The following is a 57,671-nucleotide window of genomic DNA, read 5'->3' as shown; positions in this document are numbered from 1 at the left end:
AACCCAACCAAGCCGGAGTCCTGATGTTGCTATGTTGAAAAATGGCCAAAAATGTGGTGATTAAAATAAATAGGGTAGCAGCCTCAGCAGTAAACCCAGCTATTACAACCAAACACAGGCTTCCCAAAAATGTAAAGCCAATCATATCCATTGGACTAAAATAAAACGCCCCATAGCTGTCCATTCGCTCTGCGCTATGGTGCATTTGATGGAATACTTTCCATAGCTTGTCATTTTTGTGCATGCTACGATGCCAGATATAAAGTCCAAGTTCATAAATCATAATGCCAGCAAAAGCGCCCCATCCGGCCCCTAATGAGGTCAAATCAAAAACTTGATATTCCACCAGGTAGGTATCCCAAATAAGTGGAAAATAGGTTGATAAATAGAAGAATACGGCAAAGGAGGTAAGCCCCCTTAATTTCCAAAACTTCATTTTAGGAAGTTTTCTAGCAGGAAAAATAGCTTCCCATAGCATTAAAATTCCATACATGCCCAATATAATCAATGAGATAGGGTCAATCAATACTTCCCACGGATTGGGTAAGTTTTGTAAAATAGATTCCATTTTTTTGTTTTAAAGTGTTTACTATACTGGCAAAAGTTTTTGCCTCACAATGTAAGTTTATACAGTAAGCGTCTTAAATGATCCATTCATGCACAGTATCTGGAGTATAACAACAAAAAGTGCCAGTTTTAATGGTGTTTGATAAATGTTTGGCTAATTGAGGGTGGACGTTTTCAACTTTTTTTATTGAATTCCTGATACGCCACGTAACTGCCGACCTTGCTTTTTCAAGAGATGATCCAACTTTTCTGGTTTTTCCAGCCATTCCTGTCACCTTGGACAAATGGTCCATTAAGTCTTCATATTCTTCTCTTAATTCATCAGCCTTTATGAAATCGTTCATTTCTTCAGCTTCACTAATTTCAGATTGAAGGGTACGTATTCTTTTTTTGTAATCATTCAATGCCTGGTTATCGACAACCGGAGAACCATCACTATCCAATACGGTACCCATAAGTTCGGAGCAATGGAACTGCTTTTCTGGTTGTCCCAATAGTTTTGCAATATCATGAAGTCCTTTTGAATCTTTTAGGATAGCAGATTGCCCTAAATAGTTAAGTTCCCAAAATTCACCGTTGATAGCAAAGCTTCCTCTGGAATCAGATTTAGGTTTTGAAGGATTATTGGCTACAACTGTAACTTTTTCCGTTGTTATGAACTCCCAAAAAGGTTCTAGGTTGGTTTTGGTTTTATATGGATTTACGATTTTTTGCCAATCAATAGCTTTCTTGACAGAAGGCTCTATTCCATTGTTGATATTCTTTTGAAACAGGCTGAGATATTGTGTGAAGTACTCCTGCATTTTATCAAACTCAGAGAGATGGTAATATGCAGCGGCTAAAAATGCGGGGAAATCTGTCCAAATAGACGGATTGGATACTTTTTCACCAAATAGTATAGATTTTTCATAATCTCCCAATTCAAAATAGATAAAAGAAGCTTGTGGAAAATATGCGTCAGGATGCAAAGGATTCAAGTTTTTGGCTTTAAGATATAGCTGTTCTGCTTCTTCTGCATATCCTAAATAAACCAAATAAAAAGCAATGAGGACTAGGTTGTCGGCATCATTTGGATTCATCCTAAAGGATTTCCTAAAATAATGTTCCGACTTGTGGTAATCACCTAAGTAAAGAAATGTTCTACCCAAGACAGCCAATGAAACATAATCGTTTTCATCAAGATCAATTGCCTTTAGGGCGTACTCATGTGCTCCTTTTTGACTGACATCCCATCTATCCCAAAGTTGACAACTCCACTCATTAAAATACGTAAGTGATATCCCTGTGTACGCTCGCGCAAAATGGGAATCTATCTCTAAAGCCGCCTCAAAATGTTTTCTTGCCGCAAAATCACTTTCAACCGTACCCTTTTTTAGCAAGTTCATACCTAACAACCAGTTTTCATAAGCAGCAAGCTCAACAGATTCTTTTTTATAGGAATATGAAAGTAAATCATGGTCTATTTGTTGTTGCAGAACACTTACAATTTGCTGCGTAATAACATCTTGTGTATTTAATATGGATTCTAAAGATTCATCATGGTTGCCTGCAAAAACAACTGTGTTGTCTCTTGTTCTTATAAGTTGAATTCCAATCCGATATTGATTGCCTTTTGAACGAAAGCTGCCTGTTATGATATAATCCGTTCCTAAAAGAGACACTACGGCATCATCTGAAGGGTCTGTTATATTCTGGGTAGAGTATTGGGATATTACCGATAGCCCAACAAATTTTGAGAAGTTAATTATAAGATCTTCCGTGAACCCATAGATTATGGGATTGAGATCACCTATTTCACCAATAAGTTGAAATGGTAATACGGCAATTGTAATCTCCTTATTATCAATTAATTCCAAACAAAATCAATTTTAAGTGACAAAGATATAAAATGATGGATTTGCAATAAACCAATCCTTCATAAAGGGTTCTGCCAATTTATAGCATAGGATGCATTTTTTCCAAAAAGATAGCAGCTGTAACCATTTACTTTTGATAATTTATAAACCTCTCAAAATTAGAAAACTATGTTATACGTTTTATAGAGATGTATAAATGGTATGACTAATTGTTTAATTGGTCTAAAAATGAAATAATGGATAAAATGGGGTTCCTATTTTTTAGTTGCTATCGCGTTAAGATTAAAACTTGCTTTGTAGAGCCTACTATTCCCATTTTCATAAGAGTTTAGAAATTCTTTTAAAGCAGAAATTGATTTGATTCCCTTTTCAGGGTTTGAAGTTCTTCTACTCGTGAAATATAGAATGTTATTCTTTTCATCTACAAATGGACAATAGTCCATAGATTTTGAGTTGATGGATTGAGGCAGGGGAGTAGCCTTTGACCAATTCCCTTCAGAGTTTTTAAAACTGATATATATATCACCACTACCTTGTCCATCTTTACGGTTATATCCACCAAATAAAAGATAGCTTTCATCGGTAGAGATATAGGCATTGTATTCGAACCCCTCAGAATTTATGCTTTCATCTAATGAAATTGCAGGGGCATATATGCCATTCTCATAGGCGCTAAAGAAAATATCATCCCTACCTTTTGAATCGGGACGGTCACTGGTAAAATAGAGATTACCATTTTTGGCTATAGCAGGATAAAACTCATTATGTTCTGTATTTACGGGTACGCCCAGATTAATGGGTTCTGACCAATTAGCAGTTGGGGTTACTCTTTCAACATACCAAATATCGAAATCCTTAGGTTCTGAAATGGAGTCATTTAACGCTCTTGTAGATACAAAGTACAATCGCAAATTATTTGGAGACAAAAATGGCTCCAGGTCCTTATGCTTTCCAGAAAAAGAGGTGATCGTTGGTTTAAGCCATTCCCCATCTTCTTTATGGGATTTACATATAACTGATATGGCTTCATCGGCAGATTGTATGGTAAAATAAGCTTCAGTGCCAAGGGTGTTCATTGTAAAGTCTCTTACCTTATCAAAATTCTTTAAAATTTGTAGAGCTGGTTCTACCTTTACCATTTTTTGGCTAAAGACTGAGGAAATACAGCATAGCGATAGAATTATAATTTTTCTCATCTCTTACTATTTATTGCTTTTTTCACCAAGACTTCCATGATTTCATATCCTTTCTTTGTAGGGTGTACTCCATCTTCTGCCAACTCTTTTGGCAATCCATTTTTGTCATCCGCCATTGCGGAAAAATAATCAAGATAAACAACCCCCTTATCTACCGCTACTTTTTTAAGCATCTCGTTCAATTTTGGAATTAAAATATTGGGTTGTTTTCCTGGACGCCATGGGTACTTATAGGCTGGTAGTACTGAGGAAATTATAGGACATATACCATTGGCCTCAGCTAATTCTACCATAGAAAGTATATTGTCCCTGATTTGCTCCAAAGTCATATAACCCGTATTTCCTGCTATATCATTTGTTCCAGCTAAGATGACAACAGTACTTGGGTTCAAATCAATCACATCTTGACGAAACCTTAGTAACATTTGCGGTGTGGTTTGTCCGCTTATACCTCTATTAATGTATGGATTATCACTAAAAAAAGATGGATTATAGTTGCTCCAAAACTCAGTAATGGAATTACCCATGAAAACAACACTGTTCGCATCCCTTGGAATGTTCTCCAGTTGAGCGTTAGCTTCTTTATACTTTCCAAGATTGGCCCAGTCTTGGGCTTGTGCTTTTTTTAGAAAATTGAAAAAAGAAAATATTGCCAACAATCCTATTTTGATTTTAAACACTACTACTAAATATTATTTCTTGGGAGGGGTAATCATAATATGTGCCCTATGCGTTCCAGGATTCATAAGCCATGCGTGGCCAGGAGGTGTTGGCGTGGTTGACAGTCCAGTAGATTTTCCGGTAGCAAACGGAATGTAAAAAACGTAGCGGACATGCGGATTTTCGATTTCTTGGGTCTCAGGATTTACCTTCCCAGTGAATACACACAATGTGGCCTTATCCGGCATTTTTAGCGTACCCGATTTAATTTCTTCCTCACGAATATCAAAAATTTCCTCCGAATTCTTTCCTTGGGCTTTTAACTCCCTTCCCCTAGCCATAAAAGGGTCTAAAGTTTCGTGGTAGGCTGCTGTTGAAAAATTTTCATTTGTTGGGTCATCAGCCAAAGCAATGTATTCGTTTGTACCTTCCTGTAGGGTAGTAAATTCGCCAGTAGGAGTATAGCCATAAACCTTTGCACCATCCTTGTAATCATCTGGGACGGCCATTAAGGCTGTTTTTATTTGCCATTCTTTAGTGGGTACTTCTTGAGAGGTGCAAGATTGCAAATTAAACAATGCTAAAAAGCAGAGTGCTATACTATTTTTCATACGTTCTAAATTAACTTGGTCCTAAAATAAAGATTTTTAATTGATATTATGTTTCGTTCAAAGGATTGCAAATGCATTACAATCAATTGGTTTCGAATATTTTATTTATAAATTTAAGGAATACCAAAAAGATTTAGTCATGAAAAAACTGTCGCGAAGAGATTTTAATTCCACATTGGTCAAAGGAATGGGAGGGTTTACATTAATGACGGCTGTACCAATGGCCTGTGCAATGGGAACGAATCAAAATAAAAAGAAATTAGGTATTGCGTTGGTAGGTCTTGGTAGTTATAGCACCTATCAATTGGCTCCTGCCTTGCTTGATACGGAGCATTGCTATTTGGCAGGAATTGTGACCGGTACTCCAGAAAAAGAACAGGTATGGACCAGTAAGTACAATATCCCAAAGGAAAACATCTATAACTATGATAATTTTGATGATATAGCAGACAACAAGGCAATCGACATTGTTTATGTGGTACTTCCAAATAGCATGCATGCTGATTTTTCCATTCGGGCAGCGAAGGCGGGAAAACATGTTATTTGCGAAAAACCAATGGCCATAAACGTGGAGGAATGCGATGCCATAATTCAGGCGTGTGAGGAAAACAACGTCAAACTGGGGATTGGATATCGATTGCATTCAGAACCATATACGCAAGAAGTAAAGCGATTGGTAAAAGAAAAAGCTTTTGGTTCCATAAACTATATTTCTGCAGATGCAGGGTACCGCTCTATGTCCGACCCTGACCAATGGCGGTTGAACAAAAAATTATCTGGAGGCGGGGCTTTGATGAATATGGGGGTTTATGCAATCCAAAGCGTTATTTATGGAACAGGTGAAAACCCAATTTCTGTTGCAGCCCAAGAGTATAGTACTAGACCGGGCTATTTTAAAGATACGGATGAAACAATTACCGCCCAATTTGAATTTGAAAGCGGAGCCGTTGGAAACATTATGACTTCACACAATGTAAGGGCCAACAGACTTTTTGCTTCCTGTGAAAGAGGTTGGTTTGAACTGGACCCCGCCAGCACTTATATTCCGTTAGCAGGAAGGACTTCCCAAGGCGAATTAAATTTTCCCCAAGAAAGTCAACAAAAATTACAAATGGATGATTTTGCTAAGCATATTCTGCTTAATACAATCAATCTTGTTCCTGGTGAAATGGGAAAACGGGATATGATGATTGTGGAGGCGATATATGAATCTATTTCTAAAGATGGTCAAAAGGTAAAACTAAACTTCACCCCTAATTATGGTTTTGCAGGATAGTGATTCCATAGCTATTTCATACACCACGGTCCATTCAGGGTTTCTAAAAAATGAAGTTAACATTTAGCTTAAATTTTAGGAACATTAAGTACACTTAAACTTTACAGACTAACAGTTTCTTAAAAATGACATAATCAAATCAATATATTGAGGTAACTAAATGCTAAGGGTTCATAAATAGTTTTGGAGAATTCAACAAAACCTAAAACTAAAATTATGAATTTGAAGAAATTGTTATTTGGATTAATATTTACAATTGCCATTGGGTTTGGCTTTACTGGTTGTGATGGTGAAGACGGACTGGATGGAACCAATGGTGTAGATGGAGTGAATGGTCAAGATGGCCAGGACGGGGAAGACTTTATTCCAGCTGCTACCATGTTTGAAAACAAATCAGAATTGGAACCTTTGGTGGCCATTCAACCTCAGTTCAATTTTGTAAAAGCGTATTCCCTAGTTAGCTCAACCGATATTCTTGATGATGGATTTCAGTTTGTAGGAGCAGCAGATGGTGCTGGATTTTTAAAGGACCCCAATAGTGATGGTTACCTATATATTGTAAATGCGGAAGACGATTATGCAGTTGCAAGAATTGAGTTGGATGAAAACCTGAACCCTATAGGCGGGGATTGGTTATTGAACTCTGGTGTTGCAGATTTTGCACGTCAATGTTCAGGCACTATGTGGGAAGCTGATATACATGGCGGGGCAACCGACCTTTTTCTTTCCGCTTCTGAAAGCTTTAATTATGATGTTAAAGGGATAGACCCCTATATTGACACCCCAACCCCAACCGCAGATTTTGGTTTGGATGCTTTGGGTGAATTCTCCTGGGAAAACGCTGTTCCATTACCAAAAGATGCTTACACCGGTAAAACTGTAATAATAGGTGGAGATGATGATTCCAGCGGTTCTGAAGGTCAGATAACGTTATATTATTCAGAAGAAGGGGATGCGGACCTAAACAATGGAAAGATTTACGTACTAAGACTTAAGCAAATTTCTGATGGGGCAGGAGGGGTTATGGATGTAGCTGCATCCACAATTTACAATGAAAGTAACTTGGATTATGGAATAACCTATGATTTTGAGTTTGTAGAAATAACAGATGGCGCTTCTTTAACCAAATCTGAAATGGAGGATGCATGTGTAGCTGTTTTTGCCTCTGCATTTATGAGGGTTGAAGACGTGGACTACCAAAAGGGGTCTGATGAAAATGGAAGAAATGTATTTGTTGCTGTTACCGGAAGAGGACCTGGTAGAGGTACATACAACGACTGGGGAACAGTTTATAAGTTGGAGTTGGATGAAGCGAATCCACTTACTGGAAAGTTGACACAGATTATTTCCGGTAATACAGATACCAATAATATGGACGGAAACTTAGCAAGCCTACAAAGTCCAGATAACATTACCGTTACCGAAAACTTTGTTTACGTTCAGGAAGACCCTAACTCTTTTGATAGGGGGCATGCCGCATATATCTATCAGTCCGATTTGGATGGTAACAACATCAAAACGGTATTGGAATTGGTAGTTAGACAAGATCTTGACCCGAGTGGAAGTACAGGTTTTAGTGGAGAATTTGGAGCATTGGAAGATATCTCGGATAAAGTAGGTGTTCCAAATACATTCTTATTGAATCTACAGCCACATTATTGGGAAAGTGACGATTTTAAGAATGTTGATGGTCATGACATGGAAACCAATGCAATTGCTATTGCTGATGGTGCAAGGGAAGATGATCAAGGCGGCCAAATAGTTATTTTGAAAGGGCTACCTAGATAAGTTTAGGTACTATTATTATAAGGGCCTCCATTAAAAATGGAGGTCTTTCTTTGTTTAAAAAATTGCCAGAAATGAATCGCATATTAGTTGTTTTATTAGTTTTTAGCCTCAGTTGTAAGCAGAAGCCAAAAGAAAGCCTTATTACATCAAGTGTAGAAAGTAAAGTTGATTGGAAACCCGTTAAGGATTATTATTTAAAACATATTACAGATGCCATTACCGCTCTGGATGAGCTTGCAAAACTGCCAATGGCAGATGATCGTACAAAAGCAGTATTTCAAAAAGCAAGAATCTCATTTAAAAAAGCAGAACCATATGCTTCTTATCTAAACCCTGAAGTGGGGCATAGAGCTAATGGACCAGCACTTCCCATTGTCACTGATGATAGTCAAAAGGTATTGCTGCCAGTGGGTTTACAGAAAATTGAAGAAAGTATTTATGAAGGAGAGGAACGTGAAGCAAGATATAACGAAGAGATTTCAATTACCATTGGGATGCTCAAAAACCTTCAAAACAATATACAAAATAGAGAAGTTACCCCACAACGTTTCTTTATTGCCACCCACCAACAAATAATTCGGATTATTAGTCTGTCAATTTCTGGTTTTGATACACCGGTAAGCCAGCTTGGATTAAATGAAACCGTAGTTTCCCTAGAAAGTTTAAAAGAGGTCTATACTAAAAGTATTGGAGAAATAATTCTAAATAAAAATCAAGAATTAGATTTGCAGTTTCGAAACAATATAGAAAAAGCAGTAGGTTTTGTAAGGTCAAACACCAATTTTGAGACCTTTGACCGCTATACTTTTATTCGTCACTATATGAATCCAATTACAAGAAATTGGGTTGCTATACGGAAAGAAAGCCAATTATGGGATGGCGTAAACAATAAACCTTTCAATTTTGATGCACCAACGTTTTTTGAAGAAGATTCGTTTAATGTTGAGTTTTTCACACCTGCCATAAATCGGAATCCCACAGAAAAAAAAATTGCATTGGGCAAGAAACTTTTTTTTGACCCCAAACTGTCCCAAAACGGAAAAATGGCCTGTGTTACATGCCATAACCCAAAAAAAGCCTGGGCAGACGGAATAGCTTTAAACTTGGATAAGAACGGAAAGTTATTGCAGCGAAATACACCAACATTGATTAATTCAGCTTTTCAACAAAGCTTCTTTTGGGATGGCAGATCTCCGAATTTATTAGATCAAATTACATCTGTATTTACGAATGATAAGGAGTTCGATAGTTCTGTACATGAATTTTCAACAGAAATTTTAGCGGACACTACATATATTCCACTGTTTAAAGATGCGTATGGCGGAATTTCTGCTAGGAATACGGAAATCATTCGTGCCATATCCTCTTATATTTCAACGTTGAACGCATTCAATTCTAAGTTTGATAAAAACATCCGTAGTGAGGAGGACACTTTTACTGAAGAAGAAAAATTGGGCTTTAATTTATATATGGGCAAAGCACTTTGTGCTACCTGCCATTTTATACCGTTAACAAATGGGACGGTTCCACCATTCTTTACGGAGCATGAAAAGGAAGTTGTTGGTGTGCCTGAAACTTCTAGCAACAAAACATTAGATGATGATTTAGGGTTTTATTGGAGGCATAATGAGGAATTGGAGGTACATCGTGGGATGTTTAAAACTCCAACAATTAGAAATGCAGAACTAACGGGACCATATATGCACAATGGAGTTTATAAAAGTTTGGAGGAAGTAATCAATTTCTACAACCTCGGCGGTGGCGGTGGACTAGGCTTTGATTTACCATACCAAACCCTTCCTTTTGATAATCTACAACTATCGGAATTAGAAGAGAAAGCACTAGTGGCCTTTATAAAAACCCTTACAGATATTGAGGTAGGAGAGGTGTATTAAAACTTTTCAAAAACCCCAAGTCCAAAAAGGGCAAAATCATATTTGACTGGATCCTTGGGGTCTAGTTTTCTTAAGCTTTTATCCAACTCAGCTAAAGCTTTGGCATCATTCTGTTTTCGCTTTACCAATTTTAATTTTCGAGCAACATTTCCCGAATGCACGTCCAACGGACAGGAGAGCTGACTGGGATTTAAACCTTTCCAGATACCAAAATCAACTCCAGTATCATTGTTTCTCACCATCCACCTTAAAAACATATTGATACGTTTTGCAGCAGACCCTTTGTTGGGGTCGGAAACATGTTTCATGGTTCTGGTTTGATGTGGTAATTCAAAAAAAATGGCTTTAAATTTTGATATAGCGGATTGCAATGAATCTTTCTGCTGATGCTTCACAAAAACAGCTTCCAACCCATTATGGTTTTTATACATATTATGAAGGCTTTGGATAAAATATTGGAGGTCATCACCATTCAAGGTTCTGTGGACAAAAGGCGAGAGCTTTTCCAAATCTGCTTCGATATGATTTAGAACAAAATCATAAGGAGCATTGTCCAAAAGCTCCATCAATCGCGAAGCATTGTTTATGATGCTCTTTCGGTTTCCCCAAGCTATGGTAGCGGTTAGGAAGCCACTGATTTCGATATCTTCTTTTTTAGAAAAACGATGGGGAATTTGTAAAGGATCATCTTCAAGAAATTTGGGATGATTGTATTGCACAACTTTCTGATCCAAAAAATCCTTTAATTCAGTTTTGGTCATTGTTTTGGATTAAGAAACGATTAATCCATCTACCATGGTCAACTTGCGGTCAGCCATATTGGCCAATTCCAAATTGTGGGTAACCATGACAAAGGTTTGCCCAAACTCATCACGAAGTTTAAAGAAAAGTTGATGTAGGTTATCCGCACTTTCAGAATCCAGATTACCGCTGGGCTCGTCCGCCAAAATGACCGAAGGATTGTTGATTAAAGACCTAGCAACGGCAACCCGTTGTTGCTCACCACCAGATAACGCATTTGGTTTATGATGATATCTATCTGAAAGCCCTAAAAAGTCTAAAAGTTCTTTTGCACGCTTTTCAGCCTCAATTTTGGGTGTCTTTTTAATAAAAGCTGGAATACATACATTTTCTAAAGCGGTAAACTCTGGTAAAAGTTGATGAAATTGGAAAATAAAACCTATGTGATTATTTCTAAATCTTGCCAAGCTTTTGTCATTTAGCTTTGTAATATCAGTGTCATTGATAAATAATGAACTTTTTTGGCCGTTGGAGGGTGAGTCTAGGGTACCTAAAATTTGTAATAGGGTAGTTTTACCCGCACCAGATGCACCAACAATGGAAACTACTTCGCCCTTTTTTATTTCTAAATCGACTCCCTTTAAAACTTTAAGGTCACCATAGTATTTCTGAATATTGTTTGCATTTATCATTAAAAACCGCTTAGCTGGTGAAATTAAGGATTACAGTTGAGTGCACAAAAATCGTAAGTTTTAAATAAAGTTCTTTCATGTTTTAACGACTACTTATCAAAATTTTATACTAGATTTCAAAGGATAAAACCAGTAACTTTGTTTAACTTTACAGAATAATGGATAAACAAAACAAGAATTCTATAGAAACTGCAATATTTGCAGGAGGTTGTTTCTGGTGTACCGAAGCAGTTTTTCAAAGACTTGCAGGAGTACAGGATGTAGTCTCGGGATATACTGGGGGCTCAATTAAGAATCCTGCATATAGAGAAATTTGTACCGGTAGAACTGGACATGCAGAAGGCGTCAAAATAACTTTTAATCCAGCGAAAATTTCTTTTACAGAATTATTGGAAGTTTTCTTTGCAACGCATGACCCTACTACATTGAACAGGCAGGGGAATGACGTTGGCACACAGTATAGAAGTGAAATTTTCTATACCAAGCCAGAGCAGAAAAAATTAGCTGAGGAATTTATTGCTCTTTTGGAGAAGGAACATATATTTGGCTCCCCAATAGTAACTGCTATTTCCGAAGCAAAACCTTTTTATGAGGCTGAACAGGAGCACCATAATTATTACAATGAAAATTCCAGTCAACCCTATTGTCAATTTATTATTGACCCGAAAATCAAAAAACTAAACAAGCATTTTTCAAATAAGCTAAATACAGTTAAATAACTTATGGCACCATATCAAAGCATGGAAGAGTACAACATTAGTATTACTAATGAAGTAAAAGAGCGCTTTTCAAAAATTATTGATGAAATCGGGGAAGATGTAGAACGGGAAGGGTTGTTAAAAACGCCGGAACGTGCAGCCAAGGCAATGTTATTCTTAACCCAAGGATATAAACAAGATGCCGCAGAGATTCTGAAAGGTGCAATGTTCAAGGAAGACTATGATGATATGGTCATCATTAAAGATATTGAGGTTTACTCGCTGTGCGAGCACCATATGCTTCCATTTTTTGGTAAGGCACACGTTGCCTATATCCCCAATGGACATATTGTGGGCTTAAGCAAAATACCTCGAATTGTAGATGTTTTTGCAAGAAGATTACAAGTGCAGGAACGATTGACCCATGATATTTTGGAGTGTTTAAACGACACTTTAAAACCAAAAGGAGTTGCCGTTGTTATTGAAGCTTCCCATATGTGTATGATGATGCGAGGTGTTCAAAAACAGAATTCAGTCACAACAACATCTGGCTTTAGAGGGCAATTTGAAAAAATAGAGACACGCAGTGAGTTCCTTAAACTTATCAGTTCGGATTTATCCTAGTTAATTTTTTCAAGTCATAGCTATTTGGTATTTTTCTGCTATGGCAAAAGAAAAAGACCTAAAATACCGCAACCTGTTTTTAGGGTTATTGTTTGATGGGATTGGAATGCTTTCCTTTATGATTCCTGGAATTGGGGAGTTTTCGGATGTAATATGGGCTCCTTTAGCAGGTTGGTTAATGACACGAATGTATAAAGGCAAGATAGGTCAGGCTGCCGGTGTGGTTACCTTTGTTGAAGAATTGGTGCCTGGATTGGATATTATTCCCACTTTTACAATTATGTGGATCTATACCTACTTGATTTCCAAGGATAAAAATTAAAAAAGCCGCCAGAAGCGGCTTTTCCACTAACAAAAATCTAAAATTGCTTTAAAAGCGTAATCTTACTTATAAACTGTTTGGCATTCCTTGAAGGGTCAAAAATATCAGTTTGGGTATCATTAAAAACGAGATAAACAAAAGATAGGGGCATATATTCCCAGCTAAAACGCGCATTCCATCGCCCTTGTTCATTAAAGCTATTGTACTGATAGAAAGTTGACAATTGTAATCTTGGATTTAATGCTAGTCGTAAATTTGCTGAATATAGATTCGTAGTCAAATTAGCGTTGTTGATTCCAACATTTTTAATTGTGTTATGCTCATAGTCCAAGGTTAGCGCGGCATGTGGAACTGGCGCAAAACGGGAAGTAGCACTGATAGTACCTCTGGTCCCATTATAAAAATCTCCAAAATTATAACCGATATCTCCAGACCATTTTTTGGATTGGTCCGTGTTATATCGTACTAAATATCTTGTATAAAAATAATTGTCTTGTTCAATTTCCAATCCTAATGGAGCGAATTCAAAATTGATGTTTTGCCATGTAGGAGTAAAGGAGACCTCGACAAAGCTATTGTCTTTAAACCATGTGTAAATGGGAAAAACATAAAGGCTGGCCTGCTGAAATTGGCTAGGATTGGTCGCGTCATGATTATAATTGACAAACATACCTGGATCCCATCGCCTAATCCAATCAATGTTCTTTGGTCTCCATATATAATAACCTCCGGGATTGTGCCGAATTACATTGTTTTGCCTAACAAATCCCATTCTTGGGTTATAATTTGCATCTGTATATTCAGTTACCCATCCGTAATAGTACTTATTGTTGTCGTTTCCTATAAAAATTCTTCCTGCATATCCAGTTTTTCCAGTAGACTCATCTATTGAGCTGGACAATAAATACTGTATATCCCATTGACTAGTCGGCCTAATTTGGCCATCTAACGTTATAGTGGTATTGTTGTTGTTTTCCAGATTGAGTTCCGAGTAACTGTCATCTGCTCGATGGGTGACCATTATGCCAATATTGTTTTCCCTTCCATAGTTTTTCAAATAGCGAAGAACACCAAAATTAGCTCCAGCTGAGTTTTCAGTTTCACGCTGGCGAACTAAAAGACCTGCCAATGCATTTTTCTCTGTTCTTTGAGTAAAACGGGCACCAAAATCAATTGGTGCCGGCGTCGCATTGAATTCACCTTGTAAGCCAATTCTTCTGCTAAAAAAAGGGCGAATTGATTGTTGAAAGCCACCAGCCCAAATACCTGAGTTTTCTAAAAAGAACTGACGGCGCTCAGGAAAGAAAATATTGAAACGTTCTAGGTTATTTACAGCCCTATCAACATCCGCTTGGGCAAAATCGGTATTGATGGTTAAATCGAGGACAGTTTTTGGGTTTATGGCCCATTTGGCATCAACGCCTACCTTAGGGTCACTGAATTTAGTGGTTAATGATTCCCCTTCTTTATTCTCATCATATTGGTATAAGGCATAAGGCTCTACCCTAATATTGGCTGATGGAGGAGGTACTTCAATACCGGTTAGTTTGGCGGCATAGGTCATACGATATGGTGTAAAGGATTGAGGAATGGCAGGGAACGTAGAAACTTCAATATCTCTGCGGGCATAGCGCACCAGTGTCATTCCCCATTCAATCGTGTTACCATTTTTAGGCAGGTCATAGCGCAAAGACTTAAAGGGAATGGCCATCTCCACGGAATACCCCTTATCGGTTCTTTGCGTGCGAACCCTCCATAAGGTATTCCAACCTGTGTCAAAACTATTTCCATTGAAATTTTGAAAATCACGTTGGTTACCAAAAGGAGTCGTTTGAAATCCTTGCGCATATTGTTTGAGGTTTTGTGGGTCAAGGGCTATACCGAAAATATCATTTTCTCCCCAGTCAAAATCCCTTCTTAAATCCTGAATTCTAATACCTTGTATACCTAAAGAATCGCTACAGAATGCGGCAACGTATAGATTTTTGTTATCATATAAAAACTTCACTTCAGTTTTATATCTAATCTTACCACCTTGCCTTGGTTCTGTTCTGAAAAAATTGTCAACTATTTCCGCTGTTTGCCAATCTCTTTCATTCAGAAAACCATCCAATTGAATTCCATTGTCGGTTTTTGAGACCTTTACTTCTTGAGGAATTTCTGGTGGAGCAAAATTTTGGGTACCATTTTCCTGACCATAAGCGAGACATAATGGGAAAAACATTATTATCCAGTAAGATACCCTCATGATATTATTAGTTTTGATACATTCCCTTTGAATGCAATCATATATGCGACAAAACCAATTCCAATTGAAACAATCATAATTATCAGGGAAGCAATCATATTGTTTTTTAATCGAATGGGGTGATAGTTAAATGATGGCAGTTCACCATATTTACTGCTTGTAAAAGGCTCATTATTGTATAAGAGCGGAGTTAAATGATTTCGCCATGTTTCTGCAAAGCCTATTACTTGTTTGCGATAATTTTCATAGTCAGCAGTTGAAGTTCCTGAAAGTATATTAAGAGACTCTTGCGCAATAATCGCAGGGGAGAGCCATCGAAATTTTGATACCAGTGCCTGTTGTCTTTCTAACTGCCGTTCAAATTCCAAAGTGACAGGTTCAAGCTTTTCTTTGACCAGCTTTTGCGATGCCATATAGCGATGATAGAATTGCCTGCTTTGATTTGGGTCGTTTAGAGCATACTCGGGATGATCTCTTAAGAAGTTATCCAAAATCTCATCTTGTTTTTCAGTGGCTTCTTCTTTTAAATTTCTCATTTTATTGATCATCAGTGTGCGTGATGGCATTGGATATAGTGTATTTCCCAATTGATTTAACACTGATGGAACCAATAGCACAAAAACAACCCAAAGCCCTAAAAGTACAATTGCATTTTTTGAAGAATCCCCAACCCATAAATTCACTGCGAAAGCAAGCGAAAACCAAAAAAGTATATATGCCGCTGTTGTAATGATGACATCAAACAATCCTTTAAAGTTGTTGCCTGACACCAGAAATACAAAAACTATAGTGAGAATAATAACGGTGAGTATAAGGGTCAAAAGAAAACGCAGACTTATTTTTTGAAGCACCCATGTATGGATTGAAATAGGCTGGGATGCTAATAGTCTTAGCGACCCGCTTTCTCGTTCTGCAGATAAAATATTATATGAAAATGCGATAATAATTAAAGGAAGTAGATAAACGATAACAAATGCAAGGTCAAAACTTCCAAAGAGTTGTTGAACAGGACTGATAATTTCAGTGAAATTAAGTGTAAAGTCATCTCCAGCCATTGTTGGTTTTACGTAGTGGGTAAACAAATCACTCTGTCCTGTTGAGACAAATGACAGTGGTTGCGGATCCATTGCAGCTACTCTGGGATGATAATTGCCAACTGCTGTTGGACTAGAAGGAATAGTCCATCTAGAAGCACTGACTTCCATACCATTTTCAACCGAATCCAAGAGAGAAAGCATATTGGCATCAGACTCTTTGACCTCTACTTTTGCGGAATGAATATCTTGTTTTCTTTTTAGTACTTTTTGATTTCCATTGATTGTTGCAAAGCAGAAAAGCCCCAATAACAATAAGCTAAGAATTTGCATCCACCCACTGCGCAGGAGTAGTTTAAATTCATATAAAAAATTATACTTGTACATAACTATCGGAGTTTAATGGTGATGAATAAAAAAGAAAAAGACCCTAATAACCAGGCTACAAGAACAATTATGTTAGAAGAATTCCTAGATAGGATTTCAGCAAGTTGAGGAGGAGAATACTCAAAGGCAGGCAGTTTTTTCCATGTAGCTTCCTCAGCTTTATAACTCCAATCTCCATGAGAAGAATTTTTTGCAAAATCATTGTTCAAATATGCCTGCATCTTAATACGATAATCTTCTGCAGCATCTGAAAAGTCCCAATGTGTTGAGTAATCTGTATTTGCCACGCCCATACTTAAAAAACGTGTCGGAAGAAATGGTGAAAGAGTTGCAAGACCAACATATACCTTGGTTTGGCCTTCAAATTGTGATTTTAAATATTTATAATGCTTAAAATATACTTCAGCATTATGTTCTTCTCCCTTTTGCATTCGGTATGCATCAAAATTAAATGGTAATTGATGTAAGCTATCAACATTATATTCCTTTAAAACTTCTTGTTCAAGTAGTTTGGCTTGCTTGTTCCATGGGTCATGGCCATCTAAACCTTCTTTTTTATCTTTTAAGATATTTGCGGCAAATTCTTGGCGAGTTGGATAAGGATGTTTGGTTTCTGCGAAATTACTGGCTGCCTTGGGCGCAACGAAGCAAGCTATAATCCAAATTGCCAATGACAAAACCAATGAAATAGAGGATTTTTTAGATTTTGAGGAGACAATTAATACAAGATTGACAAAAACAATGTAATAGCATATGTACACTAAAAAAAGTATTCCAAGGTTACTCCATTTAAAAACACCAAAATCTTCAAGATTGGATAGAATTACTCCAGCACCAACTATTACAAGTGTTGTAATAACTAGGATAGGCAAGAAAAGAGCTGTCCATTTTCCCAAAATCAATTTCCAAGGTGCAATTCCTTGGCTTTTGATTAATACCAAGGTTCTCATTTCCCGCTCTTTGGTAAAAGCGTTATAACCCAATAGTACAATAAGTAATGGAATAATGAATAAAAGAATGAAATCAGGGGTTAAATCACCGAAACGTGCCAAACCAGTTTGATCAGCTGCTTGACTAAATTGAGCTTCATTTCTATTATGTGCTTCTAAAAAAATCGAGGTTCCCGCATATTTATCCACCCCTTGATCAATTAAGGATAATGGATATTTTGGTTTAAAGGCATACGTACCGTAATGCGCTGCCGAGTGTGGGTTTTTTTCACCCTGATTATTCCAAATGGACCTTTCCGCATTTCTGGCTTCGGCATATTGTTGGTTTGTAGAATTATACTGTCTACTACTAATCCAAGTAGAAATACCCAACAATACTAGTACGATAAAAAAAGCTATTTTGACTCTTCCATCCCTTGCAAGCTCTGTAATCTCTTTAATAAAAGTGTTACGAATCATGACACAAATTCTTTATAATTCATGGCTTCTAGGTAAGCCTGCTCCAATTCGGGTAGGGATATGTCTTTTGTTGCATACTCTTGCCTTAATTGCCCATTTTTCATAATGCCAATATGCGTGCCGGTATCTTTAGCTCTAAATAGATCATGCGTGGCCATTAATATGGAAACCCCGTTATCTTTTAATTTGTGTAAAAGCTGTCCAAATTCATTACTACTTTTTGGGTCTAAGCCGGAAGTTGGTTCATCCAGTAACAATGATTTAGCGTCTTTGGCTAATGCAATAGAAATGCCTACTTTTTGTCGCATTCCCTTGGAAAATGTTGAAATGCGACTATTAAAAGCGTTCTTCTGAAGACCAGCCTCATTTAAAAAATCTTCTGATTGGCTTTTACTAAGGTTTTTTCCACCTATACCTGAAAAATACTTAAGGTTTTCTACTGCTGTTAAAGTAGGGTATAGCATCAGATTCTCTGGAATGTACGCTAGGTATTGTTTTGTTTTTATATATTCTTCAGATACGCACAAACCATTGATAAACGCGCTTCCTGAAGTGGGTTTTATAAAGCCAAGCAGTAAATTAATGGTCGTTGTTTTACCTGCTCCGTTAGCTCCGAGTAAGCAATAAATTTCGTTGGCACCAATGTTCAAATTCAATTGATTTAGTACAATGGTTTCACCATACTGTTTAGTGAGATTATCAGTTGTAATCATAAGAGTTTATTTAAATATGGATAAAATAAAGGCGCTTCAAAAATCGTGGTTGATTTAGAAGTATGATAGCTAAGTATTTTTCAAAAAAATACCTTAATAAAGTGGAGTTAGCATTTGAAAGGAGGCCCCCTTAAATACTTGAAATCAGAACTAACAGTAGAGATGTTAGTATCCTTAAATATAAATACGGAAGAAAAAATAATGGTAGTGAAGAGTGCTTTGAAAACCAAAGGTAAGATGGCTGGTTTTGTATTCAGCTTTGCACATAAACCACAGTTGTATTCTATTTCAGAAATCGTCTTATAGCCATAATCAACCTCAGCTACAGTATTAGAAACATGCGATGTTAAGACATGAAAAATGGTATAGCTAAATTGAAGAAGCAAAAAGCTAATCAATATTGAGCTATACCAAATATGTCTGTTTTTTGTTTTCAAAACATCTTCTTGTTTCCGGAGCGGAAAATTTTGAATACGTTATTTATTCAACCACAAGATCAAAGGTTTCTGTTATATCCGTTTCTCCACCAGCATCACCAGTAGTTCCATCGTTTGGTTTTGTAGGTTCATGTCTTAGCGTAACTGTAAATGTACCTGTACCTGCATCTGTTGTGGTTGCTGTAAATACAAGCCCAACAGGATTGGTCGTTGTAAAATTTTCCCCTGTTTCAGCGGAAACATAATCAGATTCGTCATCTGCATAAGCGACATTTAAATTCAATCCAATACCTACTTCAAAGAAAAACTGATGCTCAGCTGCCTCGCCTTCAATTTCTTCATTAACTTCTTCTGCAGGATCTTCCGTTTCATTCAATAATACAATAGAACCATTGTAAGTTGTATTTTCGGAAAGGCTACCAGATATTGTAACATCAGGTTCTTCCGGACCATCGCCATCCAAATCTTGCGTTTGAAGTGTAACTGTTGTTCCACCACCTTCCGGTACTAGTGTAATGGTCATTGTTGTAATGACTTCTTCTTCGTTGACATCGTCCGGAGCTTCATCATCGTTAGAACATGACATTAATAGGGCACCTGCTACAGCTGTTGTAAATAAAAATTTGCTTGTTTTCATAGTAAAAAAATTTAATAATTGAGTTTTAATTGTAATATTATGTTTCTTCCCAAATCATCCGCGTAGAAACGCTGCCGATTCAGATAATCTCGATACTTTGTATTTAAAAGGTTAGTTAAGGTCAATGATGTTGTTAATTTCATATTTCGCTTTAATTGGAATCCCTTCTTTGCGCCAGCTGCTATTAAATGGTACGCATTTGGTGGGGTGTTAATTTCCAAGAGCACGTCTTCCTGGTCTGCAGGTGAAAAAACCCATAAATTCTCCGGAAACTCATTCTGTCGGAAAACATATTGACTTTCCAAAAAGGCTTCAAAGCCATTCCATTCGGGCCTGGAAAAGATAATCTTGTTCCTCAAGGAAGCTGCTGGAATATTTATTAAGGCAGCATCCTTGTCAACGTCCTTTCCTTTAACCAATGAAAACTTATGCTCTGTTTCCCAATTTTTTGTCCAGTCTATATAGGAGGAGAAATCCAGCCCCAATAACCTTGCATCGGTTTGGCGGTATTCCCAAACTGGAAATGCCCCCCGAATGGTAAATTCCACTCCTGTAGGTTCCAATAGAATAAAATCCTTGATAAAATTTCCATAAGGTTCAAGGGTAAATCCCCATTGTTTAAACTGTCTTTGGTATGATAGTGATATTTTATGTGATGTTTCACTTTGAATACTAAGATCACCCAACTCAATTCTGGCAGCTGAATGGTGTAGGCCGTCACTAAACAATTCTGAGGGGTTTGGAGCTCTTTTGGCAATCGCATAGTTTAACCGAGTGGCATTTGCATCATTCTCACTATATTTAAATCCTACAGTTCCAGATATATTGTTGTAGTCAAACACAGGGTTTACAAGCAATTGGGTTCCCCTGTCCTCAACAATCAAGTCTTGGAATTCCGCGTCATAACCTCTTTCTTCCCATCTTGAAGTCTGATAAAATTTTTGGGCATCAATTCTGCTAAAATCATATCTAATTCCGGCATCAACCAATAGTTGATCGTTCAATCGATATTCACCCGTAATAAAAGCCCCAAAATCGTACTTTTCATAATCGGGAATCAATCTCCTTACTCCTGTCTCTGGGTTGGGGAAGTTCTCTTGATATCTCCCTAAAAGCCCAAATTGAAGCTGATATTTTTCCTTGGCATCCCATTTAAAGTCGGAAGAAAGGGTATGGGTTGTAAGTTCCAAGTCTATAGCGGCTTGATCACCACGACCGCCTCTTCTGACATCAAATTCAAAACGTCTATTATTTTGATAATCATACTGAAGGTTCCACTTACCCAATCCTTCAAAGCGTTTGTAAAATTTTATTTTGCCCAAATGATGGGTAACTTCCTGCCTCGGGTTTTGTAATTCATACGTAAACGGATTGATGACCTGTGGCTCACCACTGTTGATGGCTCGTATTAGGTCATCAACACTTCCAATATGGGATGCCCTTAAAATCGCAATTTCTGAGGTGTAGAACGAATATCTTGCATCCCAGCCCCAAGTAAACAATCGCTTACCAAATTGAAGGGATGCACCAATTTCCTTTATACCAGTATTGGAAAGTACATAGTCTGGGGTCTCTTGGTCTCCCAAACGCTTATACGAACCTTGCCCCTTTAAAAACCAGCCTTTTTTAAATGCCCTGGTGAGTTCTGAGGTAATATTTCCACCCCTTCCATTTAATATTCCATTAACCAGGGTTTTTCCATACAAAGTGTCTTTGGAAGGGATTCTCGCCTGTTCCATAAGGATTACACCACCAATGGCATCGCCTCCATATTGAAGCGCAGAAGCTCCCTTGATTACTGAAATTGAACCAGCGGAGTTGATATCAATATTTGGAGCATGCTCATCTCCCCATTCCATATCCTGCATCCGAACACCATCGTTTAATATCAAAACCCTACTGCCATTCAATCCATGAATAGCTGGTTTTACAATGTTTGCCCCGGTGTTTAAGGAAGAAACTCCGCCCAGTTCCTTTAAGGCATCACCCAAATTACCGGAGCTATATTGTTCTAGAGTAGTAAGCCGCAAAGATTCTTCTATAGCTGAGTTTGTTTTATTGGCCACTGCATCTCCAATCACTTTAACTTCCTCCAATTCTTCAATATGATGTTCCAGCCTTATGTCCACCCATTCAATTCCTTCTAGGTTAACCTCAATAAAAACAGTAGAACAGTCAGGATGGGAAATTTCCAATTCATATTCTCCTGAACACAAATCCAAAATTTTGAACTTTCCGTTATCATCAGTTTCCACTATATTTTGAGTACCAACAATTTGTATGACTGCTTTTTCCAAAGGAGTTTTATCGTGATAGTCTATGACTTGTCCTGAAAGGATATCAGTGCAATCTTGAGATAGTCCATGAAAGTGGACTAAAAATACAAATACAATGAAAATAAAGATTTTCATTCTTAGAAATAAATTAAAAAAAGGGTGTTTCCTAAAGAAACCTAATCATTTAATGGGGCCAATTATAAAAGAAGTGAAGGAGGAGGCCTAGAAAAAAGATTAAATGATAAGCTTGAAGTAAAGTCCGTATTGACAATGTCAAAACAGGATTCAGAATATGTGAAACATGATTGTGTTGAAACTACAGGTTGAGTAACATCAAGGAATCCTGTATCCTGCGTTTCAAGCGCTAAATCACAAACAGCACAGCTTTCTATTTTATCTTCATCACAATCTGTATGGGAATAGACATGCAGGGCTGATACCTTGACAAGCATCAAGGATATGAAAAGAAATAAACCAAAAAGCTTTTTAAATTCCTGCATTTGCCGCAAAGCTAGATAATTTGTAGGGTTTTGTTATGTTAAAGAAAACATAATTAATCAAAAAGGAATCCAAGGCCCATACGTTTGAGCATTTTCTTTTCAAAGTTCCAGAAAAATTGGAATTGTCCAAAAAGCCAGCCAAAAAAGACCAACAGAACTTGATAAATGGGAAAAATCAGTAAAATTCTAATGGGCCAATAAACCCATCCAGAAACGGTTTCTTTTTCCAAGCCAATAATATCTGTAAGTGGTGCGGCAAGTTTGGCAGCACAGCTTCCGGTTACTGCAAATACAATAAAGATTATTACTACCTGAAAATTGGATTCAATGCCCCAACGTTTTTTTAATTTCTCCATCAAAATAAAAATTCGATGGCAAAAATAAGGTATTAAATCCTAGGAATAAAAGGACCAAGTCTTTGGTTATATTTCCGTTGAAAATAAATGAAGTAATTGTACAATTTGTAATTTACCTCATAGCCATAATCTATATGAGGGTCATAATTTATTTGTAACTCGTATAAATTTGGATTGAACCGCTGGGGTTGTATTACCCTCTGATTCCAATTAATGACCATAATTTGATTTCTATTTTCCAAGAAGCTCTGGGTATAATAGCCCTCTGGCCTTGCAATACTCTGTAACCAAGCATTAAAACCTGGTTCTATAATGATAATTTCATACTCGGTTTCGTCATCTTTTATCTCAACTGCATCTTCTTCTTGGGAATCAAAGACTGCTTTTTCCTCTGTAGAAATATCCAATGCTTCTTTTTGCGTTGAACACGAAACAAACAAACCCACAATCAATGATGCAGTAATAAAATAGTGTAGTACTCTCTTTTTCATATTATTAAAATACAAAAAAAGCCATTTGAAAACTCAAATGGCTCTGTTAAATAAAGTTAAGATTGGTGGTTTATTTTCCGAAAAGGCCTCCTAAAAGCCCCCCAAGACCACTCTTTTTCTGACTTCCGCTGTTCAATACCATTCCAGCTAAATCATCTATTACACTACCATCACCATCTGAATCCAAAAAGGTTTCTATTAATGATTGTTGCTTATTAGCAGCGCTGTTTCCTCCCATGAGTCCTCCTAAAAGTCCACTTAAAGCATCAGGGCTACTGACATTTTGTTGTTTTGTCTGTTTGCCTAAATAACCCAATAGAATAGGAGCCGCTATTTTTAATATTTGTGAAATTGATCCAGCATCGATACCTGATTTGCTGCTCAAGGCATTTTCAACCTGAGGTTGCTTTGATCCAAAAACATGACCTAGAATACCTGCGCCATCATCCATTACATTTTGATCTACACCACCACCAAATAGACCTCCAAGGTCGTTTAATATGCTGCCATCATGTTTGGAAGAAAGTGCGTTCAATAGACCTTGTGCACCTCCCGGGGAAGAAGTATTTTTCTTCATTGCACCCATTAAAAGAGGCATGGCCATACTCAAAACATCTGCTGTTTTGTTTTCAGGTTGCCCTGTTTGACCAGCTACTCCGCTAATCAATTGTTTGCCCATTGGGCTGTTCAATAAGTCTAATAATCCTGACATTTTATAGTGTTTAGTTTAGGAGCCCAATGTACAAAAAAGAAAGTTTTTAAAACTGTATTTATAAACAAGCTATTTCAACAAATCAATGATTTGAGACGCCAGCTCTGCACCAATACGCTCCTGAGCCTCTTTCGTTGCCGCTCCAATATGGGGCGTTAATGAAATCTGTGGATGCATTAATATTTTGATTTCAGGATTTGGTTCAGATTCAAAGACATCCAATCCAGCAAACGTAATTTTTTTGTTTTCCAGCGCGTCAATAAGCGCTACTTCATCCAAAACACCGCCACGGGATGCATTTATTACTCCAGCACCGGATTTCATCATTTTAAACTCATTTTTCCCCAAGACGTAATCTTTTTGGGCAGGAACATGGATACTAATGAAATCTGAGTTTTGCAAAACGTCTTCTTTTGAACTACTTTTCAATTCAAATTTTACAGATTGACCATCAAAAAATGGGATTTCCACGGTTGCTTCAGGCACGTATGAATCCGTATATAACACTTTCATGCCAAGCCCCAACGCCATTTTTGCGGTAGCCTTGCCAATTCTTCCGAACCCAACAAGTCCTAATGTTTTTCCTCGGAGCTCAGTTCCGCCTGCATAACTTTTCTTTAATTGTTTGAACTTACTATCTCCATCCAGAGGCATATTTCGATTTGAATCGTATAAAAACCGAACGCCTCCAAATAAATGGGCAAATACTAACTCGGCAACAGATTCTGATGAAGCAGCTGGAGTATTTATTACATGAACTCCTTTGGATTTGGCATATTCCACATCAATATTATCCATACCAACACCGCCACGACCAATCAATTCTAAATTTGGACATGCGTCCACCAAAGACTTTCTGGCTTCAGTGGCACTTCGTACCAATAATGCGGTAATATCATTTTCGTTGATAAAGTTTACCAGCTGTTCTTGCGCTACTTTGGTAGTTATTACTTCAAAACCTCCTTTTTCAAGCAGGTCAATTCCAATTTGGGCTATTCCGTCGTTTGCTAAAACTTTTCCCATTATCCTTTCTTTTCCAAATCACTCATTATATCTACCAAGACTCCAACACTTTCCAAAGGAAGGGCATTGTACATGGAGGCCCGATAGCCACCAACAGAACGATGGCCATTAATTCCATTAATTCCGGCTTCTTTGCATTTCTCATCAAAAATTTCTTTCAACGAATCATCAGTAATATTAAAAGTGGCATTCATAATGGAACGGTCTTCTTTTGCTGCAAATCCAGAGAAAACAGGGTTCAGTTCTATTTCAGAATAAATAAGATTTGCTTTACGTTCGTTAATTTCCTCTATGGCAGCAATTCCTCCTAGATCTTTCAGCCACTGCATGGTAAGCATGGAAACGTATACAGCAAAAACTGGTGGTGTATTGAACATGCTATCCTTACTAACATGTACCTTATAATCTAACATTGATGGGATTTGACGCGATACTTTCCCCAAAATGTTCTCTTTTATAACTACTAATGTGGTTCCTGCTGGGCCCATATTTTTTTGTGCTCCAGCATAAATCAGGTCGAATTTCGAAAAATCCATTTGCCTTGAAAAAATATCCGAACTCATATCACATACCAATGGAACATCCGTTTTAGGGAATTTTTTTATTTGCGTTCCAAAAATGGTATTGTTGGAGGTTAAGTGCAAATAATCCAAATCACTTGGAATTGCATATCCCTTTGGGATATAATTGAAATTTTGGTCTTGTGAGGAGGCTACTTCGATAATTTCACCAATCAATTTTGCCTCTTTGATTGATTTTTGACTCCATGTACCTGTATTTACGTATCCCGCTTTTTTATCCAACAAATTAAAGGCAGCCATCAAAAATTGAGTGCTTGCACCACCTTGGAGGAACAATGCTTGATACCCTTTTCCCTCCAGGCCCAAAAGTTCCAGGGCCAGAGCGCGCGCATTTTCCATAATGGCTACAAACTCTTTACTTCTATGGGAAATTTCTATAAGTGAGAGGCCTATTCCATCAAGTTCTACTACCGCCTCAGCGGCTTTCTGCATTACTTCTTTTGGTAAAATACATGGACCAGCACTAAAATTGTGTTTTTTCATTTGGTTAAATTAAGGAGTAAAGTTCTAAAAAAATCTTGGATATAAAAATGGTTAAAACGTATTGACATTAAAGTGATAAAAGGAACGAAATGGTATCAATCCCATCTGCGTAGTCATTAAGTTTTGGTTTTTGGGTTTCCCCAAAATTGACCTTGTTGTTAACTTTTAAATCAGAGACCACACATTGAATGTCATCGCGGTGTTCTTCAAGTTTTTGTTTTAATTCTGTCTCGTTTTCATAATACGAATAAAACAATGATGCAATGGGTGAAGAAAAACTTTCATCTTCTTTTAAAATAAGGAAACCGTTATCCAGAATTTTAAACTCACTCATCAAATAAACTGCTTTATTGTAGTCGTAGTTATTCGAGTATTTAATTTGATTTATCAGGTCTTTATACTCAAAAATGGCATTGAAAAACATGTCAAAATCATAATTTTTTGGAACAAATATTTTGGAAACATTTCTGCATCCCAATCCATAATATCTAAAAATATCTTCTCCCAAAGCCGTAAGCTGCTGCTTTGATTCATTTCCTGTTAGAATGGCGACAGAACTTCTATTCTTTCTAATAATATTTGGCTTTTTTCCGAAATAATACTCAAAATACCTACTGGTGTTATTGCTTCCCGTAGCAATTACCGCATCAAAATCTTCAAGTTTACCTTCGGCAAACTGAATTTTGTCTTCTAAGTTCGGGTCCTGCTGAATCAAGTATTCAGAAAGAAAGGGGAGGAGCACCGTATCGTTTGATGAAAGTTTTGCCAAAACCTTGTTTCCTGACAATAAAACGCATAAAAAGTCATGGAAACCAACCAAAGGAATATTTCCAGCCATGACAAGACCAACGGTCTTTACTTCTTTTGAGTTAGTAAAAGTGTAATTGGAAAGCCAATTGGTCAACTGTTCTTCTGTTAATAAAAACGACCATTGTTCAAGGGCAAATAAAATGTTCTCCTGTGTAAACCAACTGTTTTGCTGTCCTGCTTTTACCAGGATATCATTGAAGTCAGAATACCTATTGTTTTCTGAGAGGTTATGATTTTCACAAAAATCACTTATAAAACTTCCAAGTTTAACAAAAGCTTGCAATCTAGAGGTATGCGCTATCATTATATTTGTACACTAAATTGGTAGGGTTTATTTTTGTCCAAAAGTAAGCATGCAGAAATTATTTCAGCATAAAGGAAAAAGAAATTATGGCAATTATAATAACAGATGAATGTATTAACTGTGGTGCTTGCGAACCTGAGTGCCCAAATACTGCAATTTATGAAGGGGCTGATGAATGGCGCTACAGTGATGGCACATCGTTGGAAGGGGATGTAGTCCTTCCTGATGGAAAAGCTGTAAATGCAGATGAAGTACAGATTCCCATAAGTGATGAAATTTACTATATATCCCCAGATAAGTGTACTGAATGTATGGGCTTTCATGAGGAACCCCAGTGTGCCGCCGTATGCCCGGTAGACTGTTGTGTACCTGATGAGGACAGAGTAGAGACCGAGGAGGAACTCTTAGGAAAGCAAAAATTTATGCACCCTGACGGATAGGTGGAAAAAAGCTTTAATTTAGCCCGAATCGAAAATGGTTCGGGTTTTTTTATGCAAGAAAAAGAGAAAACATATAATGGATTTTGGAAACAGATAGGGTGCACACTTTCCATAATTGCCATTTTAGGCATCCTCGCTGTAATTATTATAGGATTTTATATGCTTCTTTCAGGTTTTTAAGGTTCTTGAAATGTAACATTTGTCATACTTCAACTTATATTTGCAGCCTTAAATAATTCTCGGTGTTCAGTACAAGGTCATGCTATTACGTATAAATAGATAGCAAGCCCAAAATACTAAATACTTAAATCAAACATCTAATCAATGAAAGCTGGTATTGTAGGATTGCCAAACGTAGGAAAATCGACTTTGTTTAATTGTTTGTCCAATGCAAAGGCACAGAGTGCAAACTTTCCCTTTTGTACTATTGAACCTAATATTGGGGTTGTTAATGTACCCGACAATCGAATGGAAAAATTGGAGGAGTTGGTTAGTCCAGAAAAAGTTATTCCCGCAACGGTAGAAATAGTTGATATTGCCGGATTGGTGAAGGGCGCCAGTAAAGGAGAGGGGTTGGGAAACCAATTTTTAGGAAACATTCGTGAAACGGATGCCATTCTCCATGTCTTACGATGTTTTGATAACGATAATATTGTACATGTTGATGGCTCTGTAGATCCAATCAGGGATAAGGAGACCATAGATATGGAACTCCAGTTGAAAGATTTGGAGAGTGTTGAAAAGAAATTGGACAAGGTAAATCGTGCTGCAAAAACAGGAAACAAAGAAGCCCAAAAGGAAGCCGCTGTTTTAACTAGTTTAAAAGAAGGCTTGGAAGCAGGAACATCGGTGCGGGCCATAACACTTTCTGATGATGACCATGCGGAATATGTAAAACCTTTGCAATTGATAACGGACAAACCAGTAATGTATGTCTGTAATGTTGATGAAGAAGCAGCTACAAATGGAAATGCCTATGTAGAAAAGGTAAAAGAAGCGGTAGCCAATGAAAATGCTGAAGTTATATTTTTAGCAGTGGGCACCGAAGCGGATATTACGGAATTGGATACCTATGAGGAACGCCAAATGTTCTTGGAAGATTTAGGTCTTTCCGAGCCCGGTTCAGCTAAACTGATTAGGGGAGCATATAAATTATTGGACTTGGAAACTTATTTTACAGCTGGTGAAAAAGAGGTTAGGGCTTGGACCATTCCAGTTGGGGCAACGGCCCCGCAAGCTGCCGGGGTAATCCATACTGATTTTGAAAAAGGCTTCATTCGAGCAGAGGTCATTGCTTATGATGATTATGTGCAGTATGGAAGCGAATCCAAAGTAAAAGAAGCAGGTAAAATGCGTGTTGAGGGGAAGGAATATGTGGTAAAGGATGGTGATGTCATGCATTTTAGGTTTAACGTTTAAGAGAAATCCTTCTTCATAATAGGTATATCAACAGTATTTGTTGATTACTTTCTTTCGGCTACACATTTATTTTTGCGGCTAAATTTTATATTAGCAAGGATTAACCCTTAACCAATGGCAGAAACCAAGTATACCGAGGATAATATTCGCTCCCTGGACTGGAAGGAGCATATCCGCATGCGCCCCGGAATGTATATTGGTAAGTTGGGAGATGGTTCATCCGCAGACGACGGCATCTATATTCTTCTTAAAGAAGTCATTGACAACTGTATTGATGAGTTTGTCATGGGGGCCGGGAAAACTATTGAAATCAATATCAAGGAAAATACAGTCCATGTCCGTGATTATGGTCGAGGAATTCCATTGGGGAAGGTTGTGGATGTAGTTTCCAAAATGAATACCGGTGGAAAATACGATACTCGGGCTTTTAAAAAATCTGTAGGTCTTAATGGAGTTGGAACAAAGGCAGTAAATGCGCTTTCCAATTTTTTTAAGGTTGAATCAGTGCGTGATGGGCAATCAAAGGCAGCTGAGTTTAAAGCTGGGAATTTAGTAACCGAAGAACTGATAGATTCCACAAAACGCCGGGGTACCAAGGTTAGTTTTGTTCCTGACGAATCCATTTTTAAAAAATATAAATATCGAAACGAGTATGTGGAACGCATGCTCAAAAACTACGTATACCTTAATCCAGGATTAACTATTGTCTTTAATGGGGAAAAATTCTTTTCAGAAAATGGATTGAAGGATTTATTGGAGGATAACAACAACCAAGAAGATTTTCTATATCCAATAATTCATCTTAAAGGAGATGATATCGAAGTTGCCCTAACACATAGTAGAACCCAATACAGTGAGGAATATCATTCCTTTGTAAATGGACAACATACTACGCAAGGAGGAACACACCAAGCCGCTTTTAGGGAGGCTATTGTAAAGACCATTCGTGATTTTTATGGTAAAAATTATGATGCCTCGGATATCAGAAAATCCATAATTTCTGCTATTTCCATTAAAGTGATGGAGCCTGTTTTTGAAAGTCAAACTAAGACCAAACTGGGCTCTACGGACATGGGAGGAAAGTTACCCACTGTCCGAACCTATATCAATGACTTTGTTGGAAAGTACCTAGATAATTACTTGCATAAAAACCAAACCACGGCCGAAGCAATTCAGCGCAAGATTGTACAGGCTGAAAAAGAAAGAAAGGAACTTTCTGGAATTCGAAAATTAGCGAGAGATCGCGCTAAAAAAGCAAGCTTGCACAATAAAAAACTTAGAGATTGCCGAGTTCATCTTCAAGATATGAAGAAGGACAGAAGGTTGGAATCCACACTGTTTATTACAGAGGGAGATTCAGCTTCCGGTTCTATCACCAAATCTAGGGATGTAAACACCCAAGCGGTTTTCAGTCTACGGGGAAAGCCTTTGAATTCCTATGGAATGTCAAAAAAGATTGTGTATGAAAATGAAGAATTCAATCTGTTGCAAGCAGCTTTAAATATTGAAGAATCGATGGAAGACCTGCGTTACAACAATATTGTAATCGCCACGGATGCAGATGTTGACGGAATGCACATACGTCTTTTACTGATTACGTTCTTTTTGCAATTCTTTCCAGAATTGATAAAAGAAAACCATTTATACATTCTACAAACCCCTCTTTTCAGGGTTAGAAATAAAAAAGAAACCATTTATTGTTACAGCGAGGAAGAAAGACGAAATGCTATTCAAAAGCTCACCGGTAAACCAGAAATTACAAGATTTAAAGGGTTGGGCGAGATTTCTCCAGACGAGTTTCAACATTTTATAGGCGATGATATTCGCCTTGAACCTGTAATGTTGGACAAAGCAATGAGCATAGATAATTTACTGAAATTCTATATGGGCAAAAACACCCCTGATAGACAAGAATTTATCATTAAAAACCTTAAAGTAGAACTTGATTTAGTTGAAGAAAACTAACTATAAACCAGATAAATGTATCCCCTTCTAAATGGAAGAGAATGAAGATTTGAATGATGAAGGTTTAGAAAACCAAGACAGTTCCCAAGATAGCCTTACAAGGGTCACGGGCATGTACAAGGATTGGTTTTTGGACTATGCCTCTTATGTTATTTTAGAGCGTGCCGTTCCTGCAATAGAAGACGGTTTTAAACCAGTGCAACGCAGAATAATGCACGCCCTTAAAGAGTTGGACGATGGCCGGTACAACAAAGTGGCCAATGTCGTTGGGCATACTATGCAATACCATCCTCATGGAGATGCGAGTATTGCAGATGCCATGGTTCAAATAGGGCAGAAGGACTTACTTATAGATACTCAAGGAAACTGGGGGAACATTCTTACCGGTGATGGGGCCGCTGCATCCAGGTATATAGAGGCTAGACTCTCAAAATTTGGATTAGAGGTTGTTTTCAGCCCAAAAATTACTGAATGGCAGCTTTCCTATGATGGTAGAAAGAAGGAACCTGTAAATCTTCCGGTCAAATTCCCATTGCTGTTGGCGCAGGGAGCTGAGGGAATTGCTGTGGGATTGTCAACCAAGGTACTCCCACACAACTTTAATGAGTTGATTGATGCCTCCATGAAACATTTAAAAGGCCAACGTTTCAAGCTATTTCCAGATTTCCCAACTTCTGGAATTATAGACGTCACCAATTATAATGATGGGCTTCGGGGCGGTAAGGTTCGTGTTCGCGCTAAGATTTCAACATTTGACAAGAATACTCTTGTTATCAATGAAATACCATATGGAACCAATACATCTTCATTAATAGATTCTATTCTTAAAGCCAATGACAAGGGTAAAATCAAAATCAAAAAAATAGAAGACAATACCGCTGCAGAGGTAGAGATTTTGGTTCATCTGCCTAGTGGAATTTCTCCTGACAAAACCATAGACGCGCTATACGCATTTACGTCTTGCGAATCTTCCATATCTCCTTTGGGATGTATTATTGAGGACAACAAACCTCTATTTATAGGTGTTACTGAAATGCTTATGCGTTCAACCGACTATACGGTTGAATTGTTAAAGGCTGAGCTCGAAATTCAGCTTGGTGAACTGGAGGAGCAATGGCATTTTGCTTCTTTAGAACGTATTTTTATTGAGAATAGAATCTACCGTGATATTGAGGAGGAGGAAACATGGGAAGGTGTTATCTCAGCTATTGATAAAGGGCTTAAACCATTCACCAAAAACCTGAAAAGAGCGGTTACAGAGGATGACATAGTTCGTTTGACCGAAATCCGCATCAAACGTATTTCCAAATTTGATTTAGAAAAAGCCCAACAGCTTATTGACAGTTTGGACGAGAAAATTGCTCAAACCAAACATCATCTGGAACATTTGGTAGACTACGCCATTGATTACTTTAAAGAACTCAAGAAGAAATATGGCAAAGGACGAGAACGTAAGTCAGAGATTAAAATCTTTGATGACATTGAAGCTACCAAAGTAGTCATTAGAAATACTAAACTCTATGTAAACCGGGAGGAAGGGTTTATTGGAACCTCATTACGGAAAGATGAATATGTTACGGATTGCAGTGATATAGATGACATTATCGTTTTCACCAAAAAAGGTGAAATGATGATCACAAAGGTCGACTCCAAGACCTTTATTGGAAAAGGAATCATTCATGTAGCGGTATTTAAGAAGAAAGATAGCCGTACCATCTATAATATGATCTACAAAGATGGAAGGGGAGGGCCTAGCTACATCAAGAGATTTAATGTCACCAGTATCACTAGGGATAAGATGTATCAATTGGCAGGAGGCAAGCCAACATCGGAGGTACTTTACTTTTCAGCCAACCCCAATGGAGAAGCGGAAACTATTACCGTATTACTGAGGCAATCCGGTAGCATTAAGAAATTAAAATGGGATTTGGATTTTGCTGACCTGTTGATAAAAGGAAGAGCATCAAAAGGAAATTTGGTCACTAAGTATCCCGTAAAGAGAATAGAGTTAAAAGAAAAAGGAGTTTCTACCCTTAAGCCAAGAAAAATTTGGTTTGATGATATCGTGGGACGTCTAAACGTTGATGGAAGAGGAGAGCTTCTGGGTGATTTTAAAGGAGATGACCTTTTGTTGATTATTGATCAGAAAGGAAAAGTCAAAACCATTCCACCAGATTTATTGACTCGTTTTAATGATGATATGATTGTTCTGCAAAAATGGAACCCTAAAAAACCAATCTCCGTTGTGCATTTTGAAGGTGAAAAGGAGCGCTATTATATAAAAAGGTTTTTAGTTGAAAATCCCAACAAGGAAGAAATAGTGATTTCGGAACATCCAAAATCACACCTTGAGCTCGTTTCTACAGATTGGAAACCATTGATTGAGATTGAATTTTCAAAACCAAGAGGTAAGGATGCCAAACCTAATCAACAGATAGATGTAGGAGATTTCATATCTGTAAAGGGAATAAAAGCAATAGGGAACCAACTAACATCAGAAAAAGTAAAAAATATTAATGCCTTGGAGCCTCTTCCCTTTGAAGAGCCCAAAGAACCTATTCCAGAGGAGATTGAAGTGGTGGATGAAGAATCCATAGGCTTTAATGATAATGATATAGATTCAAAAGATGATGGTTCTGAGCAAACTACTTTGTTTTAATGCATTATTCTACTTATTTTGGCGCTCAAGTTATACACACCTAACCCAATAGCTTAATTTTTTTATATGGATTTCACTAACCCGTTGGTATACGGCGTACCTGTTTTTATTGCGTTTATTTTATTTGAATTAACTTACAGTAAGGCACATGGTGATGACCATTTATATAATTGGAAAGATTTAGCTGCAAGTGGCTTCATGGGAATTGGGTCTGCAATTTTAGGTCCATTGTTCAAGGTTATTTTTGCAATTGTTCTTTTTGAAGGTGTATATGAGCTCTGTAATCCCATGGTAGATGGAGTTCGAAGGAATTTTTTGGGCTATGAATCTTTTGGTTACGCATGGTATATTTGGATTCTATGTCAATTAGCTGATGATTTCACATACTACTGGTTCCATAGAGCCAACCATGAAATACGAATATTATGGGCCGCACACATTGTGCACCATTCCTCAGATAATTTTAATCTAGGGACAGCCGTCCGAAATGGATGGTTCACTATTTTGTACAAACCTCTATTTTATATGTGGATGACAGCAATTGGGTTTCCACCAGAAATGGTTGTGGTTTGTTTGGGAATCGAGGCATTGTGGCAATTTCAACTGCACTCCGTTTATGTTCCTAAAATGGGATTCATTGAGAAAATTTTCAATACACATACTATGCACCAGGTGCACCACGCACAAAATGTTGAATATTTGGACAAGAACCATGGTGGATTCTTAAACATCTTTGATAAAATGTTTGGCACATGGAAAGAGCTTGATGATGATGTTGATGTAAAATATGGAGTTATCCATTCACCTGATTCTTTTAATCCTGTGGTAATCCTTACCCATGAATTCAAGGATATTTGGAATGATATGAAGAAGTCCAAAAAACTATCCCACAAACTAATGTACATTTTTGGCCCTCCGGGATGGAGCCATGACGGCAGTACACTTACCGTAAGGCAGCAACAGAAACTGCATGAAACGCAGAAGCAACTGCATCCTGAATTGGCTTTCCAGCGACCCAATTAGAACTTTAACCTTCTAGGGTTTCGCCATTTTTCTGTTTGTTCTTTTTCATTCTTAGGTCAAAAAACTCAACCATTAAGGAGAAGGATATTGCAAAGTAAAGATACCCTTTGGGTATTGCTCCAATCTCATTGTCAAATACCACCAAGTGTGAAAGATGTGCCGCTTCTGTAATCAGCATAAACCCAATTAAAATAAGGAATGATAGACCCAACACCTGTATAGATGGATGTTTGTTCACAAACTCACCAACAGGATTGGCGAATACCATCATAATTATTACGGAAATAACCACAGCCGTTACCATCAAAATCAAAGCATCAGTTGGGTTGGGAGAAATACCATTCGTCATTCCAATTGCCGTAAGAATAGAATCAAAGGAAAAGACAATATTAATTACGGTTATTTGAACAATTGCATTGGTCAATGATGAAGACCTTGATTTGGTGACTTCACGTTCATCATGGCCTTTATCCTCAATTTTTTCACGAATCTCCTTAGTGCTCTTGTAAAGTAGAAAAAGACCTCCCACAAATAAAATTAGAGCTTGCCAGCTTATTCCACCGGTAATCCAAGATTCGTCCAATACTAGAAAAGGTTTTTTCATTTTGGTCAACCATGTAATACCAAAAAGCAGTACTATTCGCATACCCATGGCCAATACCAATCCAAGATTTGTAGCTTTTTTTCTGTCTTTCTTCTCAAGCTTGCCCGCAGCAATGGAAATAAAGATTATGTTGTCTATCCCAAGGATGATTTCCAAAAATGTCAATGTAAGTAGGGCCATCCAGGCATCTGGACTCGTAAAAATTTCAAGCATGGTTAGTTTATTTTAAATGCAGTTCCTTTAAATTTACGCTTATCTCCAATCGCATTATATTCAAATGTATAAGAAGAATCCGAAGTAGTCAATATTTTAATATGAATTGATTTCTCTTCAGCCTTATTTTTAGGGTTTATATTTTTGAGAACGTACTCGCAATCATTGATCCAACGTATTGAAGAAGTATCTTGTTTTCCTTCAAAATAATCAATCTCTATTTCTTTCGTCCGAGAAAAAGTAGTTTGCTTCTCTTCTCCATTTATCACACTTTTGAACATAAACTTCCCAGTTTTAAAATTAGCGCAGTTACGTTGCGGCGGTGAAGAACAAGCACATAAGAAAAGGACCAGTACAAATAGAAACAGCTGTTTTAACATACCTGCAAAATAACGGTAAAGTATAGAATTTGGATAGATGAAATGATTATTTTTTTATCTCGAAAGATTCAAAAGTGCCATCTGCATAGAATAATGCAATACGAATGGGTTCCTTAGCTGTTAGTACAGAACTTTTGCTTCCGTGTGTTGCTATGGTATTTGATATTTCAGATAGGGCAGAGGTATCTGAATCATTTTCACGCTCAGGATTTGGAAAATCTCCCTTTCCATATAATAACCAATAGAGATCTACTGAAGGATATGCTAGAACCACTTTCATTACAAAATCCAAACTTGGTTTATTTCTTTCACTTAGGAGATGGGAAATGCTTGAACGCTGCACACCAATCTTATCCGCAAAAGTGGATACAGTTAATCCATAATGGTTAATAATTGACCTAATGCGATCTATGATTTCATTCATTACAATTGTAATTAATCATAAAGTAAAAGTAATCATTGCTGGTAGAATTTTTATCGAAATTCTAAAAAATAATCAAAATATATTTGAATTATTAGATTTAATAAAAGTATTTAAATATATGATTAATAGTCACTTAAATTATATTTAGTTTTTATTGGGTACAATTGTAAACAAACATCAATTCCACAAATATTCTTGAGGATAGATATGTTTACAATTGTAATTTATTCTTCATTTACTTTTGTAAACCTAATTCTTGTACAGACTCAATGGTGAATCATAAAACCTTTAAAGAAAAATCAATTCACGGACGTTACGTTACTAGCGAAATGCTTAAAATGGAATGGCTGGGTAAGTCCGAGACTTCCACAATTAAAACCATTGGTAGTTCGGTTCAAGAGAATGGGATTATCTCCATTTCTTTAGGAACTGGAAAAAATAAAATCTTGATGTGGTCCCAAATGCATGGAAATGAATCCACAACCACGAAGGCTGTAGTAGATCTGGTTAATTATTTGCGTTCTGGGGAAACAATAGCAACATCAATTCTAGAAAATTGTTCATTATTAATTATACCCATCCTTAACCCGGATGGAGCAAAACAATATACACGTGTAAATGCCAATAAGATTGACTTAAACAGGGATGCAAAGCAACTTACACAACCTGAGAGTAAAATTTTAAGGAATGTCTTTGAAGAGTTTAGACCAGATTACTGCTTTAACCTTCATGATCAACGTACACTTTTTAGTGCAGGCAAGGATGCCAAACCGGCAACTGTATCTTTTTTGGCTCCGGCAAGTGATCAAGATCGCCAAGTTACCCCTACTCGGGAAAAGGCAATGAAACTAATCGTTGCAATGAATAAAATGTTACAGCAATTAATTCCTGGGCAGGTGGGAAGGTATGATGATGGGTTTAATGACAATTGCGTAGGAGATACATTTCAAATGTTAAAGGTTCCAACTATTTTGTTTGAAGCTGGGCATTTCCCAAAAGATTATGAACGGGAAAAAACAAGAGAATATATTTTTTATGCATTGATTGAGTCCATTAATACAATAGCAGCAAGCAAAGTAGAAGAATTTAAAAGTGTGGACTATCTTGAAATTCCTGAGAATCAAAAACTTTTTTATGATGTAATAGTTAGGCATGTAGGATTGGTCAACTCATTTTTTGAGCCAAACGAGAATATTGGGATACGCTTTAAGGAAGTTCTCAGGGACAATAAGCTATTGTTTGAACCTGAATTGATTGATAGTGGAAAGCTTGAGGGGTATTTTGGACATGAAATCCTAGATTGTTCCAGCGAAAAGGCTATTGAAGATTTATATTCCCGTAAGGAAATTCTGAATTTAATACTTTCAAAAAAGAAATAGCTACTCATTTATGGTAGTTTGTTACATTTTATTTAAAAAAAGCACATTTTTTTTAAATATATTTTCTTAATTACTTAATTTTGCTGAAAATACCAATACAATGAGTAAAGTAAAATTAGACGAAATTGACCACCAGATATTAGACATGTTGATTGATAATACCCGTACACCATTTACGGATATTGCCAAAAAGCTATTAATTTCCGCAGGAACAGTCCATGTTAGAGTTAAGAAAATGGAAGAATCTGGAATAATAAAAGGTTCTTCACTTACTTTGGATTATGTGAAACTTGGTTATTCTTTTATCGCATACGTAGGGATTTTTCTTGAGAAAACACATCAAACAAAATTTGTTTTAGAGCGACTTAACCAGATTCCATATGTAACCGTTGCCCATATCACCACAGGGAAATTCAATATTTTCTGTAAAATCAGGGCTAAGGACACTACCCATGCAAAAAACATCATTTTTAAGATTGATGACATTGATGGCATAAGTAGAACGGAGACTATGATTTCATTGGAGGAGAGCATAAACGACAAAAAACGTTTAATGCATACTATCTTCAACGAACTTTAACAAGCAAGAAAACAGAAATTTTATTTTATGTTGAGTTCAGAGTTACCTATTTCTGAATACAATTCCTTTTACCATACATATATTCTGGCTTTAGGAGAAGTAACTCTAAGGGAAGAACTTGAGGATGGCAAAGAGGCTTTTTTATCAGTACTAAAAGATGTAGATAGTGACGCATTGAATTATGCGTATGCAAATGGAAAATGGACCTTGGCCGAAGTTCTGATGCATATCATTGATGCAGAACGGGTATTTCAATATAGGGCACTTCGGTTTGCAAGGAATGATAGCAGACCATTGCCCGGTTTTGACCAGAATGTTTTTATAAAAGGATTGAATATATCTGGAAAAGCAAAGAATGAAATCCGTAGCGAATACGAAGCGGTAAGAAATGCTACGATAAACCTGTTTAAGTCCTTTAATACTGATGTGTTAAAAAGAGTAGGTATCGCCAGTGACTCAGAAATGAGCGTAAGGGCTATGGGATTTATTATATGTGGGCACCAAGCCCATCATCTAACAATAATCCGTGAACGTTATTTAGAGGGAAAGTAGTTTTTTAGTATAGACTATCGGTTTCTAAATCCCTATCCGTTTCCAATTCGGCATTACCAAGTCCTTCTTGTTCAGAATCTAATTCAACTTTAGCAGCTTTATCCAATTCTTTCTCCATATTCTCTTCAAAGTTGGAGATAAAATTGGAAAGGCTCTGACTAATTTTGACCAAGTATACCGTATCGTCAGTTTTTACCTCAACAGCTTCAATAATTTCTCCATTGGGCTTTTTAAGGGAAATAATGTCTTCATCGCCATATCCATAAGGGTAGGAGTCTATTAAACTAGCGGCAGCGGTGTGATTCAGTTTTTTGTAATCAATTAATATTCGCTTCATAGTGGATGTTTTAATTTCTTATCCTAAACTATGAATTTTTATAAGTGATAATTTCAAAGAGTTGTAAACCCTAAGTTTTAGTATACGAAGTGGTTATTCTTTGTAGTAAGCGAACGCTTTATGAAAAAGATCCACGGGAACTTTAACATCTGTAACAGCTTTTCCAATAGCTTGGAGCAATACAAAATTCACATCCCCGTGCGAATTCTTCTTGTCATATTTTAAAAGAGTGATTATGGCTTTTATGTCCTCAGCATTAAAATCAACACGTTCAAAATGCGTTAAAAAAGTATCCTTTATCTCTTGTAGAGATAGTTTGGACAACCCCTTTAATTCGTGGGATAGAAATCCCTCCAAAATCATACCCACGGCTATGGCCTCACCATGCAACAAAGTTTCTCTATCTGGGTTTTCCAGGCAGTAAGACTCAATGGCATGCCCAAGGGTATGTCCAAAATTCAAAATCTTACGTATACCCTGCTCGGTGGGATCTTGGGTAACTACATCGTTCTTTATGGCAATAGATTTTTTAATGCATTTAGCATCCGTAAAATCGTTTTCACTTTTAAGAGACTTCCAATATTCCGCATCTTTGATAAGGCCATGTTTCAACATCTCGGCATACCCACTTACAATTTGTCTGGAATCTAGGGTATTCAAAAACTTAGGGAAAACCAATACCATTTGTGGTTGGTTGATCACACCGATTTGATTTTTCAAGGAACCAAGGTCAACTCCCGTTTTACCCCCCACCGAAGCATCAACCATTGATAGTAGGGTAGTGGGAATATTTATAAAATCTATTCCACGTTTAAATGTCGATGCCACAAAACCACCCAAATCAGTAAGTACTCCGCCACCAAGATTAATCAACAAACTTTTTCTATCCCCACCGTTATCAGACAACAGACTCCATACTGTCGAACATGTTTCAATTGTTTTATGTATTTCACCAGATAGGATTTCAAAAATTGCATCAGCTTTGATATCCAATTTTTTTTTGAATAGCGGCAAACAATGCTTTTTTGTATTCTCATCAACCAAAACAAATACCTTGGAATAATTACTTTTTGCAATATGTTGTCTAAGAGCGGCTTCCGCCAATTCCTCCAAATGCACTTCGTAAGATTGCGATTTAATAAATTCCATAGTTCAAATTACACTGCAAAATAAAGGCTAATTTTATTGATATTGTTCTAGAATCACTACTTATATTTGATTCGTTAATAGATTCACAAGAATGAACCCAAATTTTGAGAATACAACAATTGCTTTTCAATTAAAAACAGATTCTGAATTAGAAAGGGCATACTTTTTATTCAAGCTGATTGCCAATGAACCCTTGGTGAAAATTGGTACAGCGGTTACAAACTTTGCCATTAAGGCCCATCTGCCCATTGAAGGGCTGATACGTGCCACTGTTTTTGACCATTTCTGCGGTGGAGTCACAGAAGAAGATTGCCTTACGGTGATTGACAAGATGTACGAAAAAGGTGTTTTCTCGATTTTAGATTATTCCGTTGAGGGCAAAAAAAATGAAGATCAATTTGATTTTGCCTTAGCAAAAACGTTGCAGGTGCTGGATTTTGTCAAGGAAAAAGATGCCATTCCTTTTGCCGTTTTTAAACCTACGGGGTTTGGCCGCTTTGAGTTGTATGAAAAAGTAAGCGCTGGGAAGGTGTTGAATGTTGACGAAGCAGAGGAATGGAAAAGAGTCATTGATAGGTATAATCAAGTTTGCAAAAAAGCCCATGACCTAGATGTTTCCTTACTTATCGACGCTGAAGAAAGTTGGATTCAAGATGCAGCGGATAATCTGGTGTTGGAGATGATGCGAAAATACAACAAGGAAAAACCAGTTGTTTTCAATACCTTACAGATGTACCGATGGGATAGGTTGGAGTACTTGGAAAAATTGAATGGTATTGCCGTTTCCGAAAATTTCAAGATTGGACTTAAGGTAGTTCGCGGTGCCTATATGGAGAAGGAAAATGAACGAGCCGAGGAAATGAACTACGAGAGTCCTATTTGCAAATCGAAACAGGCCACAGATGATAATTTCAATGCAGCTATTTCATATATGATGGACCGCTTGGAAACAATTTCAATTTTTGCGGGTACCCATAACGAAGAAAGTTGCTTAAAGCTCATACAGCAAATGGAAACGAAAAATATTAATGCAGATAATCCAAATATTTGGTTTGGCCAACTTTATGGCATGAGCGACCATATTACATTTAATCTAACCGCCGAAGGCTATAATGCTGCAAAATATGTTCCCTATGGCCCGGTACGGGATGTTATGCCTTACTTGATTCGAAGAGCCGAAGAGAATACCTCAGTGGCTGGACAAACTACAAGAGAGCTTGCGCTCTTGCAGAGAGAAAAGAAACGTAGAAAGTTGAACGATTAATTTGTTGCACTAAGACTTTCTGCAACAATCTTATCACTACAACTTTTTGTTTTTAAATGCCATTCTTTTCCTTCTATGGATTTGGAAATATAATATGTCTTACACAATTCAGATTTCGTATCGCTTTTGCCAAAATCGATATCCCCATCGGTCAAAAATGATTGTATCAAAACAGTGTCTTTTTCTTGATTGAAATTCTCTGAAAAAACTAGAGGTTTGGACCTCATATCCTTTAAAACCCTACAGTTGGGAAAGTAACAAAACTCCGCCCCGGTTTCCTTAGATTTTTTCTTCAGGAAGAAAACAAGAAATACGATTCCAATGGATAGTCCTACCATATACCATCCTAAGCGTTTTAAAAATGCCATGTTGTTTTAGAAAATGAGAAAATTAATATCGTTGTAGATCAAACCAAACCAGTCTCCTACAGATTTATTCGTCAGAATACCATGATACAAATACAGCCCGTTTCGTAAACCTTTATCAAAGCGAAGCGAATGTTCCAATCCACCATCTTCACCAATTTTTAGGAGATACGGTGTAAATATATTACTGATCGATATGGAAGAAGTCCTGGGGTATCGTGAAGGAATATTGGGAACACCATAATGGATCACGTCAAATTTTTCAATTGTTGGTTTGTCATGACTGGTAATCTCCGATGTTTCAAAGCACCCACCCATGTCAATACTAACATCAATGATCACGGCACCTCTCTTCATATTCTCGACCATTGTGCTTGAAACTACAACAGGAGAACGATCTTGACCTCTAGTGGCACCTATGGCAACATCACACCGCTTAAGTGATTTTAAAAGATTTTTTGGTTGAATAGTTGATGTATAAACGGTTTGATTTAAGTTGGTCTGAATGTTTCGCAATTTAGTTATGGAGTTATCAAATACTTTGATGTTGGCTCCAAGCCCCAAAGCTGATCGTGCAGCAAATTCGCCAACAGTACCCGCCCCAATTATAACAACTTCAACTGGAGGAACACCGCTAATATTGCCAAACATTAGTCCATTTCCCTTATTAGTTGTAGCCATCAGTTCAGAAGCAATTAGAATTGAGGAAATTCCAGCAATCTCACTCAAAGATCTAACCGCAGGGTATTTTCCATCCTCATCCCTTATATATTCAAAAGCTATGGCCGTCAATCTTTTTTTAGCCATCGCCTCAAAATATTCCTTGGATTGTGTTTTTATCTGCAACGCGGATATTACAATGGTCTGCGGATTTAGCAAATCAATTTCTGATAGGGTAGGAGGTTCCACTTTTAGAATTAACGGACAGGAAAAGACTTTTTTAGTATCCCGGGTAATCTCCGCACCGGCATTGGTATAATCAACATCAGAAAAATTTGCGCCATTTCCCGCGCCAGACTCAATAAGGACCCTATGTCCGTGTGCCGTGATTGCATTGACCGCATCTGGCGTAAGACAAATACGTTTTTCTTGGTACTGATTTTCTTTTGGAATACCAATGAATAGTTCTCCTTTTTGTTTAAGAATTTCTAGAGTTTCCTCTTGGGGTAAAAGTTGCTGTTTGCTAAACGGAGATGTTGGTTGATTCATAAAATGAAAATCTGTATATTATCCCAAAAAGATATGGAAACAAATTTACATTTTTTTTGAAAGGGTATTTTGTCGTTGCTCCAGTTTCTCGCGTTCCTTGCGAAGCTCTTCTTTTTCTTTCAATATTTGAAGCTCAGTATCCATGGCCTTAAGATCAATTCCATGAACATGCTTGTCTACCAATTTTACCCTAATAAAATAGACTATAGGAACAATAACCATTGTCACTGCAATAACATAAAGAATTTCATTCTCATCAATATTCTTGGATTCATAAGTTAAAACATTGTACAATTGGAAACTATACATAGCAATAGGGATAAGAATGGCATGGTACCACCAATGTTTTGAGGTAACAAACCAAATTATCAATAGTAACAAGGGTACAATTTTACCAAAATAATAGTATATGGCATCACTTACGTAACCAAATCCATTTTCAGTAAATTCAAACCCCAGGAAACTCCAAGTTTTTGCTTCGGGAGAAATATATTTATATGCATAGAAAAATATAGGAGTTAGAGCAATCATAAGAGATATCAACCCCTCAATAATAAATCTCTTTCTAATAGTAGCTTTATTCTTCATTACTCACATAACTCAGAAATCCTAAAATTATTGTAAAAAAAATCCCTTTGCCAAAACAAAGGGATTTTAAAAGTAGATTAGATTAAAAATTATAATTTTTTTAATCTATCTTTTCTGATGCTGGTTTTTTGGTCCTCATCGATATCTACAACATTAGTTGATACCGCAGTCATCGCCAAAAAAGCAACAGCCAATAATCCAAAAAATAGTCTTTTAGTGTTCATCGTAAAAGAGTTTTTGGTTAATAAATGAATTCATTTCAAGAACAAATGTAGGAAATTTTCCTTACCTACCTTGCATTTCATCGATAAAAATTGCTTTTAATCCCAAAAAGGGAGCTTTTAATCGACAGATTTGCTGTTCATCGAAACTTTGGAAAAGATATGTTTTAATAAAGTCAATCAAGACTAAAATCGATTGAGCGGGTGTTTTCATCGATAAACTGTAAGTAAATAAATACAGCATCTTCAGGCAGTAATGATTTGATATTTTCAGGCCACTCCACAAATAACCAGGCGTTGGAATTAAAATAATCCTCCAGCCCTAAATCCAGAGCTTCCCCTTCATTTTCAATTCGATAAAAATCAAAATGGTAGGCAAGTAGATTATCATTTTCATCGTGATATTCGTTCACCAAACCAAAAGTGGGGCTGTTAGCCAAGTCAATACCCCCAAGCTCTTTTACGATTTCTTTTATCAAAGTTGTCTTTCCTGCCCCCATATCACCATAAAAACAAAGGATTTTACTGTCTGAAGCTTTGAGGATACTTTTAGAAATGCTGGGGAGGTCTTCTAATCGAAATATTTTTTTCACAACATTCTATTTTGCATCTAAAACTATAAAAGGAACTATCATTTCTTCAAGGGAGACACCTCCATGCTGATAGGTATTTCTATAGTATCCAACATAATGGTTGTAATTATTGGGATACGCGAAAAACAAATCATTCTTCGCAAAAATATAACTACTACTTAAATTGATATTTGGCAAGTGGATGCTTTGTGGGTTTTTGGTTGCCAGAACATCCTTGTCCTCATAAGTAAGACTTCTACCGGTTTTATATCTTAGATTAAGACTTGTTTCTCTGTCACCTATAACTTTAGAAGGCTGTTTTACGTTTATGGTGCCGTGATCTGTGGTTAATATCAATTTCATGCCCATATTTTGTGCTTGTTGGATAATCTCCAGAAGCGGTGAATTTTTAAACCAACTCAGTGTAAGCGAACGATACGCCTTATCGTTGGATGCCAATTCCTTGATTACCTCCATCTCTGTTTTTGAATGTGAAAGCATGTCCACAAAATTATATACAAGTACGGTAAGGTCATTATCTTTTTGTAATCTAAAATTCTGGGCCAATTGTTTTCCCTGGCGAAGGTTACTAATTTTATGATACTCCCATTTTAAATCCAACCCAAGTCGTTTTAACTGGGCTCCCAAAAATTCAGCTTCAAAAAGATTTTTACCTCCTTCATCTGTATCATTTTTCCACCAATCAGGATGTTGTTTTTCCATATCCAAGGGCATCAAGCCAGAAAAAATTGCATTTCGGGCATACTGGGTAGCCGTTGGTAGAATGCTATAATAGGATGATTCTTGTTTTTTCTTATAATGTACAGCCAGGGTCTCTTCAAAAGCCAACCATTGGTCGTACCGAAGATTATCGATAACAATCAACAATGTCTTATTTCCTACTAATTCTGGTTGAATCTTTTTTCTGAAAAGAGTATGGGACATTACGGGTGGGTCACTCTCCTGAAACCATTCACTGTAATTTTTATCCACAAACTTGCTGAACTGAGAATTGGCTTCTACCTTTTGTGATTCCAAAATTTCAAACATACCTGAATCTTCAATTTCTTCCAGTTGAAGTTCCCAATAAATTAGCTTCTTATAAAGTTCGGCCCATTCTTCTTGACTATTTACCATAGATAAATCCATGGCGATTTTTCGAAATTCCTGTTGGTAGTTTGATGTGGTTTTTTCAGACACAAGCCGGGAGTTGTCCAAGCTCTTCTTTAAGGACAATAATATTTGATTTGGATTTACTGGCTTAATTAAATAATCTGCAATTTTAGAGCCAATGGCCTCGTCCATTATATATTCTTCCTCACTTTTGGTAATCATTACCACTGGGATGGAAGCATCATGTTTTTTAATTTCAGTCAAAGTTTCCAGTCCAGAAATTCCCGGCATGTTCTCATCCAAAAAAACAATATCAAAAAATGTATTTTTTATCTCCTCCAATGCATCTTGACCACTTTGACTAGTAACTACTTCATAGTTTTTGTTTTCCAGAAAAAGGATATGGGGTTTTAATAGGTCGATTTCATCATCGACCCATAGAATAGTGATCTTGTTCATATAGTAGTTATCTTTGTATAATTAAAACAAACTTCCTTGGCCCAAACCAATAAGCTTAAAGTTTTTAACGATCCAATTTACGGTTTTATTGGAACACCAAATGAACTTATTTTTAGTCTTATAGCTCACCCGTACTTTCAAAGACTACGCCGAATTTCGCAGATGGGTATGTCCTATCTTGTTTATCCTGGGGCCCACCATACAAGATTTCACCATGCGCTCGGTAGCATGCATCTAATGACAAAGGCAATTCAAACCCTCAGGTGGAAAAATATTGAGATTACTTCAGAAGAAGAAACAGGCCTCCTTTGTGCTATCTTACTGCATGATATTGGCCATGGTCCTTTTTCACATGCCTTGGAAGGGTTCATAATATCAGATTTAAGCCATGAAGAAATTTCTCTGGAGTTTATGGTTAAATTGAATAAAGAATTCAATGGTCAGCTTGATACCGCAATTGCCATTTTCAGGGGAAAATATTCCAAACCTTTTATGAATCAATTAGTATCCAGTCAATTGGATATGGACCGATTGGATTATTTAAAGCGTGATAGTTTTTATTCTGGGGTTACTGAGGGAAACATAAATTCGGAACGCCTCATTTCAATGTTGAATGTGGTTGATGGGAATTTGGTGATTGAAGAAAAAGGAATCTATGCGGTTGAGAAATTTTTAATGGCGCGTAGGTTTATGTACTGGCAGGTATATCTGCATAAAACGGGACTTGTTGCCGAACAATTATTGGTTCGTATCATGAGGAGGGCCAGAGAGTTGATATTAGATGGAAAAGAATTGGATGGAAGCCGAGATTTTCTATTCTTCTTGAAGAATAATACCAAAGCTAATTTTGATTCTCAAATTTTAAAAAGATTCTCTCTTTTGGATGATATTGATATTCTAGGAGCATTAAAATCCTGGCAGTTTTATGATGATTTTGTGCTTTCTAAAATGTGCAAGATGCTTTTAAATAGAACATTGTTAAACGTAAATATTAAAAATACCCCTATAGACGCCCGTTGGTCGGCTGAAAGACTAAAAACGACAACCCAAGTATATGGGATAACAGCTGAGGAAGCTTCCTACTTTGTATTCAAAGGAGAAATCTCCAACAAGGCATACAATGAAAACCATCAAGCCATTAATATTCTCAAAAAAAATGGAAAAGTTACTGATGTGCTTAAAGAGTCTGACCAACTTAGTTTAAAAGCACTTTCTAAAACGGTAACAAAATATTATAGCTGTTATCCAAAAGAACCCGTTTAACAAATTTTGTTACTTTTGCTGCAATGAAATTTACCGCCACCCAAATTGCCGGACTTTTAGAGGGAGAAGTTGAGGGAAATCCTCAGATTGCTGTTCACAAACTATCTAAAATTGAAGAAGGTGAAAAAGGATCTCTGACTTTCTTGGCGAACCCAAAGTACACCTCTTTTATTTACTCTACTAAAGCTTCCATTACCATTGTTAATAGGGATTTTATTCCTGAACAAGATTTATCCACTACATTAATAAAGGTAGAGGATGCCTATAAGTCTTTTTCAAAGTTATTGGAGTATTATAACCAAGTAAAGAACAATAAGTCTGGTATTGAAAATCCAACTTTTATTTCGGAAAGTGCTTCATATGGAGATGGATTTTATCTTGGAGCTTTTTCTTATTTGGGAGATAATGTGAAAATAGGGGAGAATGTGAAAATTTACCCTAACGTATATATTGGAGACAATGTAACCATTGGCAATAATGTAATTGTATATGCAGGAGCAAAGATATATTCGGAATCAATAGTTGGAGAGACATGTGTAATTCATAGTGGAGCAATAATTGGAGCTGATGGTTTTGGTTTTACTCCAAATGAAAAGGGAGAATATAGTAAGGTGCCACAAACGGGAAATGTTATCTTGGAAGAAAACGTAGACGTAGGTGCCGGAACAACAATTGATAGAGCCACTTTAGGTTCAACAATTTTGAGAAAGGGAGTAAAATTAGACAATCAAATACAAATTGCCCATAATGTAGAGATTGGAGAGCATACTGCTATTGCGGCACAAACTGGAATTGCGGGTTCCACCAAAATAGGGAAATATTGCCTCATTGGCGGACAAGTTGGTATTGTTGGACATATTACAATTGGAGATAGAGTGAGAATCCAAGCTCAGTCAGGGATAGGAAGAAACGTTAAGGATGATGAGGTTCTTCAAGGATCACCGGCATTAAATTACGGAGACTATAATAAATCATACGTACATTTTAAAAATTTACCAAAGTTGGTAAATACAATCACCAACCTTGAAAAAAAAGTAGAAGGTGAATAAGACCAATATCAAACAACGAACCATAAATAAAAAAGTAACCTTAGAAGGAGTAGGGTTACATACCGGAGAAAATGTTACGATGACTTTTGTTCCCGCTAAGGAAAATCATGGGTTTGCCTTTAAAAGAGTAGACCTTGAAGGAGAACCAATAATTGAGGCAGATGCCAACTATGTTGTGAACACGCAACGTGGCACCAATCTTGAAAAAAATGGCGTAAAAATCCAAACTTCAGAACATGTTCTTGCTGCCTTGGTAGGCCTTGACATTGATAATGTTCTTATAGAATTGGATTCTCCAGAACCTCCTATCATGGACGGTTCTTCAAAGTTTTTTGTTGAGGCCCTTGAAGAAGCAGGAATTGTAGAACAAGAACAGAATCGTGAAGAATACATAGTCAAAGATGTGATTACCTATAAGGATGAAGCTACCGGTAGCGAAATTACCGTAATCCCATCCGATGAGTATCAGATAACTACAATGGTCGATTTTGGAACTAAGGTTTTAGGTACTCAAAATGCTACTTTGGAACAAATTTCCAATTTTAAGACTGATATAGCCGATGCGCGTACCTTTAGCTTTTTACATGAGTTGGAAATGCTATTGGAGCATGGACTTATAAAAGGCGGGGACCTTAATAATGCTATCGTTTATGTGGACAAAGAGATTTCAGAATCCACAATGAAAAAACTCGAAAAAGCTTTCAATAAAGAAAAATTGTCTGTAAAGCCAAATGGTATATTAGACAATCTTACATTGCACTATCCCAATGAAGCGGCTCGCCATAAATTATTGGATGTGGTTGGCGACTTGGCATTAGCAGGTACTCGTATTAGAGGTAAAGTCATCGCCAATAAGCCGGGACATTATGTGAACACACAATTTGCGAAGAAACTTTCCAAAATAATTAAAATAGAAAAAAGGAATAAGGTCCCAACTTATGATTTGAATCAAACTCCACTGATGGATGTTACCCAAATCATGGATATGTTGCCGCATAGACCTCCTTTTTTGCTCGTAGATAAAATCTTGGAACTTTCAGATACCCATGTTGTTGGCGTTAAAAATGTTACTATGAATGAGCCTTTCTTTGTGGGTCATTTTCCAGGAGCTCCAGTAATGCCTGGCGTTCTACAGGTAGAGGCAATGGCACAAACTGGAGGTATTTTGGTTCTTAGTACAGTTCCTGACCCAGAAAACTATCTTACCTTTTTCATGAAGATAGATAATGTCAAATTCAAACAACAAGTAGTTCCTGGAGATACGTTGATATTTAAATGTGATTTGATTTCACCTATTCGACGTGGAATTTGTCATATGCAAGCATATGCCTATGCAAACGGAAAATTGGTCTCCGAAGCTGAATTAATGGCTCAAATTGTAAAAACCAAAAACGACTAAATGAATCAGCCACTTGCTTATGTCCATCCAGGAGCAAAAATTGCCAAAAATGTGGTGATTGAGCCTTTTACTACAATTCACAACAATGTCACAATTGGACAGGGTACGTGGATAGGTTCCAATGTTACCATAATGGAAGGCGCCCGAATAGGAAAGAATTGTAACATTTTCCCGGGAGCAGTCATCTCTGCAATGCCACAAGACTTAAAATATAAAGGAGAAGAGACCACGGTTCATATAGGGAACAATACAACCATACGGGAATGTGCCACCATCAATAAAGGTACATCTGATCGTATGAAAACAGTAATCGGCAATAACTGTTTGATTATGGCCTATTGTCACGTTGCCCATGACTGTTTTGTTGGTGACGGTTGTATCTTTAGTAATGATTCTACATTGGCAGGTCATGTTACCATTGGACAAAATGTGGTATTGGCCGGAATGGTGGCTGTGCACCAATTTGTTTCAATAGGAAACCATGCTTTCGTTACGGGTGGATCTTTGGTAAGAAAGGATGTACCTCCCTTTGTCAAAGCTGCAAGAGAGCCACTTTCTTACGTTGGAATCAATTCAATAGGTTTACGAAGAAGAGGGTTCGAGGCAAATAAAATAAGAGAGATCCAAAACATTTATCGAATATTGTATCAAAAAAACTATAATAACTCCCAAGCAGCTTCAATAATAGAGGCAGAAATGGAAGCAACTCCGGAACGTGATGAAATCCTTCAATTTATTAGGGATTCGCAAAGAGGAATCATGAAAGGCTATTTCAGTTCAAATTAAAATTATGGCAAGTACTTCAGATATTAGAAAAGGATTGTGCATCAAATACAATCATGATATTTTCAAGATAATTGAGTTTCTTCATGTAAAACCAGGTAAAGGACCTGCTTTTGTACGAACAAAGCTAAAAAGTGTTACTACGGGAAAAGTAATAGACAATACATTTTCCGCAGGACATAAAATAGATGATGTACGGGTAGAGACAAGATCTTACCAGTATCTCTATGCAGAAGGAGATACGTTTCATTTTATGAATACAGACGATTACAATCAAATTACATTGGAGAAAAGTTCGTTGGATGCACCTGACCTTTTAAAAGAAGGAGAGGTTGTGACTATTCTTTTTAATACTGAGGACAGTATGCCACTATCTGTTGATATGCCCGCAAGTGTTATTTTGGAAATAACCCACACAGAACCTGGAGTTAAGGGTAATACTGCAACCAATGCCACAAAGCCCGCTACGGTTGAAACTGGAGCTCGGGTAAATGTTCCATTGTTTATCAATGAAGGGGATAAAATAAAAGTGGATACTGAAAAAGGAGCCTACTTAGAACGGATAAAAGAATAGTCCGTAATGAAATTCCCAAAATCGTATACCCTAAAGGAAATTTCAGAAATTATTGGTTCCAGTTATGTTGGGAATGATGATTTTCCAGTATTGGGAATGAATGAAATTCATGTGGTTGAGGAAGGGGATATAGTTTTTGTAGATCATCCAAAGTATTATGATAAAGCATTGGAATCCAGAGCCACGGTGGTTCTCATCAACAAACAAGTAGAATGTCCAGAGGGTAAGGCACTACTTATTTCCCAAGATCCTTTCACTGATTTCAACAAACTAACCCAATTTTTCAAACCCTTTCAGAGTGCCAGTACCACAATAGCACCAACAGCAAAAATTGGAGAAGGCACCATAATACAACCTAACACCTTTATAGGCAATAATGTGAATATTGGAAAGGATTGTATCATTCATGCCAATGTCACCATCTATGACAATTGCGTAATTGGAAATAACGTGACAATCCATAGCGGAACGGTACTAGGGGCAGACGCATTCTATTATAAAAACAGACCAGAAGGATTTGACAAATTACTTTCAGGAGGTAGAGTGGTCATTAAGGACAATGTAGACATAGGAGCTTCATGCAGCATAGATAGGGGTGTTACCGGTGATACCACCATTGGAGAAGGAACAAAACTCGATAATCAAATACAAATAGGCCATGATACCGTGATTGGCAAAAAATGTCTCATTGCTTCCCATACAGGAATAGCTGGTTGTGTGGTTGTTGAAGATGAAGTCACTTTATGGGGACAGGTTGGAGTTATTAGTGGTATTACCATTGGTAAAGGCGCTGTTGTTTATGCACAATCTGGAGTTGCAAACAGTTTGGAAGGCGGCAAGACATATTTTGGAAGTCCGGCCTTGGAAGCCCGGGCAAAAATGAAAGAGTTGGCCATAATAAAGAATATTCCATCAATGCTTAAGAAGGCTAAGCAGAAATAGCACAAAATTTACTTTAAATTTTAGGGGCAAAGCCATACTTTTGTCCAGCGAAATAATTAAAAAATATGAGTGTTCTAGTAAATAAGGATTCAAAAATAATTGTTCAAGGTTTTACAGGGAGTGAAGGAACTTTCCATGCTGGTCAAATGATCGAGTATGGAACCAACGTAGTTGGTGGTGTTACACCTGGAAAAGGAGGTCAGGAACATTTGGGCAAGCCAGTTTTCAATACCGTTGAAGATGCGGTTAAACATGTTGGTGCCGATACGACTATTATTTTTGTACCACCAGCATTTGCAGCGGACGCCATCATGGAAGCAGCAAGTGCAGGCATTAAGGTAATTATAACGATTACCGAAGGGATTCCTGTTGCTGATATGGTCAAGGCAAATGATTACATTAAGAACCTAGACTGTACACTTGTAGGTCCTAACTGCCCAGGCGTTATCACACCTGAAGAGGCAAAAGTAGGAATCATGCCAGGATTTGTTTTCAAAAAAGGAAATGTGGGTATTGTTTCAAAATCTGGAACATTGACATATGAAGCTGCCGATCAGGTAGTGCGCCAAGGATTGGGAATTACTACTGCCATTGGAATTGGTGGAGATCCAATTATTGGAACAACTACAAAAGAAGCCGTAGAACTTCTAATTAATGATCCTGAGACTGAATGTGTGGTAATGATTGGTGAGATTGGTGGCCAACTGGAGGCTGATGCAGCCAAATGGTATAAAGAAAGTGGAAGCAAAAAGCCCATTGTAGGATTTATAGCTGGTGAAACTGCTCCCGCTGGGAGAACCATGGGACATGCAGGTGCTATAGTTGGAGGTAGTGATGATACAGCGCAAGCTAAAAAAAGAATCATGAGCGAATGTGGAATCCACGTTGTGGATTCTCCAGCGAAAATAGGTGTAAAGGTAAAAGAGGTGATTGGGTAACCAATCGTTAAAACTATTGTAAATCCCGTGTAATACGGGATTTTTTTTCATCAAAAAGTAAAACAAAAACTATATTTGGTCAACAACCATTCGAATAAATTTGGAATAGCATGAAACTTTTAGAAGGCAAAAATGTAATTATTACAGGTGCAAGCAGAGGAATAGGAAGAGGGATAGCACAGGTATTTGGACAACATGGGGCCAATGTGGCTTTCACCTATAGCTCTAGTGAAGCTCCGGCTCTTGAATTGGAAAAGGAACTTACCAATTTGGGCGTAAAAGCAAAAGCTTATAAAAGTAATGCTGCAAGTTTTTCAGAGTCAGAAGAGTTGGTTGCAAAAGTATTGGAAGATTTTGATGGCATTGATGTGCTCATCAACAATGCAGGAATTACGAAAGACAATTTGCTGATGCGAATGGGCGAAGAAGATTTTGATAAAGTGATAGAAATCAATTTAAAATCTGTCTTTAATATGACCAAAGCTGTACAGCGCACCTTGTTGAAACAACGCAAAGGATCCATCATAAATATGAGCAGTGTTGTTGGGGTAAAAGGAAATGCAGGACAGACAAACTATGCTGCTTCCAAGGCCGGTATGATTGGATTTACCAAATCTGTAGCCCTTGAACTTGGCTCTAGAAATATTCGTTGCAATGCCATAGCACCTGGTTTTATTGAAACGGAGATGACAGATAAATTGGATGAAAAAACAGTTCAGGGCTGGAGAGATGCCATTCCATTAAAAAGAGGCGGAAGTCCTGAAGATGTTGCCAATGCATGTTTGTACCTGGCTTCAGATTTATCAGCTTACGTTACTGGTCAAGTAATCAACGTTGATGGCGGTATGCTAACCTAAAATGAATGGAAATACGTACGGTACTCCTTATTATCTTGGCAGCAATCGTTGCCCTTACCATCGTATTTTATCAATACTTTTATAAGAATCAAAGAAAAGGCACACTCAAAACTTTTTTGGCCGGACTTCGGTTTTTGACACTTTTTTGCACACTTCTTATACTGATAAATCCGAAGTTTACAAAACAAGAATATTTCATAGAAAAAAGCAATCTCATTGTTTTGGTTGATGATTCTTTCTCTATGCAAGAGTCTTCGGAGAAAGCTGTGGTGACCGGGCAGGTAATGAAAGTAATTGAAAATGAAGCTCTCAATGAGCGTTTTTCAATGCATCAGTATGCATTTGGTGTTGAAATCGTAGAAACGGACTCACTCAGTTTTCAGAAAAAGAATACTGATATTGCCAATGCCCTTTTAAAGACAGATGAAATTTTTTCCTCAAATTCCAATACAGTAGTTCTTTTTACGGATGGCAACCAAACTTTGGGAAGGGATTACACTTACCTAGATCTAAGTAAAACACTATCAGTCAATCCAGTTGTTATTGGAGATACTACGGCGTATGAAGATATTTCTATCGGTCTGGTAAATACGAATACGTATGCCTTTCTTAAAAATAAGTTTCCGATTGAGGCCACCATTTTATATCAAGGCGCGAGACCCGTTTCAAAAATGGTAACCATTTCAATGAACGGGAAATCCATTTATAGAGAAAACGTAAGCTTTGGCACAAATGAGAACAGTAAAACCATCAACGCGCTTTTAGAAGCTGAAAGTGTAGGCATAAAATCAATAAAAATTGAAGTTCAGGAATTAGCAAACGAGAGAAATAAGTTCAACAATAAAAAGGAAACTGCAATTGAGGTTATTGACGAAAAAACCAATATCACCATTGTTTCTGATATACTGCACCCAGATATAGGCGCGCTAAAAAAATCAATTGAGGTGAATGAACAGCGCTCTGTCAATATTTTAAAGCCAACGGTTTCCGTTGATAGATTTGAGGACACCGATGTCTTTATTCTGTATCAGCCAGATCGTACATTCAGAAACATTTACAATTACCTTTCCAAGACAAAACCGAGTACTTTTACCATTACGGGCACAAAAACAGATTGGGGCTTCGTCAACAATGCCCAGCAAAGTTTTTCAAAAGAAAACTTCAATCAAAGTGAGGAAATACTACCCGTTCTCAACAATGCTTTTGACATTTTTGGACTTTCAGATTTCAGCGTAACGGATTTTCCTCCACTGCAAAACAATTTAGGAGATATCACGCTCAAGAAAAATGCGGAGGCCATACTTTTCCAGAACATTAGAGGGATTACTTTAGATAAACCGCTTTTTACAATTATTGCTGAAAACAAACAAAAGGAGGCCGTTCTATTTGGAGAAAACTTGTGGAAATGGAGAGCTCAAGTATATCGTAATAGTAAAAGCTTTAAGAGTTTTGACGACTTTATTGGTAGGTTGATGATTTATTTAACCAGCAACAACCAAAGGAGTAGATTGGAATTGGATTTTGATTTTGTCTATGATGATTCAAGTGTTGCAAAAGTTAGGGCATCATATTTTGATGAAAGCTATGTCTTTGACCCAAATTCAAACATTAATATTGAAGTAAAGGGGCAAGGAAATAATTTTTCCAGAGAATCACCAATGCTATTGAAAGGTTCTTTTTTTGAAGCCGATTTAAGTGATTTGGAAGCAGGAGAATATACTTTTAAGGTAACTGCGCAAAAGGAAAACCTAAAGAGATCAGGGTCATTTAAAATATTGGATTTCAATCCTGAAAAACAATTGATTTCAGCCAATCATAAAAAACTACAACAGCTTGCAGAAAGCACAAATGCAAAAGTTTACTTTCCAAATACGTTGGATTCGCTCATAGAGGTTTTATCAACATCCGAACAGTATGTCCCTGTTCAAAAGAGCAAGCAAAATGTCGTATCTTTAATCGATTTTAGGGTCTTGTTAGGTTTTATTGCATTGACCCTTGCATTGGAATGGATTGTCAGAAAATATAACGGATTAATATAAAATAAATAAAATGGATAGATTACCAAAAATTGCACTGCCCGTAGTGGCAGTTATTATTTTCGCAATAATATTGATTTCAAAGTCTGCGGTTACCATTGGATCAGGTGAAGCGGGAGTTTTGTACAAAACCTTTGGAGGCGGTGTTGTAACGGATGAGCCTGCCCTAGGGGAAGGTTTTCATTTAGTGGCTCCCTGGAACAAGGTATACGTTTATGAAGTTAGACAGCAAGAGGTTTTTGAAAAAATGCAAGTGCTTTCTTCCAATGGATTGGAAATAAAGCTGGATGCTTCAGCATGGTTTCAACCAAAATATGGAGATTTAGGAAAATTGCATCAAGAAAAAGGCGAGTCTTATGTAGATCGTGTTTTACTCCCTACCATTCGTTCTGCTGCTAGGAGTGTTGTAGGGCGCTATACACCGGAACAATTATACTCCAGTAAAAGAGATGCCATACAACAAGAAATTTTTGAAGAAACCAAAAAAATTGTGGATGGTCAGTACATTCAATTGAACGAAGTGCTTGTAAGGGATGTTACTTTACCTCCAACAATCAAAGAGGCTATTGAACGTAAATTAAAGCAAGAGCAAGAATCTTTAGAATATGAGTTTAGATTAGTAACAGCCTCCAAAGAAGCTGAAAAAGTACGTATTGAAGCACAGGGTAAAGCTGATGCAAACCGTATCTTAAGTGCCTCTTTAACAGATAAGATACTTCAAGACAAAGGAATAGATGCTACCTTAGAGCTTTCTAAATCCCCAAATTCTAAAGTTGTCATTGTTGGTTCAGGAGATTCAGGTTTACCATTAATTTTGGGAAATAACTAAATAAATCTTTTTTGATATAAAAATATATTCTACTTTTGAAGTCGAAATGAGAAACAAAAACACACATCATCACCATTTTTATACTTGCACTCAAGCGAGATAGAAATGTATTGTTGTTTTTAAAATATATTCTAAACCCGTTTGAGAAATCAAACGGGTTTTGTTTTTGGACCTATTTGGTTTCCAAACAAAATTTAATAAAATGACTAAGATTAGAATTGCCGTTCAAAAAAGTGGGCGTTTAAATCAAGACTCCTTATCAATTTTAAAAGATTGTGGGATTTCCATAGATAATGGAAAAGACCAGCTAAAAGCTACTGCCCGTAACTTCCCTTTAGAGGTTTTATACCTCAGAAATGGGGATATTCCTCAGTATTTAAGAGATGGAGTAGTGGATATTGCTATTCTAGGGGAAAATGTTTTGGTAGAAAAAGGTGACGATATTTCCATAGCTGAGAAGTTGAATTTTTCTAAATGCAGGGTTTGCTTGGCCGTACCCAAAGGAATTACGTATAACTCGGTTAAGGATTTTGAAGGAAAACGTATTGCAACCTCTTACCCAAACACTGTAAATGATTATCTAAAATCAAAAGGGGTAACTGCGGACTTACATATTATCAATGGGTCGGTAGAAATCGCGCCCAATATTGGACTTGCTGATGGTATTTGCGATATTGTTTCAAGTGGAAGTACACTCTTTAAAAACAATTTAAAAGAAGTTGAAGTGATTTTGGAGAGTGAAGCGGTATTGGCTGTATC

The 57,671-nt window shown here is 37.1% G+C and carries 57 protein-coding genes (2 of these 57 only partly in view); 26 read left to right on the top strand and 31 right to left on the bottom strand.

The features are described 5' to 3' along the window. From AAY42_RS04365 to AAY42_RS04345, 5 genes are all read right to left on the bottom strand, one after another. Positions 1-568 carry the 5' portion of a sterol desaturase family protein gene (locus AAY42_RS04365; protein ID WP_055392772.1) on the bottom strand. 206 nt of this gene lie to the left of the window's left edge, so only the first 568 of its 774 coding nucleotides appear in the window; its start codon is at positions 566-568; its stop codon lies beyond the left edge, outside the window. 73 nt (positions 569-641) lie between these two features. Beyond that, entirely contained in the window at positions 642-2,423 is a 1,782-nt protein-coding gene (locus AAY42_RS04360; protein ID WP_055392771.1) for a tetratricopeptide repeat protein, read from the bottom strand. 254 nt (positions 2,424-2,677) lie between these two features. Then, positions 2,678-3,619, bottom strand: coding sequence for a PD40 domain-containing protein (locus AAY42_RS04355; RefSeq protein WP_082433321.1), 942 nt, complete (start codon positions 3,617-3,619; stop codon positions 2,678-2,680). Continuing rightward, positions 3,616-4,278 carry an SGNH/GDSL hydrolase family protein gene (locus AAY42_RS04350; RefSeq protein ID WP_417935084.1) on the bottom strand — a complete coding sequence of 221 codons (663 nt, stop codon included), beginning with the start codon at positions 4,276-4,278 and terminating at the stop codon, positions 3,616-3,618. Before AAY42_RS04350 ends, AAY42_RS04355 begins: the two co-directional genes overlap by 4 nt. 33 nt (positions 4,279-4,311) lie before the next feature. Further along, on the bottom strand, positions 4,312-4,890 hold the full coding sequence (locus AAY42_RS04345) for a hypothetical protein (protein WP_055392769.1): 579 nt from the start codon (positions 4,888-4,890) through the stop codon (positions 4,312-4,314). A gap of 139 nt (positions 4,891-5,029) precedes the next feature. On the opposite strand from AAY42_RS04345, the gene AAY42_RS04340 reads away from it, so the two are divergent. The 3 genes from AAY42_RS04340 (at position 5,030) to AAY42_RS04330 (ending at position 9,849) form a co-directional block, all read left to right on the top strand. Continuing rightward, complete coding sequence (locus AAY42_RS04340) at positions 5,030-6,166, top strand: Gfo/Idh/MocA family protein (protein ID WP_055397719.1); 1,137 nt, start codon at positions 5,030-5,032, stop codon at positions 6,164-6,166. Between the two features lie 216 nt (positions 6,167-6,382). Then, the gene (locus tag AAY42_RS04335) at positions 6,383-7,954 is read left to right on the top strand and encodes a PhoX family protein (protein ID WP_055392768.1); all 1,572 of its coding nucleotides are present in this window, start codon (positions 6,383-6,385) and stop codon (positions 7,952-7,954) included. A 71-nt stretch (positions 7,955-8,025) separates the two neighbouring features. Beyond that, entirely contained in the window at positions 8,026-9,849 is a 1,824-nt protein-coding gene (locus AAY42_RS04330) for a cytochrome-c peroxidase (RefSeq protein WP_055392767.1), read from the top strand. On the opposite strand, the gene AAY42_RS04325 is transcribed toward AAY42_RS04330, so the two are convergent. Next, entirely contained in the window at positions 9,846-10,610 is a 765-nt protein-coding gene (locus AAY42_RS04325; RefSeq protein WP_055392766.1) for a TIGR02757 family protein, read from the bottom strand. The two genes, AAY42_RS04330 and AAY42_RS04325, sit on opposite strands and share 4 nt — an antisense overlap. 9 nt (positions 10,611-10,619) lie before the next feature. Then, entirely contained in the window at positions 10,620-11,282 is a 663-nt protein-coding gene (locus AAY42_RS04320; protein ID WP_055392765.1) for an ABC transporter ATP-binding protein, read from the bottom strand. A gap of 158 nt (positions 11,283-11,440) precedes the next feature. Between AAY42_RS04320 and msrA the strand changes: the two genes are divergently transcribed. Genes msrA through AAY42_RS04305 form a run of 3 tightly spaced genes read left to right on the top strand, consistent with a single transcriptional unit; the run spans position 11,441 to position 12,926 of the window. After that, positions 11,441-12,001 carry a peptide-methionine (S)-S-oxide reductase MsrA gene (gene msrA, locus AAY42_RS04315; protein ID WP_055392764.1) on the top strand — a complete coding sequence of 187 codons (561 nt, stop codon included), beginning with the start codon at positions 11,441-11,443 and terminating at the stop codon, positions 11,999-12,001. 3 nt (positions 12,002-12,004) lie between these two features. Beyond that, a complete protein-coding gene (gene folE, locus AAY42_RS04310; RefSeq protein ID WP_055392763.1) occupies positions 12,005-12,604 on the top strand; it encodes a GTP cyclohydrolase I FolE in 600 nt (199 codons plus the stop codon). 40 nt (positions 12,605-12,644) lie between these two features. Continuing rightward, positions 12,645-12,926 (top strand): hypothetical protein, encoded by a 282-nt coding sequence (locus AAY42_RS04305; RefSeq protein WP_055392762.1) that lies wholly within the window; start codon positions 12,645-12,647, stop codon positions 12,924-12,926. Between the two features lie 37 nt (positions 12,927-12,963). On the opposite strand, the gene AAY42_RS04300 is transcribed toward AAY42_RS04305, so the two are convergent. The 13 genes from AAY42_RS04300 to AAY42_RS04235 form a co-directional block, all read right to left on the bottom strand. Next, complete coding sequence (locus AAY42_RS04300; protein WP_082433320.1) at positions 12,964-15,174, bottom strand: carbohydrate binding family 9 domain-containing protein; 2,211 nt, start codon at positions 15,172-15,174, stop codon at positions 12,964-12,966. Continuing rightward, complete coding sequence (locus AAY42_RS04295) at positions 15,171-16,595, bottom strand: DUF3526 domain-containing protein (protein ID WP_055392760.1); 1,425 nt, start codon at positions 16,593-16,595, stop codon at positions 15,171-15,173. Before AAY42_RS04295 ends, AAY42_RS04300 begins: the two co-directional genes overlap by 4 nt. A 2-nt stretch (positions 16,596-16,597) precedes the next feature. Continuing rightward, a complete protein-coding gene (locus tag AAY42_RS04290) occupies positions 16,598-18,004 on the bottom strand; it encodes a DUF3526 domain-containing protein (protein ID WP_055392759.1) in 1,407 nt (468 codons plus the stop codon). After that, a complete protein-coding gene (locus tag AAY42_RS04285) occupies positions 18,001-18,717 on the bottom strand; it encodes an ABC transporter ATP-binding protein (protein ID WP_055392758.1) in 717 nt (238 codons plus the stop codon). The genes AAY42_RS04290 and AAY42_RS04285 overlap by 4 nt, the downstream gene beginning before the upstream one ends. A gap of 480 nt (positions 18,718-19,197) precedes the next feature. Further along, on the bottom strand, positions 19,198-19,791 hold the full coding sequence (locus tag AAY42_RS04275) for a hypothetical protein (RefSeq protein WP_055392756.1): 594 nt from the start codon (positions 19,789-19,791) through the stop codon (positions 19,198-19,200). An 11-nt stretch (positions 19,792-19,802) separates the two neighbouring features. Continuing rightward, the gene (locus tag AAY42_RS04270) at positions 19,803-22,202 is read right to left on the bottom strand and encodes a TonB-dependent receptor (protein WP_055392755.1); all 2,400 of its coding nucleotides are present in this window, start codon (positions 22,200-22,202) and stop codon (positions 19,803-19,805) included. 62 nt (positions 22,203-22,264) lie between these two features. Continuing rightward, positions 22,265-22,519 carry a hypothetical protein gene (locus tag AAY42_RS04265; protein ID WP_139063645.1) on the bottom strand — a complete coding sequence of 85 codons (255 nt, stop codon included), beginning with the start codon at positions 22,517-22,519 and terminating at the stop codon, positions 22,265-22,267. Positions 22,520-22,620: 101 nt separating this feature from the next. Beyond that, the gene (locus AAY42_RS04260; protein WP_055392753.1) at positions 22,621-22,923 is read right to left on the bottom strand and encodes a DUF6787 family protein; all 303 of its coding nucleotides are present in this window, start codon (positions 22,921-22,923) and stop codon (positions 22,621-22,623) included. 32 nt (positions 22,924-22,955) lie between these two features. Beyond that, on the bottom strand, positions 22,956-23,414 hold the full coding sequence (locus tag AAY42_RS04255) for a DUF6146 family protein (protein ID WP_055392752.1): 459 nt from the start codon (positions 23,412-23,414) through the stop codon (positions 22,956-22,958). 70 nt (positions 23,415-23,484) lie between these two features. Beyond that, complete coding sequence (locus tag AAY42_RS04250) at positions 23,485-24,126, bottom strand: DUF937 domain-containing protein (RefSeq protein ID WP_055392751.1); 642 nt, start codon at positions 24,124-24,126, stop codon at positions 23,485-23,487. A 69-nt stretch (positions 24,127-24,195) separates the two neighbouring features. After that, on the bottom strand, positions 24,196-25,149 hold the full coding sequence (locus AAY42_RS04245) for a D-2-hydroxyacid dehydrogenase (RefSeq protein WP_055392750.1): 954 nt from the start codon (positions 25,147-25,149) through the stop codon (positions 24,196-24,198). Beyond that, positions 25,149-26,213, bottom strand: a complete 1,065-nt coding sequence (serC, locus tag AAY42_RS04240) for a 3-phosphoserine/phosphohydroxythreonine transaminase (RefSeq protein ID WP_055392749.1) — start codon at positions 26,211-26,213, stop codon at positions 25,149-25,151. The genes AAY42_RS04245 and serC overlap by 1 nt, the downstream gene beginning before the upstream one ends. Before the next feature lie 67 nt (positions 26,214-26,280). Further along, positions 26,281-27,327 (bottom strand): acyl-CoA reductase, encoded by a 1,047-nt coding sequence (locus AAY42_RS04235; RefSeq protein ID WP_055392748.1) that lies wholly within the window; start codon positions 27,325-27,327, stop codon positions 26,281-26,283. 86 nt (positions 27,328-27,413) lie between these two features. Here AAY42_RS04235 and AAY42_RS04230 point away from each other — a divergent pair, with 86 nt between their 5' ends. From AAY42_RS04230 to AAY42_RS04205, 5 genes are all read left to right on the top strand, one after another. Next, complete coding sequence (locus AAY42_RS04230; RefSeq protein ID WP_055392747.1) at positions 27,414-27,767, top strand: 4Fe-4S dicluster domain-containing protein; 354 nt, start codon at positions 27,414-27,416, stop codon at positions 27,765-27,767. 324 nt (positions 27,768-28,091) lie between these two features. Continuing rightward, positions 28,092-29,186 (top strand): redox-regulated ATPase YchF, encoded by a 1,095-nt coding sequence (gene ychF / locus AAY42_RS04220; RefSeq protein ID WP_055392745.1) that lies wholly within the window; start codon positions 28,092-28,094, stop codon positions 29,184-29,186. A 114-nt stretch (positions 29,187-29,300) separates the two neighbouring features. After that, a complete protein-coding gene (locus tag AAY42_RS04215) occupies positions 29,301-31,151 on the top strand; it encodes a DNA topoisomerase IV subunit B (protein WP_055392744.1) in 1,851 nt (616 codons plus the stop codon). A 31-nt stretch (positions 31,152-31,182) separates the two neighbouring features. Continuing rightward, positions 31,183-33,810 (top strand): DNA gyrase/topoisomerase IV subunit A, encoded by a 2,628-nt coding sequence (locus AAY42_RS04210; protein ID WP_055392743.1) that lies wholly within the window; start codon positions 31,183-31,185, stop codon positions 33,808-33,810. A gap of 66 nt (positions 33,811-33,876) precedes the next feature. Then, a complete protein-coding gene (locus AAY42_RS04205; RefSeq protein ID WP_055392742.1) occupies positions 33,877-34,833 on the top strand; it encodes a sterol desaturase family protein in 957 nt (318 codons plus the stop codon). Between the two features lie 4 nt (positions 34,834-34,837). On the opposite strand, the gene AAY42_RS04200 is transcribed toward AAY42_RS04205, so the two are convergent. From AAY42_RS04200 to AAY42_RS04190, 3 genes are all read right to left on the bottom strand, one after another. Next, positions 34,838-35,650, bottom strand: coding sequence for a TerC family protein (locus tag AAY42_RS04200; RefSeq protein WP_055392741.1), 813 nt, complete (start codon positions 35,648-35,650; stop codon positions 34,838-34,840). A gap of 2 nt (positions 35,651-35,652) precedes the next feature. Then, positions 35,653-35,931: a DNA topoisomerase IV gene (locus tag AAY42_RS04195; protein WP_313777871.1), complete on the bottom strand. Its 279-nt coding sequence runs from the start codon at positions 35,929-35,931 to the stop codon at positions 35,653-35,655. A gap of 145 nt (positions 35,932-36,076) precedes the next feature. Next, a complete protein-coding gene (locus tag AAY42_RS04190; protein ID WP_055392739.1) occupies positions 36,077-36,454 on the bottom strand; it encodes a helix-turn-helix domain-containing protein in 378 nt (125 codons plus the stop codon). A gap of 269 nt (positions 36,455-36,723) precedes the next feature. On the opposite strand from AAY42_RS04190, the gene AAY42_RS04185 reads away from it, so the two are divergent. The 3 genes from AAY42_RS04185 to AAY42_RS04175 all read left to right on the top strand — a co-directional run bounded on the left by AAY42_RS04185 (position 36,724) and on the right by AAY42_RS04175 (position 38,965). Continuing rightward, on the top strand, positions 36,724-37,833 hold the full coding sequence (locus tag AAY42_RS04185; protein ID WP_055392738.1) for a M14 family metallopeptidase: 1,110 nt from the start codon (positions 36,724-36,726) through the stop codon (positions 37,831-37,833). Between the two features lie 100 nt (positions 37,834-37,933). Further along, complete coding sequence (locus AAY42_RS04180; protein ID WP_055392737.1) at positions 37,934-38,413, top strand: Lrp/AsnC family transcriptional regulator; 480 nt, start codon at positions 37,934-37,936, stop codon at positions 38,411-38,413. 27 nt (positions 38,414-38,440) lie between these two features. Then, positions 38,441-38,965 (top strand): DinB family protein, encoded by a 525-nt coding sequence (locus AAY42_RS04175; protein ID WP_055392736.1) that lies wholly within the window; start codon positions 38,441-38,443, stop codon positions 38,963-38,965. Positions 38,966-38,969: 4 nt separating this feature from the next. Here AAY42_RS04175 and AAY42_RS04170 read toward each other — a convergent pair whose 3' ends face one another. Together AAY42_RS04170 and aroB are read right to left on the bottom strand one after the other, a co-directional pair. Then, positions 38,970-39,302 (bottom strand): hypothetical protein, encoded by a 333-nt coding sequence (locus tag AAY42_RS04170; protein WP_055392735.1) that lies wholly within the window; start codon positions 39,300-39,302, stop codon positions 38,970-38,972. Positions 39,303-39,395: 93 nt separating this feature from the next. Then, positions 39,396-40,451: a 3-dehydroquinate synthase gene (gene aroB / locus AAY42_RS04165; protein WP_055392734.1), complete on the bottom strand. Its 1,056-nt coding sequence runs from the start codon at positions 40,449-40,451 to the stop codon at positions 39,396-39,398. A gap of 91 nt (positions 40,452-40,542) precedes the next feature. Here aroB and AAY42_RS04160 point away from each other — a divergent pair, with 91 nt between their 5' ends. After that, positions 40,543-41,715 carry a proline dehydrogenase family protein gene (locus tag AAY42_RS04160; RefSeq protein ID WP_055392733.1) on the top strand — a complete coding sequence of 391 codons (1,173 nt, stop codon included), beginning with the start codon at positions 40,543-40,545 and terminating at the stop codon, positions 41,713-41,715. On the opposite strand, the gene AAY42_RS04155 is transcribed toward AAY42_RS04160, so the two are convergent. The 6 genes from AAY42_RS04155 to porX all read right to left on the bottom strand — a co-directional run bounded on the left by AAY42_RS04155 (position 41,712) and on the right by porX (position 46,242). Next, positions 41,712-42,083 (bottom strand): hypothetical protein, encoded by a 372-nt coding sequence (locus AAY42_RS04155; RefSeq protein ID WP_055392732.1) that lies wholly within the window; start codon positions 42,081-42,083, stop codon positions 41,712-41,714. The genes AAY42_RS04160 and AAY42_RS04155 overlap by 4 nt on opposite strands. Before the next feature lie 6 nt (positions 42,084-42,089). After that, positions 42,090-43,289, bottom strand: coding sequence for an alanine dehydrogenase (locus AAY42_RS04150; RefSeq protein WP_055392731.1), 1,200 nt, complete (start codon positions 43,287-43,289; stop codon positions 42,090-42,092). A gap of 45 nt (positions 43,290-43,334) precedes the next feature. Beyond that, positions 43,335-43,877: a hypothetical protein gene (locus tag AAY42_RS04145; RefSeq protein ID WP_055392730.1), complete on the bottom strand. Its 543-nt coding sequence runs from the start codon at positions 43,875-43,877 to the stop codon at positions 43,335-43,337. A gap of 89 nt (positions 43,878-43,966) precedes the next feature. After that, complete coding sequence (locus AAY42_RS18545; RefSeq protein ID WP_262491950.1) at positions 43,967-44,101, bottom strand: hypothetical protein; 135 nt, start codon at positions 44,099-44,101, stop codon at positions 43,967-43,969. Between the two features lie 173 nt (positions 44,102-44,274). After that, positions 44,275-44,691 (bottom strand): tRNA (adenosine(37)-N6)-threonylcarbamoyltransferase complex ATPase subunit type 1 TsaE, encoded by a 417-nt coding sequence (tsaE, locus tag AAY42_RS04140; RefSeq protein ID WP_055392729.1) that lies wholly within the window; start codon positions 44,689-44,691, stop codon positions 44,275-44,277. Between the two features lie 6 nt (positions 44,692-44,697). After that, positions 44,698-46,242 (bottom strand): T9SS response regulator signal transducer PorX, encoded by a 1,545-nt coding sequence (gene porX / locus AAY42_RS04135; RefSeq protein ID WP_055392728.1) that lies wholly within the window; start codon positions 46,240-46,242, stop codon positions 44,698-44,700. A 36-nt stretch (positions 46,243-46,278) separates the two neighbouring features. Between porX and AAY42_RS04130 the strand changes: the two genes are divergently transcribed. The 11 genes from AAY42_RS04130 to hisG form a co-directional block, all read left to right on the top strand. Further along, positions 46,279-47,505, top strand: a complete 1,227-nt coding sequence (locus AAY42_RS04130) for an HD domain-containing protein (RefSeq protein ID WP_055392727.1) — start codon at positions 46,279-46,281, stop codon at positions 47,503-47,505. Positions 47,506-47,528: 23 nt separating this feature from the next. Continuing rightward, positions 47,529-48,554 (top strand): UDP-3-O-(3-hydroxymyristoyl)glucosamine N-acyltransferase, encoded by a 1,026-nt coding sequence (gene lpxD, locus AAY42_RS04125; RefSeq protein WP_055392726.1) that lies wholly within the window; start codon positions 47,529-47,531, stop codon positions 48,552-48,554. Beyond that, entirely contained in the window at positions 48,547-49,953 is a 1,407-nt protein-coding gene (locus AAY42_RS04120; RefSeq protein ID WP_055392725.1) for a bifunctional UDP-3-O-[3-hydroxymyristoyl] N-acetylglucosamine deacetylase/3-hydroxyacyl-ACP dehydratase, read from the top strand. The genes lpxD and AAY42_RS04120 overlap by 8 nt, the downstream gene beginning before the upstream one ends. Continuing rightward, the gene (lpxA, locus tag AAY42_RS04115; protein WP_055392724.1) at positions 49,954-50,739 is read left to right on the top strand and encodes an acyl-ACP--UDP-N-acetylglucosamine O-acyltransferase; all 786 of its coding nucleotides are present in this window, start codon (positions 49,954-49,956) and stop codon (positions 50,737-50,739) included. Positions 50,740-50,743: 4 nt separating this feature from the next. Then, on the top strand, positions 50,744-51,310 hold the full coding sequence (gene efp / locus AAY42_RS04110; RefSeq protein WP_055392723.1) for an elongation factor P: 567 nt from the start codon (positions 50,744-50,746) through the stop codon (positions 51,308-51,310). A gap of 6 nt (positions 51,311-51,316) precedes the next feature. Continuing rightward, on the top strand, positions 51,317-52,252 hold the full coding sequence (locus tag AAY42_RS04105; protein WP_055392722.1) for a UDP-3-O-(3-hydroxymyristoyl)glucosamine N-acyltransferase: 936 nt from the start codon (positions 51,317-51,319) through the stop codon (positions 52,250-52,252). A 65-nt stretch (positions 52,253-52,317) separates the two neighbouring features. After that, positions 52,318-53,190, top strand: a complete 873-nt coding sequence (gene sucD, locus AAY42_RS04100; RefSeq protein ID WP_055392721.1) for a succinate--CoA ligase subunit alpha — start codon at positions 52,318-52,320, stop codon at positions 53,188-53,190. A 110-nt stretch (positions 53,191-53,300) separates the two neighbouring features. Further along, positions 53,301-54,047, top strand: a complete 747-nt coding sequence (gene fabG, locus AAY42_RS04095) for a 3-oxoacyl-[acyl-carrier-protein] reductase (RefSeq protein WP_055392720.1) — start codon at positions 53,301-53,303, stop codon at positions 54,045-54,047. A gap of 5 nt (positions 54,048-54,052) precedes the next feature. Next, positions 54,053-56,086 carry a hypothetical protein gene (locus AAY42_RS04090; RefSeq protein WP_055392719.1) on the top strand — a complete coding sequence of 678 codons (2,034 nt, stop codon included), beginning with the start codon at positions 54,053-54,055 and terminating at the stop codon, positions 56,084-56,086. Between the two features lie 10 nt (positions 56,087-56,096). Continuing rightward, the gene (locus AAY42_RS04085; protein WP_055392718.1) at positions 56,097-56,912 is read left to right on the top strand and encodes a prohibitin family protein; all 816 of its coding nucleotides are present in this window, start codon (positions 56,097-56,099) and stop codon (positions 56,910-56,912) included. Between the two features lie 202 nt (positions 56,913-57,114). Further along, positions 57,115-57,671: the 5' portion of an ATP phosphoribosyltransferase gene (gene hisG / locus AAY42_RS04080; protein WP_055392717.1), read on the top strand. It continues 301 nt past the right edge of the window; 557 of the gene's 858 nt are visible here — the first part of the coding sequence; the start codon lies at positions 57,115-57,117; its stop codon lies beyond the right edge, outside the window.

Origin of the sequence: Flagellimonas eckloniae (genome assembly GCF_001413955.1) — a bacterium.
GTDB lineage: Bacteria > Bacteroidota > Bacteroidia > Flavobacteriales > Flavobacteriaceae > Flagellimonas > Flagellimonas eckloniae.
The sequence above is the reverse complement of the archived record's forward strand: the minus strand, read 5'-3'. Positions and strand labels throughout refer to the sequence as shown.

What these genes read in the sequence shown, in the direction of transcription:
- AAY42_RS04355 (WP_082433321.1), bottom strand. Translation starts at nt 3,619, where the DNA reads ATGAGAAAAATTATAATTCTATCGCTATGCTGTATTTCCTCAGTCTTT.
- AAY42_RS04345 (WP_055392769.1), bottom strand. Translation starts at nt 4,890, where the DNA reads ATGAAAAATAGTATAGCACTCTGCTTTTTAGCATTGTTTAATTTGCAA.
- AAY42_RS04340 (WP_055397719.1), top strand. Translation starts at nt 5,030, where the DNA reads ATGAAAAAACTGTCGCGAAGAGATTTTAATTCCACATTGGTCAAAGGA.
- AAY42_RS04335 (WP_055392768.1), top strand. Translation starts at nt 6,383, where the DNA reads ATGAATTTGAAGAAATTGTTATTTGGATTAATATTTACAATTGCCATT.
- AAY42_RS04330 (WP_055392767.1), top strand. Translation starts at nt 8,026, where the DNA reads ATGAATCGCATATTAGTTGTTTTATTAGTTTTTAGCCTCAGTTGTAAG.
- AAY42_RS04325 (WP_055392766.1), bottom strand. Translation starts at nt 10,610, where the DNA reads ATGACCAAAACTGAATTAAAGGATTTTTTGGATCAGAAAGTTGTGCAA.
- AAY42_RS04320 (WP_055392765.1), bottom strand. Translation starts at nt 11,282, where the DNA reads ATGATAAATGCAAACAATATTCAGAAATACTATGGTGACCTTAAAGTT.
- msrA (WP_055392764.1), top strand. Translation starts at nt 11,441, where the DNA reads ATGGATAAACAAAACAAGAATTCTATAGAAACTGCAATATTTGCAGGA.
- folE (WP_055392763.1), top strand. Translation starts at nt 12,005, where the DNA reads ATGGCACCATATCAAAGCATGGAAGAGTACAACATTAGTATTACTAAT.
- AAY42_RS04305 (WP_055392762.1), top strand. Translation starts at nt 12,645, where the DNA reads ATGGCAAAAGAAAAAGACCTAAAATACCGCAACCTGTTTTTAGGGTTA.
- AAY42_RS04300 (WP_082433320.1), bottom strand. Translation starts at nt 15,174, where the DNA reads ATGAGGGTATCTTACTGGATAATAATGTTTTTCCCATTATGTCTCGCT.
- AAY42_RS04295 (WP_055392760.1), bottom strand. Translation starts at nt 16,595, where the DNA reads ATGTACAAGTATAATTTTTTATATGAATTTAAACTACTCCTGCGCAGT.
- AAY42_RS04290 (WP_055392759.1), bottom strand. Translation starts at nt 18,004, where the DNA reads ATGATTCGTAACACTTTTATTAAAGAGATTACAGAGCTTGCAAGGGAT.
- AAY42_RS04285 (WP_055392758.1), bottom strand. Translation starts at nt 18,717, where the DNA reads ATGATTACAACTGATAATCTCACTAAACAGTATGGTGAAACCATTGTA.
- AAY42_RS04275 (WP_055392756.1), bottom strand. Translation starts at nt 19,791, where the DNA reads ATGAAAACAAGCAAATTTTTATTTACAACAGCTGTAGCAGGTGCCCTA.
- AAY42_RS04270 (WP_055392755.1), bottom strand. Translation starts at nt 22,202, where the DNA reads ATGAAAATCTTTATTTTCATTGTATTTGTATTTTTAGTCCACTTTCAT.
- AAY42_RS04265 (WP_139063645.1), bottom strand. Translation starts at nt 22,519, where the DNA reads ATGCTTGTCAAGGTATCAGCCCTGCATGTCTATTCCCATACAGATTGT.
- AAY42_RS04260 (WP_055392753.1), bottom strand. Translation starts at nt 22,923, where the DNA reads ATGGAGAAATTAAAAAAACGTTGGGGCATTGAATCCAATTTTCAGGTA.
- AAY42_RS04255 (WP_055392752.1), bottom strand. Translation starts at nt 23,414, where the DNA reads ATGAAAAAGAGAGTACTACACTATTTTATTACTGCATCATTGATTGTG.
- AAY42_RS04250 (WP_055392751.1), bottom strand. Translation starts at nt 24,126, where the DNA reads ATGTCAGGATTATTAGACTTATTGAACAGCCCAATGGGCAAACAATTG.
- AAY42_RS04245 (WP_055392750.1), bottom strand. Translation starts at nt 25,149, where the DNA reads ATGGGAAAAGTTTTAGCAAACGACGGAATAGCCCAAATTGGAATTGAC.
- serC (WP_055392749.1), bottom strand. Translation starts at nt 26,213, where the DNA reads ATGAAAAAACACAATTTTAGTGCTGGTCCATGTATTTTACCAAAAGAA.
- AAY42_RS04235 (WP_055392748.1), bottom strand. Translation starts at nt 27,327, where the DNA reads ATGATAGCGCATACCTCTAGATTGCAAGCTTTTGTTAAACTTGGAAGT.
- AAY42_RS04230 (WP_055392747.1), top strand. Translation starts at nt 27,414, where the DNA reads ATGGCAATTATAATAACAGATGAATGTATTAACTGTGGTGCTTGCGAA.
- ychF (WP_055392745.1), top strand. Translation starts at nt 28,092, where the DNA reads ATGAAAGCTGGTATTGTAGGATTGCCAAACGTAGGAAAATCGACTTTG.
- AAY42_RS04215 (WP_055392744.1), top strand. Translation starts at nt 29,301, where the DNA reads ATGGCAGAAACCAAGTATACCGAGGATAATATTCGCTCCCTGGACTGG.
- AAY42_RS04210 (WP_055392743.1), top strand. Translation starts at nt 31,183, where the DNA reads ATGGAAGAGAATGAAGATTTGAATGATGAAGGTTTAGAAAACCAAGAC.
- AAY42_RS04205 (WP_055392742.1), top strand. Translation starts at nt 33,877, where the DNA reads ATGGATTTCACTAACCCGTTGGTATACGGCGTACCTGTTTTTATTGCG.
- AAY42_RS04200 (WP_055392741.1), bottom strand. Translation starts at nt 35,650, where the DNA reads ATGCTTGAAATTTTTACGAGTCCAGATGCCTGGATGGCCCTACTTACA.
- AAY42_RS04195 (WP_313777871.1), bottom strand. Translation starts at nt 35,931, where the DNA reads ATGTTCAAAAGTGTGATAAATGGAGAAGAGAAGCAAACTACTTTTTCT.
- AAY42_RS04190 (WP_055392739.1), bottom strand. Translation starts at nt 36,454, where the DNA reads ATGAATGAAATCATAGATCGCATTAGGTCAATTATTAACCATTATGGA.
- AAY42_RS04185 (WP_055392738.1), top strand. Translation starts at nt 36,724, where the DNA reads ATGGTGAATCATAAAACCTTTAAAGAAAAATCAATTCACGGACGTTAC.
- AAY42_RS04180 (WP_055392737.1), top strand. Translation starts at nt 37,934, where the DNA reads ATGAGTAAAGTAAAATTAGACGAAATTGACCACCAGATATTAGACATG.
- AAY42_RS04175 (WP_055392736.1), top strand. Translation starts at nt 38,441, where the DNA reads ATGTTGAGTTCAGAGTTACCTATTTCTGAATACAATTCCTTTTACCAT.
- AAY42_RS04170 (WP_055392735.1), bottom strand. Translation starts at nt 39,302, where the DNA reads ATGAAGCGAATATTAATTGATTACAAAAAACTGAATCACACCGCTGCC.
- aroB (WP_055392734.1), bottom strand. Translation starts at nt 40,451, where the DNA reads ATGGAATTTATTAAATCGCAATCTTACGAAGTGCATTTGGAGGAATTG.
- AAY42_RS04160 (WP_055392733.1), top strand. Translation starts at nt 40,543, where the DNA reads ATGAACCCAAATTTTGAGAATACAACAATTGCTTTTCAATTAAAAACA.
- AAY42_RS04155 (WP_055392732.1), bottom strand. Translation starts at nt 42,083, where the DNA reads ATGGCATTTTTAAAACGCTTAGGATGGTATATGGTAGGACTATCCATT.
- AAY42_RS04150 (WP_055392731.1), bottom strand. Translation starts at nt 43,289, where the DNA reads ATGAATCAACCAACATCTCCGTTTAGCAAACAGCAACTTTTACCCCAA.
- AAY42_RS04145 (WP_055392730.1), bottom strand. Translation starts at nt 43,877, where the DNA reads ATGAAGAATAAAGCTACTATTAGAAAGAGATTTATTATTGAGGGGTTG.
- AAY42_RS18545 (WP_262491950.1), bottom strand. Translation starts at nt 44,101, where the DNA reads ATGAACACTAAAAGACTATTTTTTGGATTATTGGCTGTTGCTTTTTTG.
- porX (WP_055392728.1), bottom strand. Translation starts at nt 46,242, where the DNA reads ATGAACAAGATCACTATTCTATGGGTCGATGATGAAATCGACCTATTA.
- lpxD (WP_055392726.1), top strand. Translation starts at nt 47,529, where the DNA reads ATGAAATTTACCGCCACCCAAATTGCCGGACTTTTAGAGGGAGAAGTT.
- lpxA (WP_055392724.1), top strand. Translation starts at nt 49,954, where the DNA reads ATGAATCAGCCACTTGCTTATGTCCATCCAGGAGCAAAAATTGCCAAA.
- efp (WP_055392723.1), top strand. Translation starts at nt 50,744, where the DNA reads ATGGCAAGTACTTCAGATATTAGAAAAGGATTGTGCATCAAATACAAT.
- AAY42_RS04105 (WP_055392722.1), top strand. Translation starts at nt 51,317, where the DNA reads ATGAAATTCCCAAAATCGTATACCCTAAAGGAAATTTCAGAAATTATT.
- sucD (WP_055392721.1), top strand. Translation starts at nt 52,318, where the DNA reads ATGAGTGTTCTAGTAAATAAGGATTCAAAAATAATTGTTCAAGGTTTT.
- fabG (WP_055392720.1), top strand. Translation starts at nt 53,301, where the DNA reads ATGAAACTTTTAGAAGGCAAAAATGTAATTATTACAGGTGCAAGCAGA.
- AAY42_RS04090 (WP_055392719.1), top strand. Translation starts at nt 54,053, where the DNA reads ATGGAAATACGTACGGTACTCCTTATTATCTTGGCAGCAATCGTTGCC.
- AAY42_RS04085 (WP_055392718.1), top strand. Translation starts at nt 56,097, where the DNA reads ATGGATAGATTACCAAAAATTGCACTGCCCGTAGTGGCAGTTATTATT.